54 protein-coding genes (2 of these 54 cut by a window edge) are annotated in these 57,671 nt (G+C 59.0%); 47 read left to right on the forward strand and 7 right to left on the reverse strand.

Annotation, left to right across the window (positions count from 1 at the left end):
* On the forward strand, positions 1 to 1,918 hold the 3' portion of the coding sequence (locus L6R21_20735; GenBank protein ID MCK6561632.1) for a CHAT domain-containing protein. It extends 1,166 nt beyond the left edge of the window; 1,918 of the gene's 3,084 nt are visible here — the last part of the coding sequence; the start codon falls outside the window, past its left edge; it ends in the stop codon at positions 1,916 to 1,918.
* A gap of 186 nt (positions 1,919 to 2,104) precedes the next feature.
* Positions 2,105 to 2,533 carry a hypothetical protein gene (locus tag L6R21_20740; GenBank protein MCK6561633.1) on the forward strand — a complete coding sequence of 143 codons (429 nt, stop codon included), beginning with the start codon at positions 2,105 to 2,107 and terminating at the stop codon, positions 2,531 to 2,533.
* Positions 2,534 to 2,629: 96 nt separating this feature from the next.
* On the opposite strand, the gene L6R21_20745 is transcribed toward L6R21_20740, so the two are convergent.
* The 3 genes from L6R21_20745 to L6R21_20755 form a co-directional block, all read right to left on the reverse strand.
* Positions 2,630 to 3,073 (reverse strand): SRPBCC domain-containing protein, encoded by a 444-nt coding sequence (locus L6R21_20745; GenBank protein ID MCK6561634.1) that lies wholly within the window; start codon positions 3,071 to 3,073, stop codon positions 2,630 to 2,632.
* A 27-nt stretch (positions 3,074 to 3,100) separates the two neighbouring features.
* The gene (gene mnmA, locus L6R21_20750; GenBank protein MCK6561635.1) at positions 3,101 to 4,297 is read right to left on the reverse strand and encodes a tRNA 2-thiouridine(34) synthase MnmA; all 1,197 of its coding nucleotides are present in this window, start codon (positions 4,295 to 4,297) and stop codon (positions 3,101 to 3,103) included.
* A 61-nt stretch (positions 4,298 to 4,358) separates the two neighbouring features.
* On the reverse strand, positions 4,359 to 5,558 hold the full coding sequence (locus L6R21_20755; protein MCK6561636.1) for a cysteine desulfurase: 1,200 nt from the start codon (positions 5,556 to 5,558) through the stop codon (positions 4,359 to 4,361).
* A 624-nt stretch (positions 5,559 to 6,182) separates the two neighbouring features.
* Here L6R21_20755 and L6R21_20760 point away from each other — a divergent pair.
* The 7 genes from L6R21_20760 to L6R21_20790 all read left to right on the forward strand — a co-directional run bounded on the left by L6R21_20760 (position 6,183) and on the right by L6R21_20790 (position 13,862).
* A complete protein-coding gene (locus L6R21_20760; protein ID MCK6561637.1) occupies positions 6,183 to 7,127 on the forward strand; it encodes a phenylacetate-CoA oxygenase subunit PaaI in 945 nt (314 codons plus the stop codon).
* Between the two features lie 25 nt (positions 7,128 to 7,152).
* A complete protein-coding gene (locus L6R21_20765) occupies positions 7,153 to 7,470 on the forward strand; it encodes a metal-sulfur cluster assembly factor (GenBank protein MCK6561638.1) in 318 nt (105 codons plus the stop codon).
* 89 nt (positions 7,471 to 7,559) lie between these two features.
* Positions 7,560 to 7,775 carry a phenylacetic acid degradation b gene (locus L6R21_20770; GenBank protein MCK6561639.1) on the forward strand — a complete coding sequence of 72 codons (216 nt, stop codon included), beginning with the start codon at positions 7,560 to 7,562 and terminating at the stop codon, positions 7,773 to 7,775.
* Positions 7,776 to 7,860: 85 nt separating this feature from the next.
* A complete protein-coding gene (locus tag L6R21_20775) occupies positions 7,861 to 8,697 on the forward strand; it encodes a phenylacetate-CoA oxygenase subunit PaaI (protein ID MCK6561640.1) in 837 nt (278 codons plus the stop codon).
* Between the two features lie 339 nt (positions 8,698 to 9,036).
* On the forward strand, positions 9,037 to 9,828 hold the full coding sequence (locus L6R21_20780; protein ID MCK6561641.1) for an esterase: 792 nt from the start codon (positions 9,037 to 9,039) through the stop codon (positions 9,826 to 9,828).
* Positions 9,829 to 9,902: 74 nt separating this feature from the next.
* Positions 9,903 to 12,965 (forward strand): BamA/TamA family outer membrane protein, encoded by a 3,063-nt coding sequence (locus tag L6R21_20785; protein ID MCK6561642.1) that lies wholly within the window; start codon positions 9,903 to 9,905, stop codon positions 12,963 to 12,965.
* 132 nt (positions 12,966 to 13,097) lie between these two features.
* A complete protein-coding gene (locus tag L6R21_20790) occupies positions 13,098 to 13,862 on the forward strand; it encodes a class I SAM-dependent methyltransferase (GenBank protein ID MCK6561643.1) in 765 nt (254 codons plus the stop codon).
* A 120-nt stretch (positions 13,863 to 13,982) separates the two neighbouring features.
* Here the strand turns inward: L6R21_20790 and L6R21_20795 are convergent, their stop codons facing one another.
* On the reverse strand, positions 13,983 to 14,987 hold the full coding sequence (locus tag L6R21_20795; protein MCK6561644.1) for an NUDIX hydrolase: 1,005 nt from the start codon (positions 14,985 to 14,987) through the stop codon (positions 13,983 to 13,985).
* A gap of 317 nt (positions 14,988 to 15,304) precedes the next feature.
* Here L6R21_20795 and L6R21_20800 point away from each other — a divergent pair, with 317 nt between their 5' ends.
* The 13 genes from L6R21_20800 (at position 15,305) to L6R21_20860 (ending at position 28,851) form a co-directional block, all read left to right on the forward strand.
* On the forward strand, positions 15,305 to 15,898 hold the full coding sequence (locus tag L6R21_20800; protein ID MCK6561645.1) for a hypothetical protein: 594 nt from the start codon (positions 15,305 to 15,307) through the stop codon (positions 15,896 to 15,898).
* 153 nt (positions 15,899 to 16,051) lie between these two features.
* Positions 16,052 to 17,164, forward strand: coding sequence for a divergent polysaccharide deacetylase family protein (locus L6R21_20805; GenBank protein ID MCK6561646.1), 1,113 nt, complete (start codon positions 16,052 to 16,054; stop codon positions 17,162 to 17,164).
* Positions 17,164 to 17,880: a pyridoxine 5'-phosphate synthase gene (locus L6R21_20810; GenBank protein ID MCK6561647.1), complete on the forward strand. Its 717-nt coding sequence runs from the start codon at positions 17,164 to 17,166 to the stop codon at positions 17,878 to 17,880. The genes L6R21_20805 and L6R21_20810 overlap by 1 nt, the downstream gene beginning before the upstream one ends.
* A gap of 239 nt (positions 17,881 to 18,119) precedes the next feature.
* Positions 18,120 to 19,100 (forward strand): asparaginase, encoded by a 981-nt coding sequence (locus L6R21_20815; GenBank protein ID MCK6561648.1) that lies wholly within the window; start codon positions 18,120 to 18,122, stop codon positions 19,098 to 19,100.
* A gap of 514 nt (positions 19,101 to 19,614) precedes the next feature.
* Positions 19,615 to 20,352: an HAD family phosphatase gene (locus tag L6R21_20820; protein MCK6561649.1), complete on the forward strand. Its 738-nt coding sequence runs from the start codon at positions 19,615 to 19,617 to the stop codon at positions 20,350 to 20,352.
* Positions 20,353 to 20,757: 405 nt separating this feature from the next.
* Entirely contained in the window at positions 20,758 to 21,726 is a 969-nt protein-coding gene (locus tag L6R21_20825) for a hypothetical protein (protein ID MCK6561650.1), read from the forward strand.
* Positions 21,727 to 21,796: 70 nt separating this feature from the next.
* The gene (locus L6R21_20830) at positions 21,797 to 22,951 is read left to right on the forward strand and encodes a hypothetical protein (protein MCK6561651.1); all 1,155 of its coding nucleotides are present in this window, start codon (positions 21,797 to 21,799) and stop codon (positions 22,949 to 22,951) included.
* Positions 22,952 to 22,967: 16 nt separating this feature from the next.
* Positions 22,968 to 24,404, forward strand: a complete 1,437-nt coding sequence (locus tag L6R21_20835; GenBank protein ID MCK6561652.1) for a hypothetical protein — start codon at positions 22,968 to 22,970, stop codon at positions 24,402 to 24,404.
* Positions 24,405 to 24,505: 101 nt separating this feature from the next.
* A complete protein-coding gene (locus tag L6R21_20840) occupies positions 24,506 to 25,417 on the forward strand; it encodes a PorV/PorQ family protein (GenBank protein MCK6561653.1) in 912 nt (303 codons plus the stop codon).
* 196 nt (positions 25,418 to 25,613) lie between these two features.
* Positions 25,614 to 27,245, forward strand: a complete 1,632-nt coding sequence (locus L6R21_20845) for a S41 family peptidase (protein ID MCK6561654.1) — start codon at positions 25,614 to 25,616, stop codon at positions 27,243 to 27,245.
* Positions 27,246 to 27,404: 159 nt separating this feature from the next.
* Positions 27,405 to 28,037 (forward strand): MotA/TolQ/ExbB proton channel family protein, encoded by a 633-nt coding sequence (locus L6R21_20850; GenBank protein MCK6561655.1) that lies wholly within the window; start codon positions 27,405 to 27,407, stop codon positions 28,035 to 28,037.
* Positions 28,034 to 28,429, forward strand: a complete 396-nt coding sequence (locus L6R21_20855) for a biopolymer transporter ExbD (GenBank protein MCK6561656.1) — start codon at positions 28,034 to 28,036, stop codon at positions 28,427 to 28,429. The genes L6R21_20850 and L6R21_20855 overlap by 4 nt, the downstream gene beginning before the upstream one ends.
* Positions 28,429 to 28,851: a biopolymer transporter ExbD gene (locus tag L6R21_20860; protein ID MCK6561657.1), complete on the forward strand. Its 423-nt coding sequence runs from the start codon at positions 28,429 to 28,431 to the stop codon at positions 28,849 to 28,851. The genes L6R21_20855 and L6R21_20860 overlap by 1 nt, the downstream gene beginning before the upstream one ends.
* Before the next feature lie 122 nt (positions 28,852 to 28,973).
* Here L6R21_20860 and L6R21_20865 read toward each other — a convergent pair whose 3' ends face one another.
* Positions 28,974 to 30,245 (reverse strand): tetratricopeptide repeat protein, encoded by a 1,272-nt coding sequence (locus tag L6R21_20865; GenBank protein ID MCK6561658.1) that lies wholly within the window; start codon positions 30,243 to 30,245, stop codon positions 28,974 to 28,976.
* Positions 30,246 to 30,435: 190 nt separating this feature from the next.
* Between L6R21_20865 and L6R21_20870 the strand changes: the two genes are divergently transcribed.
* The 7 genes from L6R21_20870 (at position 30,436) to metH (ending at position 38,793) form a co-directional block, all read left to right on the forward strand.
* Positions 30,436 to 30,753 carry a YbjQ family protein gene (locus tag L6R21_20870; protein MCK6561659.1) on the forward strand — a complete coding sequence of 106 codons (318 nt, stop codon included), beginning with the start codon at positions 30,436 to 30,438 and terminating at the stop codon, positions 30,751 to 30,753.
* A gap of 36 nt (positions 30,754 to 30,789) precedes the next feature.
* Positions 30,790 to 32,532, forward strand: a complete 1,743-nt coding sequence (locus L6R21_20875; protein MCK6561660.1) for a hypothetical protein — start codon at positions 30,790 to 30,792, stop codon at positions 32,530 to 32,532.
* A 98-nt stretch (positions 32,533 to 32,630) separates the two neighbouring features.
* Positions 32,631 to 33,788, forward strand: a complete 1,158-nt coding sequence (locus tag L6R21_20880; protein ID MCK6561661.1) for an ArgE/DapE family deacylase — start codon at positions 32,631 to 32,633, stop codon at positions 33,786 to 33,788.
* Between the two features lie 363 nt (positions 33,789 to 34,151).
* On the forward strand, positions 34,152 to 34,631 hold the full coding sequence (locus tag L6R21_20885) for a heme-binding domain-containing protein (GenBank protein MCK6561662.1): 480 nt from the start codon (positions 34,152 to 34,154) through the stop codon (positions 34,629 to 34,631).
* Positions 34,632 to 34,666: 35 nt separating this feature from the next.
* Positions 34,667 to 34,993 (forward strand): hypothetical protein, encoded by a 327-nt coding sequence (locus L6R21_20890; protein MCK6561663.1) that lies wholly within the window; start codon positions 34,667 to 34,669, stop codon positions 34,991 to 34,993.
* A 118-nt stretch (positions 34,994 to 35,111) separates the two neighbouring features.
* The gene (locus tag L6R21_20895; protein MCK6561664.1) at positions 35,112 to 35,291 is read left to right on the forward strand and encodes a hypothetical protein; all 180 of its coding nucleotides are present in this window, start codon (positions 35,112 to 35,114) and stop codon (positions 35,289 to 35,291) included.
* A 31-nt stretch (positions 35,292 to 35,322) separates the two neighbouring features.
* Positions 35,323 to 38,793, forward strand: coding sequence for a methionine synthase (gene metH, locus L6R21_20900; GenBank protein ID MCK6561665.1), 3,471 nt, complete (start codon positions 35,323 to 35,325; stop codon positions 38,791 to 38,793).
* 34 nt (positions 38,794 to 38,827) lie between these two features.
* On the opposite strand, the gene L6R21_20905 is transcribed toward metH, so the two are convergent.
* Positions 38,828 to 39,688 (reverse strand): RNA methyltransferase, encoded by an 861-nt coding sequence (locus tag L6R21_20905; GenBank protein MCK6561666.1) that lies wholly within the window; start codon positions 39,686 to 39,688, stop codon positions 38,828 to 38,830.
* A 329-nt stretch (positions 39,689 to 40,017) separates the two neighbouring features.
* Between L6R21_20905 and L6R21_20910 the strand changes: the two genes are divergently transcribed.
* The 17 genes from L6R21_20910 (at position 40,018) to L6R21_20990 (ending at position 54,870) form a co-directional block, all read left to right on the forward strand.
* Positions 40,018 to 41,382, forward strand: coding sequence for a sigma-54 dependent transcriptional regulator (locus tag L6R21_20910; GenBank protein MCK6561667.1), 1,365 nt, complete (start codon positions 40,018 to 40,020; stop codon positions 41,380 to 41,382).
* 248 nt (positions 41,383 to 41,630) lie between these two features.
* Positions 41,631 to 41,906 (forward strand): hypothetical protein, encoded by a 276-nt coding sequence (locus L6R21_20915; GenBank protein ID MCK6561668.1) that lies wholly within the window; start codon positions 41,631 to 41,633, stop codon positions 41,904 to 41,906.
* A 269-nt stretch (positions 41,907 to 42,175) separates the two neighbouring features.
* Positions 42,176 to 44,437, forward strand: coding sequence for an ATP-binding protein (locus L6R21_20920; GenBank protein ID MCK6561669.1), 2,262 nt, complete (start codon positions 42,176 to 42,178; stop codon positions 44,435 to 44,437).
* A gap of 1 nt (position 44,438) precedes the next feature.
* Positions 44,439 to 45,044, forward strand: coding sequence for a DUF4255 domain-containing protein (locus L6R21_20925; GenBank protein MCK6561670.1), 606 nt, complete (start codon positions 44,439 to 44,441; stop codon positions 45,042 to 45,044).
* Positions 45,045 to 45,710, forward strand: a complete 666-nt coding sequence (locus L6R21_20930) for a hypothetical protein (GenBank protein MCK6561671.1) — start codon at positions 45,045 to 45,047, stop codon at positions 45,708 to 45,710.
* Positions 45,711 to 45,794: 84 nt separating this feature from the next.
* Entirely contained in the window at positions 45,795 to 46,634 is an 840-nt protein-coding gene (locus L6R21_20935; protein MCK6561672.1) for a hypothetical protein, read from the forward strand.
* A gap of 42 nt (positions 46,635 to 46,676) precedes the next feature.
* Positions 46,677 to 48,251 carry a phage tail sheath family protein gene (locus L6R21_20940; GenBank protein MCK6561673.1) on the forward strand — a complete coding sequence of 525 codons (1,575 nt, stop codon included), beginning with the start codon at positions 46,677 to 46,679 and terminating at the stop codon, positions 48,249 to 48,251.
* Positions 48,252 to 48,358: 107 nt separating this feature from the next.
* Positions 48,359 to 48,787: a phage tail protein gene (locus tag L6R21_20945; protein ID MCK6561674.1), complete on the forward strand. Its 429-nt coding sequence runs from the start codon at positions 48,359 to 48,361 to the stop codon at positions 48,785 to 48,787.
* A gap of 246 nt (positions 48,788 to 49,033) precedes the next feature.
* On the forward strand, positions 49,034 to 49,402 hold the full coding sequence (locus L6R21_20950) for a phage tail assembly protein (protein ID MCK6561675.1): 369 nt from the start codon (positions 49,034 to 49,036) through the stop codon (positions 49,400 to 49,402).
* On the forward strand, positions 49,399 to 49,578 hold the full coding sequence (locus L6R21_20955; GenBank protein ID MCK6561676.1) for a hypothetical protein: 180 nt from the start codon (positions 49,399 to 49,401) through the stop codon (positions 49,576 to 49,578). Before L6R21_20950 ends, L6R21_20955 begins: the two co-directional genes overlap by 4 nt.
* A 14-nt stretch (positions 49,579 to 49,592) precedes the next feature.
* On the forward strand, positions 49,593 to 50,021 hold the full coding sequence (locus L6R21_20960; protein MCK6561677.1) for a phage tail protein: 429 nt from the start codon (positions 49,593 to 49,595) through the stop codon (positions 50,019 to 50,021).
* A gap of 12 nt (positions 50,022 to 50,033) precedes the next feature.
* Positions 50,034 to 51,227, forward strand: coding sequence for a hypothetical protein (locus L6R21_20965; protein MCK6561678.1), 1,194 nt, complete (start codon positions 50,034 to 50,036; stop codon positions 51,225 to 51,227).
* Between the two features lie 237 nt (positions 51,228 to 51,464).
* On the forward strand, positions 51,465 to 52,136 hold the full coding sequence (locus tag L6R21_20970) for a LysM peptidoglycan-binding domain-containing protein (protein MCK6561679.1): 672 nt from the start codon (positions 51,465 to 51,467) through the stop codon (positions 52,134 to 52,136).
* Complete coding sequence (locus tag L6R21_20975) at positions 52,123 to 53,202, forward strand: hypothetical protein (protein MCK6561680.1); 1,080 nt, start codon at positions 52,123 to 52,125, stop codon at positions 53,200 to 53,202. Before L6R21_20970 ends, L6R21_20975 begins: the two co-directional genes overlap by 14 nt.
* Positions 53,199 to 53,861, forward strand: a complete 663-nt coding sequence (locus tag L6R21_20980; protein ID MCK6561681.1) for a phage baseplate assembly protein V — start codon at positions 53,199 to 53,201, stop codon at positions 53,859 to 53,861. Before L6R21_20975 ends, L6R21_20980 begins: the two co-directional genes overlap by 4 nt.
* Positions 53,862 to 54,099: 238 nt before the next feature.
* The gene (locus L6R21_20985; protein MCK6561682.1) at positions 54,100 to 54,396 is read left to right on the forward strand and encodes a PAAR domain-containing protein; all 297 of its coding nucleotides are present in this window, start codon (positions 54,100 to 54,102) and stop codon (positions 54,394 to 54,396) included.
* Positions 54,397 to 54,471: 75 nt separating this feature from the next.
* Positions 54,472 to 54,870 carry a GPW/gp25 family protein gene (locus L6R21_20990; protein MCK6561683.1) on the forward strand — a complete coding sequence of 133 codons (399 nt, stop codon included), beginning with the start codon at positions 54,472 to 54,474 and terminating at the stop codon, positions 54,868 to 54,870.
* Here the strand turns inward: L6R21_20990 and L6R21_20995 are convergent.
* The gene (locus L6R21_20995) at positions 54,830 to 55,780 is read right to left on the reverse strand and encodes a hypothetical protein (protein MCK6561684.1); all 951 of its coding nucleotides are present in this window, start codon (positions 55,778 to 55,780) and stop codon (positions 54,830 to 54,832) included. The two genes, L6R21_20990 and L6R21_20995, sit on opposite strands and share 41 nt — an antisense overlap.
* 249 nt (positions 55,781 to 56,029) lie before the next feature.
* On the opposite strand from L6R21_20995, the gene L6R21_21000 reads away from it, so the two are divergent.
* Positions 56,030 to 57,671, forward strand: partial view of a putative baseplate assembly protein gene (locus tag L6R21_21000; protein ID MCK6561685.1) — the beginning only. Its footprint extends 4,964 nt past the window's final position; the window shows 1,642 of its 6,606 coding nt (coding positions 1–1,642); it begins with the start codon at positions 56,030 to 56,032; its stop codon lies off the right edge, out of view.

Here is a 57,671-nt window from a genome sequence, read left to right on the forward strand (position 1 = left end):
GGCGTTGCGCATGTATCAGGCGCAAGACCACGTCTATGAGGTGGCCAGAACCCACGGCTTGATCGGCTTGATTCATCTGGGCCAGCGGGATTTCAAACGCGCCCGCGCCGCGCAAGAGCGCGGACTGAGCCTGCTGGCGGAGAGGAAGGCAGCCGAGGTGAAGATGGAGCTGTGCAACAATCACGGTGAGATTGCCCTGCAGCAAGAGAGAGCCGCGGAGGCCAAGCAAGCGTTTGCCGAGGCGGAAGGACTTTGGGAATCCCCGCGTGGTGATCGCGAATTGTCACGCGCGCGGCTGGGCCTGGGCCAGGCTGCGCTTGCCATGCGTGAATATGGCCAAGCCCGGCAGCTTTTCGAACAAGAACTCGCCCGTAGCGAGGCCGGACAGCAGCGCGATTTGGTGTGGAAATGCCACCTCGGGCTGGCACGGGCATACGAAGGTCTGCAGGAAGTCGAGGCGGCGCAGAATCATTACAGCCAGGCCAGCACGGCGCTCGAAAAGATCCGTGACACTGTCGGCCGCATGGATTTCAACATGAGCTACTTCAGCACGGTTCAGGAGGTTTTCGACTCCGCGATTTTCTTTGCGTTGACGGTGGCGCAAGATCGCGGTATGGCGCTGGCGTTCATGGAAAAAGCGCGTGCTCGCAACATCGTTGATTTGCTGCGCCGGCAGCAGGTGCAGACCAGCATGCCCGCCGGCGTCACCACTGCGCCGCGCGATTCCGCGCTCGTCATTTTGCAACCAAATCCCGCTGCACTGCAGCAGTTGCTCGATGATTCGACGGTGGTGGTGGCTTATCGCGTGATGCGCCGCCACTTGATCATCGCAGCGCTGGACCGGACCAGTTATGACATCGAATATCTGCCGCTGGATCAAACCGCGTTGCGCGAAGCAGTGCAACGATTCCGTTGCATTCTTGGCGTGGAAGATCTGAGGGATTTTCGCCAGCGCAGGCAGCGGGATCCGCACTCTCTCTGGCAGGAGACACGGCGGGCAGGCGAGGCTTTGTACCGCCAGCTTGTTGCACCCGTCGCCGGCCGCCTCACGCAGGCGCGCACGGTTTACTTCATTCCTGATGATGTGCTGTACTATCTGCCCTTTGCCGCGCTGGCGGAAGGGCAGGAGGGCCGTTTCCTGATTGAGAAGCATGCCCTCGCCTATGCGCCGAGTTTCACCGCCCTGCAGCTCATTTTGCAGCGTACTCAGCCGTTTGCCTTGCAGGCGACGGATTCGCTGCTGGCGCTCGCGTTGCGCTCGCGCACCATTCCCTTTGCGGCGCAGGAAGTCGACACGGTTGCGCGCTTCTTCCCAAACGCCCATTCCCAAATCAGCGAACGTTGGACGCGGCCTGCGCTGGCCACGCGCCTCCACGGCTTTCGCGGAATTGCGCATCTTGCGGTGCATGCCGACGTGGATGACAGCCAGCCGCTGCAATCCTATCTGCTGCTGGATGAACGCCACCGCAGCCTCGTCGCCGCGCGCCGCAATGCGGGCGGGGAAATCGCGCGGGCATTCCGCCGCGACCGCCGTCTCCCCATTTCTGATGACGACACGCTCCACGTCCTGCGCGCGGCTGAGGTGCTCAACCTCGACGGTGCTGGCCTCAAGTTGGTGGTGCTTTCCGCCTGCAACACGGCACTGGGGCGGCACCTCAGCGGCGAAGGCATGATGGGATTGACGCAGGCATTTCTGTGCGCTGGCACGCAACGGCTGCTGACCACGCTGTGGCAGGTTGATGATCAAAGCACGTATGAATTGATGCCGCGATTTTACCGCCCGCTGGCGCGAGGCGTGACGCCGGCGCGGGCGCTGCAGGCCGCCCAGATCGAAACCATTCGCAAATTGGAAAAAGAAGCCGGCTATGCTTTGCCGTACTTTTGGGCCGCCTTTGTCTTAACCGGCCGCGCGGATTGAGCTGCGCGGCAGCCGGCATAACTGCAACCTCGCTTTGGCCGGAGGCCTCGGCGCCGGGCGTCACCACTGCGGCAGGTTTGAGCTGAATCTTGCGACGAGGTCTCCCGCCGGGCGAGGAGTAGAGATGGGCAAATAGGTGTTGCTGTCTAAACCTCAATCCCAATAACTCAATTCAGGGGAGCCAGTATGAATCAGGGAAAGAAGGAAGAACACATCGGCTATTGGATTCGCATCCAATCCAAGCCGGCCGGCGCGCAGGCGGAAGAGCAGCGCAAGCTGAACTTCATCAATTATGTCATTCATTTCCTGCAAAATCGTTGGCCGTGCCCGCCCTATTGCCTGGATGCCAGCGGCGTCGGCCAGGCATTCACTTTGAGCACGCCGATGCTCACGTTTTTCTTTGTGCTGGTGGGATGGTTGGTCCTGGCGAATCAAGCCGAGGTGAACTGGCTGAAGCTGATCATTTGGTCGCTGGCGGGCGGCGCGGTTGCGGGCTTTCTCATCGGCTATGTTTTCGCCTGGAAATTCAATCGAACGATTCGCGGTAATCACATCGGTATCGATCGCAATGAACTCAAGGTGCTCATCCGCGAGGTGCAATCTGAATCACGGTGATCAACGAGCCGGCTTGCAATGGAAATGCCCCGGAATTCCGGGGCATTTCTGTTCTGCCAGAGCCGCGTGCACTCAACCCACGCTCACTTGCGAGCTTCAGTTCTCAACATAACCAGTGTCCCAATGCCGGTGGCGATTGTGGGCTCGTAAATCCACCCCAAAATCCACGGCAGCTTTCAAAGCCATCAGGACGGAAACCCAGCCTGCGATTACCTCCACCCGATCCTCAACGCGCACGCCAGTATCGGTCAAAGTCAAATCGGTGCCGCCCTGGCCATCTTCTGCCAAGGTGAAAGTGGCGATTGAACCTCCGTAATAATGCACCGAGTAGCGCGAACAGGGAATGGCTTCCAAAACGCGAGCGTCCCACCGGATGTTGTTGGGGAATACGAAGTGAATGACCCCGGCCTGTTCCACGGCAGACTCCGCCCAAAAAGTCGCCCGCCCAACGTCGGTGGACAACGCTTGATAGACTTTGGCGATCGGCGATCGCAGATGCAGCCGCCAGCAAATAAGAGAGGGATCGTCTTGAAAGCTCATTGGAGGGCAAGTCCGTGCGGTGCAAGTTCAAGGTTCGTTTGCCTGCGCATGGAACGGTGGCGTGGAATGTCCCACACGGGCGACGGTATCGATCACACCGCCGCCGATGACAATATCGCCATCATAGAACACGGCAGACTGTCCGGGCGTGATCGCGCGCTGCGGCGAGACAAACCGGACTCGCACGGCATGCTCGGCCGCATCTGACAGCAGCGCTGCCGCGCCGGGATCGCGGTAGCGGATCTTGCATGCCACCTCGCGACCGTCGGGCGGGCAAAACTCAGCGATCCAGTTCACAGAGGTGACGGTGAATTCATCCTGCAGCAAATCTTCCTCATCACTGATCGTGATTGCGTTGGTTTGTGTATCGATCCGGCTCACGAACACCGGCCGTCCCAATGCCAAACCCAGGCCTTTGCGCTGGCCGATCGTGTAGAACGGCACGCCCTCGTGTGTGCCGAGGGGATTGCCAGCGGCATCGCGGAACATGCCCGTGCTCGCCTGCCTGCCTTCTGCAGGCACACTTTCGCGCAGAAAGCGGCGGTAATCATTGTCAGGAATGAAGCAGATTTCCTGGCTCTCCTTCTTCCGGGCCGTTTTCAAACCCAGGCTGTGCGCGATGCTTCTGACTTCCGGCTTGGCGAGTTCGCCCAGCGGAAAAATGGTCCGGCTGAGCGCGTTTTGGCGCACGCCCCACAGCGCGTAGCTTTGGTCCTTGTTTTGATCCACCGCGCGCCGCAACTCCCATCTGTTGGTGGAGGAGTTGTAGGTGATGCGGGCATAGTGGCCAGTGGCGAGCAGGTCAGCGCCGATGGCTTCAGCCTGCTGCAGCAGCGCGCCCCACTTGACGTAGGTATTGCAGCGCACGCAGGGATTGGGTGTCCGCCCGGAGAAGTATTCGGAGATGAAGTTCTGCTGCACGCTGCGCTGAAACACTTCTTTTAGATCCAGCACGTAATGCGGCACGCCCAGCTTGTGACATACCGCGCGCGCATCAGCCATCGTGTCAATCGAACAGCAACCGCTCTCGAGATTGACGTTGCCGCCGCTGGCGTGATAGTCCCACAGATTCAGGGTAATGCCGATCACGCGATAGCCATGCTCGTGCAAGAGCGCGGCCGCAACCGAGCTATCGACGCCGCCACTCATCGCAACAACGACGGTGGCGCCGTTGCCCGGCGCAATGGCGGCCTTGGCATGAAGATCGATTTGTGTCTTCACCATGTGACTGCGTTTGGTCGTTTTTTGTTGAAGTAAGCGTGAACTGTGATGGGAGACAGTCGCCTCATGATGGCATTGTCGGATCGCTCCCGCTGGGCCGCGCGGCCTCTGGACGATGAAGCGGACGCTCGCGCAGGCGGCGCTGCAGAATTTGCTGCAATGCTTCCAGCGTGCGGTCAAGCTCTGCTTCGGTCGTCATTCGCCCCAGGCTGAATCGAATCGCCGAGTTCACGCGCTCCGGACTCAGCTTCAGCGCGCGCAACACGTGGCTGGGCTCTACGCTGCCGGAGCTGCAGGCGGAGCCGTTGCTCACGGCGATGCCCTGCAGATCCAGGCTCATGACCATCGCCAGGCTGTCCATTCCTGGAAATGATATGTTCAGGATGCCGGGCAGCCGGTCGTGCGCAGGGCTGTTGCGCACGGCCTTGGGATAGATTGTTTGCAGCCTTTGCAAGAAAGTCTCTGCCAGCGCCTGCAACCGTCGCTGCTCTTGTTGGCGCACGGCCAACATCATCTCTGTGGCCTTGCCGAAGCCAACTATGGCGGCGACATTTTCCGTCCCGGCGCGGCGTTCACGCTCCTGCTTGCCGCCGAGGAGCAGCGGCGCCAGCCTCACCCCGCGCCGAAGGTACAGCGCGCCGATGCCTTTCGGGCCATAGATCTTGTGGGCGGAAATGCTCAACAACGTCACCGGCGTGTTGCGAAGATCGATCGGCAGTTTGCCAAAGGTTTGCACGGCATCTGAATGAAATGCCAGCCGTCGTTCTGCCGCCAATTCGGCGATTTCTTGAATCGGGTTGATCGTTCCGATTTCGTTGTTCGCGTGCATGATGGCAAGCAGCACCGTCTCCGGCCGCAGCGCGCGCCGCACCGTGTCCGTGGTAATGCGGCCCTCGGCGTCCGGTTCGAGGTAGGAGATTTTCCAACCTCGCCGCTCCAACTCACGGAACACCATCAACACGCTGGGATGTTCGACGCGGCTGGTCACGATATGTTGTGGGGCCGCGCAGGTTTGCACGATTCCCAGAATGGCCAGATTGTTGGATTCCGTTCCACCACTGGTGAAGACGATTTCCTGGGGCTGGGCGCCCAGGCCCGCTGCAATTCTTTCCCGCGCCTCATCGATCGCCACTTTGGCATCCCGGCCAAAACTGTGAATACTCGAGGGGTTGCCGAAATGGGCGGTAAGATAGGGCTGCATTCCAGCCAGGACCTCTGCGGCCAGGGGCGTGGTTGCGCTATAATCCAAATAGATTCGATTCATGATTCGTTTGGCACTCTTCTTTGCGAAAAAAATATAGGGCGAGCCTTCCTTATTATCAAGCCTTTTCCCGATTCCCATGGACACAAACTTGAGAAATTTTTTTCTGCCCCGGGAACAAAACGGCGGGCTTCTGCGTTAATGCTCATGAAAACTGCTCGGCGCATCCTTTGGGTGTCGCCTTGAGCGGTGCGGCTATCAGCGTAGTACTGGCGGCGCTCGCTGATAGCCTTTTTTATTTTATGGCGCAGCCAAGCCGCATGGCCGCTGTAATCGCGAGAATGGCCGCCACCCCTATGCGACTATTCCGCCGCATCCCTCTGCCACAGAGCTCAAAGTTTGTGCCTGCCCGGGCGTGTGTTCACATACCGGCACATTTGCCTTCCCAAGTGAAGCGGAGCCAGACGAGCCTCGCGTTCCCGCTCCCGCACCCGCCGGATCGCAGGGCGGCCTCCCGAAAATCTTTTCTTCTCACCACTTGACAATGCTCTTCTCTCTTTCTATCTTTCTCGCCCAATTTTGGCAGAAGCGATCGTTTCACCCGGCCGCGACCGTCCAAGTTTCCAAGTGGCTGGTCGAGCGGGTGGACTCCGGTCCCAAGCACGCCACCAAACCAAAGGAAAAGTCATGCTGCCCGCAGAGAAAGACACCGAGCTGCGCCAGAAGATTGCCAATGGCTTCATCGTCGAGACCGAAGATGACATGACGCCCGGTTACAAAGCCGCGCTCGAAGTGATCCTGACCGTGCAGGGTGACACCGAGTTGCTCAGCGCGCCCGCCTACTACTTTGCCTCCAAGGATGCCCCGACCATCAACAGCCGTTTGGCGGTGTATGCGATCATTCAGGATGAGCTGGGGCATGCCAATATCGCCTATCGCCTGCTCGAAGACCTGGGCGTTTCCAAACAATGGTTGATGTATGGCCGCCAGCCACATGAGTTCAAGCATCCTTATGGCTTCGATCAACCCCTGGAAAACTGGGCGGAAATGGTGGTGGCCAACGGCTTCTTCGATCGCGCCGGCATCACCCTGCTCGCCGATGTGCACAAGAACTGCAGCTACGGCCCGTGGCAGCGCGCGCTCACCAAAGTTGACCGCGAAGAGGTGCTGCACTTGCGCCACGGCGAAAGCTGGATGAAGCGCCTGGCGAAGGCCGGCGGTGAAGCCCGCCAGGCTCTGCAGCGCGCCGTGGACTGGATGTTTCCCGTGACGCTGGAGTGGTTCGGTTTGCCGGACCATCTCAAGAAGCACAATGACCAGCTCGATTACCGCTTGAAGGGCCTGACCAACGATCAGCTTCGCCAGGTGTGGATGAGCGCCACGGTGCCGCTGTGCGAGAGCATCGGCATCAAGGTTCCGGCGCATTACGATGAGGCCCGCCAGGAGTACATTATCGATTATGAGTTCCCGGTTGAATATGATCCCGCGGCCAAACGCTGGCTGTTCGACCAACCCATTACCTGGCAACAAGTCTTTCAACGCTGGAAAAAGCGCGGCCCGATGAACCTCACTTACGTCGAGATGATTCAGGGCAACAAGCACGGTACTTTTGGTGGGCTGCAGTGGAATTGAACCCTGGGACAGGCGCGAATTCCGATTGAATTCATTGAACCAACAAACCGTCTGGCGCGCGCTGGCGGAGGTGATGGACCCCGAACTCCCGATCAGCGTCGTGGATATGGGGCTGATTTACGACGTGCGCGTGAACGGCGGCGCGGTCGATATCGACATGACCTTCACGGCCATGGCCTGTCCGGCGATGACAATGATGATCGACGACATTTGCGCCAAAATCAATACGCTGGCGCAATGTTCCGGCACGCGCGTTCATGTCGTCTGGAATCCGCCGTGGACGAAGGCGCGTTTGAGCGAGCGCGGCAGGGCAGTGCTGCAGAGCATGGGCATCGCGGTGTGAGCTGGGTGTCCGCCGATTGCGGCGCGGGGCGAGAATCATACATGGTCTAATCGAACAAGAGGGCAGCGAAGGGAGCAAGGGCTTGACCCATGGCAACTGAACAAATCTACGAAGTTTTTGCGCGCAAGAATCACGAAGAGGCATTGCTGCATGTGGGCAGCGTCAATGCGCCCAACGACGAACTGGCCCGCGTCTATGCCTGGACCACTTATGATGAAGAAAGCTGGGTTGAAATGTGCGTCGTGCGCCGCGCGCAAATCATCCCGGTGTTGAATCCCGAAACCAAGCCGATTTGGGGAAATTGAAAGCCGTCCCCCACCGCCGGTTTGGATTGATCAGGCTTTGCGCCTGGCTCTGCTCATTTCTGCAAGCCATCATTATGAGGATCGCGTGTCAACCTTCAAATCCGCTGCTGAGCTTTCTCCCAAAAGCCGCGACTATTTGCGCGCGCTGATGATCGCGCTGTCGGACACCAAGATGCTGCTGGGTTTTCATTATGGCGAATGGACCTTCGGCACGCCGGCCCTGGAAGCTTGCATCGCCGCCTGCAGCATGTCGCAGGATGAATTCGGCCATCTGCGCCTGTTTCACGCCTGTCTCAACACCCAGTTTCAGGAAGACCCCAAGCAGCTCATCGAACGCCGGCCGCTCGCACAGTTCGCCAACATGCCTTCGCTCGATCATCCTTTGCGGCAGTGGTCGGATTTTGTGGCCGTCAATCTGCTCACGGACGGCGCCCTCACCGTGTTGTTGACCGCGCTGCAACGCTCAGCCTTCGAGCCGGTGGCCAACTTCATCGACAAAATGGTGGAGGAGGAAAGACATCATCTGCGCAATGCCCAGGGCTGGTTTCGCACTTTGGCGACGCGCAACGCCGAAACCAAAGCCGCGCTGGAAGCATCCTGCCGCGGCGTACTGGCGAAAACCCTGGAATGGCTTGGCCCTGCCGATCACGAAATGATGGAGACGCTGGCGCAGGAACGCATCATCAACATGCCCTGGGAAGATCTGCAGCACCAGTTTCTGGATTGGATCGGGCCGCTGGCACAGGAACACAACCTCGCTCTCGGTCTGGTCACGAAAGGCCGGCACTGGCAGCCGGCGGTCGCCCTGGAATACCGCAATTGGAACTATCAGACACGGCGCAGCAGCGCCACCCAGCCGGATGAGAAACTCGTCTATCATCTCAAAGGCAGCAAGAACGATATTTTCAAATTGGGAGAATGATGGCGTCGCCAGCTTCCTCACAGCAACCGGCGCAAGAGTCGGCCGCCGGTTCTCTGGTGCGTTGCCCGTTTTGCGGTTCCCTCCAAACGCAGTTGGAGGCGGCTTTCGGCACGACGCATGCCTACTCGCAGTTTTTCTGCCAGACCTGCCGCACGCCCTTTGAATGGATCAAATGGGAGGAGAAGGCAGCGACTCACGATCTTCCGGCGTTCCTGCAAAAATGAGGCGCTGCCGCGGCCTGCATTTCCGGGCGCGGCGAATGATCTTCGCAGCCATCCCGCCTCCAGGCCATCTGCCCGCCGCAACGCCCTTTGCCTGATCATTCAATTTTGATTTCGCATGAAACTGAGCTTTGCTCCCGCGCGCAAGCAATCCCTTCTCCCAACCAGCCGGCTGGTGCTGCACTCCCAATTTGAATCGAAAATCTTGGGCAACCAGCGCGATTTGATCGTGTGGCTGCCGCCTGGTTACGAACGACAACGCTTCAAACGTTATCCCGTGCTTTATGCGCACGACGGGCAAAATCTGTTCGATCCTGCCACCGCCTACATTGGTGTGGATTGGCAGTTGGGCACAACCGCGGAATCCCTGATCCTGCAGCGGCGGGTGCGCCCCTTTCTCATCGTCGGCATTTACAACACACCGGCGCGGCAGGAGGAATACACGCCGATCCGCGGCCGCGCTTACGCCCAGTTTCTCCTGCGCGAGGTGATACCGTTCATCGACCAACAGTATCGCACCGCCACCGGCCGCCGCACCACCGGTTTGTTGGGTTCCTCGCTCGGCGGGCTGATATCATTCTATCTGGCGTGGTGGCATCCGCAGGTGTTCGGCATGGCGGCCTGTCTTTCAGCCTCCTGGATGTGGCAGGGCGCGCGCGTGTTCAAGGATCTGGCCACGTTGCCCACGCCACGCCCGCGGGTGAAGCTCTATCTCGATCACGGCAGCGAGGGGGTGGAGGGCGACAATGCCGCGGTCTTTCACCAGATGCGCACCACGCTCGCGGCAAAAGGTTTTGCGCTTGGCAAAGATTTGGAGTATTTTTACGGCGTCGGTGATCGCCACGATGAGGCCTCCTGGGCGCGACGCGTGTGGCGGCCACTGGAATTCTTCTTCGGCAGAGCCGGTTGAGGCGCGCGCACGGCTCGCGCGTTGCGTGGCAGAGGAAACGACTGCTGTGCGAAGACAGACGCGAACGCGAGGTCATGATGATCTGGATTCTTCTCCAACTACGCCGCTGGCTGTTGGGCGGGCTGGCACTCTTCTTCCTTTTCACGCCGCCCGCGGGAGCGCAGTATTTTGGCCAGAACAAAGTGCAATACGAGAATTTCGATTTTCAAATTCTCCAAACCGAACACTTCGATGTTTATTTCTATCCGGAAGCACAGGAAGCAGCGGAACAGGCGGCGCGCCTGGCCGAACGCTGGTACGCGCGGCTGGCTTTCATTCTGCAGCATGAGCTTAACGGCCGGCAACCGTTGATCCTTTACGCCAGCCATCCTCACTTTCAACAAACCAACACGATTGGCGGCGGCGTCGGCGAAGGCACCGGCGGCGTGACTGAGGCGCTGCGGCGCCGGATTGTCTTGCCCTTTGCCGGTCCTCTCGCGGAAACCGATCACGTCATCGGCCATGAGCTGGTGCATGCCTTTCAATACGACATCACCGGCGTCAATACCGGCGGTGGCTTTCGCTCACCGGCGGGGCTGCAGTTGCCGCTGTGGTTCATGGAAGGAATGGCGGAACTGCTCTCCATTGGTTCGGTGGATCCGCACACCGCCATGTGGATGCGCGAGGCCGCCAGAAACGGCAAACTGCCCAAAATCTCCCAACTCGAAAACCCGCAGTATTTTCCCTATCGCTACGGCCAGGCGCTGCTGGCGTATGTTGCCGGGCGCTGGGGTGATGGTGTCATCGGCGATCTTCTCAAACAGGCGGGCCGCTCCGGCAACATTCAATTCGCGATTCGCCAGGTGCTGGGCGTGAGTCCGGACACGCTTTCGATGGATTGGCACCAGGCCGTGCGCGAAACCTACGAGCCGCTGCAGAAAACCACCAAGGCGCCGGCGCAGTACGGCAGGCAGACGATCAGCAAAAAACTGAAAGCCGGAGAGCTGAACATCGGCCCGGTGTTGAGCCCGGACGGCAGACACATGCTCTTTTTCTCCGAGAAGAATCTGTTCTCGATCAATCTGTTCCTTGCCGAGGTGGAGAGCGGCAAGATCAGGCGCAATCTCGTCAGCGCGGATCTCGATCCGCATTATGAGAGCATCGGCTTCATCAGTTCCGCCGGCGCGTGGGATTTTGCCAGTGAGAGAATTGCGTTCAGCCAGATCACCCGCGGCCGGCCCGGCTTTACGATTCTGGAGGTGCGCCGCAACAAAGTCGTGCGCGAGTATCGCTTCCCCCAGCTCGGAGAAATCTTCAATCCCACTTGGTCGCCGGACGGCAGTGCGATTGCATTCTCGGCCCTGGTGCACGGCATGACGGATTTGTTCATCTTCAATCTCGAAACCGACAGCCTGCGCCGCGTGACGCGCGACTTCTATTCTGATTTGCATCCGGCATGGTCGCCGGACGGCTCGCGCATCGTCTTTGCCAGTGACCGCTTCACGACGGATCTCGGCACTTTGAAGATCGGGCCGTATCGCCTGGTGCAATACGAGGTCGCCTCCGGCCGCCTTTCGTCGCTGCCGGGTTTCACGCAGGGCAAACATCTCAACCCGCAATGGTCGGCCGACGGCCAAAATCTCTACTTCCTCTCGGATCGTACCGGGATCACCAACCTTTATCGGCTGGAATTGGCGACCGGCGAATTCTATCAAATCACCGATTTGTACACCGGCATCAGCGGCATCACGGCCACAAGCCCGGCGCTCTCGGTGGCAGCCAAGACGAATCGCGTGGCCTTCAGCGCGTATGAAAATGGCGCCTACAACATTTACACCATTGATTCGGCGGAAGTGCTTGCCGGCACCCGCGTGGCTGCCGAGCCGGTTGCTGCGGTCGCTGCCGCGCTGCCGCCGTTGCAGCGCGTCTCCACGGCGCTCGATTCCACTTTGAGAAATTTCAGCATGGGTTTGCCGAAGAGCACGCCGGACAGTCTGGTGGACTATCGCTCGAGCTTGTCGCTGGCTTATGTCAGCCAGCCGTATCTGGCCGCGGGCTATGATCGCTACGGGGCGCAGCTCGGCGGCGGCATTTCATTCTTCTGGACCGACATGCTCGGCAATCACAATTTGTTTCTGGTCACGCAGGCGCAGATTGACGGCTCCTTCAAAGACCTGGCCGCGCAGTTGGGTTACTTCAATGCCACGCGGCGCTGGAATTGGGGCGCGAGCATTCAGCAGATGCCTTACATTTCGAGCCAATATGCCGCCGGTTCCGGCACGTTGAACGGCACGCCGGTTTACCTTGAACAGGAATTGCGCTACCGGCAATTGAACCGTGAAATCGCGGGGATCGTGGCTTATCCCTTCAATCGCGCGCAGCGCCTGGAGTTTTCGCTGGGCCTGCAAAACATTTCGTTTGATCTGCAGCAGCGCACGCGCGCATATTCCCTTGCCACCGGTCAGACGCTGATCGACCGCACGGATGATTTGCCGGCGCCCGGCGGGTTGAATCTCGCCAGCAGCAGCCTGGCGTTGGTGTATGACACCTCGGTCTTTGGCGCCACCAGCCCGATCATCGGGCAGAGCTACCGGCTGGAAACCTCGCCGATCCTGGGCACCATCAGTTTGAACAACGTGTTGATTGATTACCGCCGCTATCTCATGCCGCTGCGGCCGTTCACGCTGGCAGCGCGGGTGTTTCACTATGGCCGCTATGGCCGCGACAGCGAGACCGAACGCCTGGCGCCGCTGTTTCTCGGCTATCCCGGATTGATCCGCGGTTACGACAGCAATTCTTTCAGCCAGGAAGAATGCGAGGGCAATGATTGCCCGGTGTTCGATCAACTCGTGGGATCGAAAATCGCGCTGGCCAATCTGGAATTGCGCTTTCCACTGTTGGGCGTGCTGGGGCTGGGAGAGGGCTACTATGGTTTCCTGCCGCTGGAAACCGCAGCGTTCTACGATCTCGGCGTGGCCTGGACCAAAGCCGACAAGGCGGAGTTTCTGGGAGGCGATCGCAACTTTGTGAGAAGCTACGGCACCACCATGCGGCTGAATCTGCTCGGTTATCTCGTGCTGCAGCTTGACTACGTCAAGCCCGTTGACCGGCCGCGCAAAGACTGGTTCTGGCAGTTCAATTTCACTACGGGATTTTGAGGGCAGGAGGGAGGCGTTGGTGAAAGTGCGGCCGGAGCGGTGCCTGGTACAAGCAATCAATCTCTTGGGCTCGGAATTGCCGTAAAGCGCGCGACACCGCATTAGGCGACGGGACAACGGGAGCATGCCTTGATGAACACTCGAGTGGAAACACGGCTGGCCGATACCGGTGAGCGAATGATTCCGACGGCGGAAGGTGAAGTCAGCCTCGTCTTCTCCCGCCATCAATTTGCCTACCGCTTTGCTCGACAATTTGTTGACGGTAGAAACGTGCTGGACATCGGATGCGGATCCGGATACGGGTGCAAGATTCTAGCTGAACGGGCCAAGCACGTGCTGGGGATAGACCACGATGGTGATGCCATTGCCTATTGCCGCAATCACTTCGGTGGCGCAAACCTCGAATTTCGCCAGGCCGAAGTCGCGAATCTTGACAGCGACGACGAGTTTGACGTGGCCGTGTCCTTTCAGGTCATCGAACATGTGCGCGACACCGATGCCTTCGTGCGACGTATGAAACGGGCGGTGACGCATGGCGGCATAATTCTTATCACGACACCGAACGTCAAGACTTTTCCCCGGCCAGGCGAGGGCAATCCCTTTCACTTTAGCGAGATGAATTACGAGCAATTCACCTCGTTGCTGGCCCGCCATTTTGGCGATTATGAGGTTCTGGGTATCGGCTATTTGACGCGCAACTGGCTGCGGAGCCTTGTTCAGCGTTTGCCCCTTTATCGCAAGATCGGTCTTCTTCTCAAGCGCAGCAGCAGAATCAAGAGAGTGGCTGCCAGAGCCATGGAGGCGACTAGATTTACCGTACTGGAAGAAAAAATCGCCGAGAACGCGATCGACCTGCTTGCGGTCTGCAGGAATGAGAAGATGAACAGGAGGGGTTAGCCGAAGTCGTTGCGGCGGCCCACCAGGGTCTGGGTCAGAACTCGGAGACGACTGGTGAATTGCCGGCGTGCCAGGAGCCGCAGGGACCGCACGATGGCTGAAAGGGTGACGGCGAAGTCTTCAACTGCTCAGCCCGAGTTGCCACTTCTGCAGCGCGATTCCCACACTCTCGGTCGCCAGGTTTTCCGGCAGCTCATGCCGATGAAAGAATCTCGCATCTTCTGCGTCATCGCCGGCCGCGAGATCGCCTCCGACAATTTCCCCAATGAAAACGGCCTTCAGCACCGATTGCTCGGGATTGAGCAGGCTGGGAAAGCCCATGGTGCAGAGCAAACCCGCCAATCTGATATCCAATCCGGTTTCTTCTTTGACTTCGCGAATGGCGGCGGCTTCCGCGCTTTCATTGAAATCGATGTGACCGCCCGGCAAAGCCCAAGCGCCGATACCCGGCGGCAGCCTGCGTTTGATCAACAGCACTCGGCCGCCGCTGTCGGTCACCACGGTCTCGGCCACGGGAATGGGGCTGTGAAAATGCACGTAATGGCAGGTGGGACAGGCGGGGTATTCGCGATTGCCGATCAGTCTGCGTTCCAGCGCGCCGCGGCAGCGTGGGCAATAATGCACCGCGTTGGCCGGGCCGCTGCGAATGTATAGCCATTGTTCCACCGCGCTGCGGCCGGAGGGGAAGGCCAATTCGGGCAGCCGGTTGACGGAAAACCACTGCACTTCAGCCGCGTCATCGCCGGGCCGCAGCTCGCCGCCAAGCAAGCGGCCGCGGTAGATCAACACCAAATGGCTGCGCCACTCGTGGATGACGTCGCTGTAAGTGCCGAGCAACGCCACCGGCCTCACTTTCAGTCCGGTTTCTTCCTCCACTTCGCGCGCCGCGGCTTGTTCGGCGGACTCGCCGTAATGCAGAAAGCCGACCGGCAGGCTCCACTTGCCGGCCTCCGGCGGATTCTTGCGGAGAATCAGCAGAATTTTTCCGCTTTCCTCGATCAAGCAACCGGCAGCGGGAACGGGATTGTTCCAATAGATCCAATTGCACTGGGCGCAGGCAAGGCATTCGCGGGCTTCGAGGAGTTTGGGGTGCAGTGGCGCAGCGCACTGCGGGCAGTATTTCATAACCCACCAGTGATTCAACAGCCTCATGGTTGTGAAAGCCAACCTCAGCGGGGCGAAAGGTAGCAAATCTCACGTGCACAAACAAGAGGCAGTTGGATTGATTTCGAGAACGGGCAAGGCCGGCGATTGCTGCAACTGCGGCCTCGGCAAACACCCCCGCCGAATTAAAGCCTTGATCTGAAGATCGAGTTATTCTATATTGCCGCGTGCTTGCGATCGCAAATTCTCCGCGGCGCGCCGCATTTGCAGGCGAATGGTGCAGGTGCAAGCGCTGCGCACGGCGCGAATCACCGCAGCCGGAATCGAACAGGCGCGGTGTGCCGCACTTGCTGCTCGCCATTGCCCTGACGGCGAGTGTGTCAGGCTGCGAGAATCCCTTTGCGACGCGGACACCGGAATCTCCCGACAATGCCGGCGGGAACCGCTGGATTCCACCGTTTGCCTCGGAACTGGTGCTGGAAAATTTGCGCAATGCCATCGCCGATCAGAACGTGGAAAACTACCTGCGCTGCTTCAGTGATTCCACCCGCACCGGCCAGCGCTTTCGTTTTGACCCCGAGACCGCCGTCGCCAACCAAAACCCCGGTCTGTTTTCCGGCTGGAGTTTGACCGCGGAGCGCGACTATTTCATCCAATTGCGCGCCGCGCTGCCGGCTGATTCCGCGCGCAGCCTGCGGCTGGATTCTCTACAAACCATCAGCTACGGTGATTCCGCGATCTTCTTGCGTTCTTATGTTTTGGTGGTGCGGCACAAGCGCCAGAGCATTGGCGTGCCCGGGCGAATGGCCGGTGAGCTGCGCTTCTGGCTGATCAAGGATCAATTCGGAGAATGGTCAATCTATCGTTGGGCCGATTTCAGCACCGGCCAGGCGCCGACCTGGAGCAGCCTCAAGGCCGCGTTTGTGCGTTGATCTTTTTTGCTCAAACCGTGATGCCGTAACTCACCAACGTCAAGCAAGTTCGTGGCGAAACGCCTCAAAAGAACGGCCCGCAAGCAAGCGAAGAACATGTCTCTGCCCGCGCCCCGTTGGCAGAGAATTGCGATAGCGGCCTTCCTTCTTCTGATGGCAACCCTGGTTGCGTTGGACGATTACTTGCGCCACGACCGCCCGGCCGCGCCGGCGGCCACCATTCCCGTTCGCCCCACGTTTCGTGAATTGACCGCGACGGAGCGTTTGCGCCTCGCCATTGATCGCGTGCTGGCCGAGTCCGGCGTGCAGTTGCAGTGGCTGAGCGAACGCGACAATCTCCTGCGCGTGAGTCTGCCGGCAACGATGTCGCCGGCGGCGCTTGCCCGAGCTATTGCGCAGCGCGCGCAGAAACTCGGGGCAACAGTCACCAGTTTGCAGGAGAGCTTGCCGGCCGGCGGCGCGGAGGTGATCTACACCGCGCCGAATGTTCCACTGCAGAGAATTTTGCTGTTGCCGCAGGCCGCCGCCGGCCCGCCAATCGCGCGGCGCTCCGGCAAGATCGCACTGATCATCGACGATTTTGGTTATCAAGATCAGCAGGCGGTGGCGGGTTTCATCAACCTGCCGTTTCCGATCACCTATGCGGTCATTCCCGGGTTGCCGCATTCGGAGGCGATCGCCAGGCATCTGCATCGCCTCGGCAAAGCGGTGATCATTCACATGCCGATGGAAGCGCTGGAGCGCCAGGTCGAGCGCAATGGTTATGAGTTGCTGGTCGACATGCCGGAAAAGGAAATTCGCCGGCGCGTGCGCCAAGCCTTGCAGGCCGTGCCCCATGCTGAAGGCATGAACAACCACATGGGCTCGCGCGCGACGACGAACAAGAAGCTGCTGACGGCTTTGTTCGCGGAATTGAAGTCCGCCAAACTCTTCTTCATCGACAGCCAGACCAACAACGACACCCAGGCCTTTGCGCTGGCAGGCCAGGCCGGAATCGCCACCGCGCTGAATGATACGTTTTTGGATAATGTCGAGAATGTGACGCACATCGAGCAAAAGCTCGCGCTGCTCGCCGACTTGGCGGCGCAGCACGGCTATGCCATCGGCATCGGCCATCCCTATCCCGCCACGCTGCAGGTGTTGCGCGAGAAGGGGCCGCAATTGCAGAAGGAGGGGTTGGAATTTGTGCCGGTCCGGACGCTCGTGCAGCGGGAAGCGAAACCCTCTTCGAATCTGACGGTGCAACAAACTTTGCGGAGGAAGTGATGGTACGTTTGGGAGTCAACATTGATCATGTGGCAACGGTACGGGAAGCCCGCAAAGATCGCCAGCCCGATCCGGTGGCGGCGGCGATCGTGGCCGAGATGGCGGGCGCTGATGGCATCGTCTGTCATCTGCGCGAAGATCGCCGGCACATCAAGGACAAAGACCTCTACCTTTTGAAGGAGTTGGTGAAGACCCATTTGAATCTGGAAATGGCGGCCACCGATCAAATGGTGAAAATCGCGCTGGAAGTCGTGCCCGACATGGTCACGCTGGTTCCCGAGCGCCGCGAAGAAATCACCACCGAAGGCGGCCTGGATGTGGTCAAGAATCAGGAATACCTCGAAGAGACGATTGCCACGCTGCAGAATCACAACATCATCGTCAGCGTGTTTATCGATCCCGATATTCAGCAGATCAAAGCAGCGGCTCGCGTGCGCGCGGATTATGTCGAGCTGCACACCGGCGCCTACGCGCATGCCGAAAGCCTGAACGTCATCAATGACGAGCTGGAAAAATTGCGGGCATTGGCGGCGGCCGCCGCCAAGTTGCGGCTGGGCGTGAGCGCGGGGCACGGTCTCAATTACCAAAATGTGAGGGAGGTGGCGGCGATTCCCGAGATCGAGGAGCTGAACATCGGGCACGCCATTGTCGGCCGCGCGATCATGGTGGGCATGGAGCGCGCCGTGCGCGACATGCTGGCCTTGATGAAGCGCTAGCTAGCGGTCATTCGAAATCGTGAGCTTTTCGAGAATGCTTCTGCAAGGGCTTGGCCGTTGCATCGAAATCCTCAGCGGTGACACGACACTCAAGATTTTGAAAACCTCGGCTCAGCCGAGGTTGGAACATCTTCGGACTGGCACCAATTGCACCTCATCGGTAATCTGAAGAAACCCGGCCGGCACACCAGAACCCAGAAAACGAGACTCATTTACTCAACCCCATTCTCCAACCATTCATGCCTGCCGACCTGCTTGCGACCGTTAAGCGTGGCGACGTCGTGGAAAGCCAACACTTCGGACATTTTGCTGTGGTCGATGGCGAGGGCAACCTCGTGCTCTCCGCCGGTGACCCGCATTTCGTCACGTACATTCGCTCCGCCGCCAAGCCGTTTCAAGCGATTCCGCTGTTTGAAGATGCCGTGCCGGAGATTTTCGGCTTGACGGAGGCCGAGCTGGCGGTGATCATGGCCAGCCACAACGGCGAGCAGAAGCACGTACAGGCTGTGCAGGCCATCCTCGAGAAGGCCGGACGCACGCCCGCGGATCTGCAATGCGGTGTGCATGTGCCGCTGGGCAGCGCGGTGGCGGAGGAATTGGCCGCGGCCGGTGAAAAGCCCACGGTGTTGCACAACAATTGCTCGGGCAAGCATGCCGGCATGATTGCCGCCTGTGTCAATCGCGGCCTGCCGGTGAGCAACTATCTTGATTTCAACCATCCCTATCAAAAGCGGCTGTGGCGCACCGTGGCCCGCTATGCCGGATTGTTGGAAGATGCCGTGCCGGTGGGCATCGACGGTTGTAGTGCACCCAACTTCGCCCTGCCGATGATCAGCATGGCGCATATGTATGCCGGCCTCGTCACCATGGCGGATGAGATGGCCCGGCGCATTTACTCGATCTTCGTCAAGAATCCGGATTACATCGCAGGGGAAGGACGATTTGATACGATCTTGATGCGCGCCACTCGCGGCAAGGTGCTGGCCAAAACCGGCGCTGAAGGCATCGAGTGCCTGGCGGTGAATGCGCCGCAACCGCTCGGGATCGCGATCAAGATTGCCGATGGCTCCGGCCGCGCCATACCGGCAGTGGTGGTAGCATTGTTGAAGAAACTGGAGATTCTCTCGGAAGATGAGCTGAAGCGCCTGGCGCACTTTGATGCCGAAACGTTGCGCAATCACCGCGGCTTGGCAGTGGGTGTGCTGGCGGCCGCGATTTAGGCGCTTCAAAGTGAAATCGTTGTTCTCCTAGCCGTCAGTCCCTTCAGCGAATGGTAACGCACCAACGGACAAACGGCTTGTTCATCTGCCGGGTTGTTTCTATCAGTTGGCGAGTTCCGCGCTGGCGCCCGTCCGAAAATCTGCGAACCTCGGCTTTGCCCAGTTTCCAAGATGTCGCGAATCGTTGTGACTCCGATAATTTCGGTGCCTCGGCCAAACCGTTGCCGGATCATGTTCTCAAAGATTCGTGATTCCGGACCCTATCGAGTTCCCTGCCGGGCAGAGGAACGCAATTGTCCTCGACGGCACGAAATCTGAAATTGACTTTTAATGGAATTTTTCTATTTTGCGCAGGAACGTAAACGGGATACGACAGTAAGAGAATTGCACCGGAGGCGAGACTCGTCAGAGGTAAGAGATCGCCCGATTGCCAGCGAGTCAATGGTGAGCCGCCGCATGTCACGGCAGTGCGACGGTGGCTCTGGTGAATTCCCCGACACAGGAAGGAGACCCCGTGATACACGCCGTCTTGTTCGATCATGATGGTGTGCTGATGAACAGCATGCCCTATCACGTGGAGGCTTGGCAGCAGGTGATGGCGCGCCATGGCGTTGCGATCGAGGCCATGGAGATTTATTTGAAAGAGGGGGCGACCACAATGGAAGTGGCGGCCGAGCTGTTTCATCGCCATCGCAAGCCGGCCACGCCGGAATTAGTGCAGCAAATCGTCGAAGAAAAGCGGGACGCCTTTTTCGCCCTGGACAATTCCACCCTCAACGAGGGCGTGACGGAGGTGCTCGATTATCTGCAGCAAAACCGCTATCGCATCGGTATCGTAACCGGATCATTGCGCGCGCATGTGGAGGAGCTGCTGGGGCCGGAAGTGATGCGCTATTTCGATTGCGTGGTGGGCGCGGAGGATATTGAAAACGGCAAGCCGGATCCCGAACCGTTCATTCGCGCCGCTCAGAAGCTCAATCTCGCGCCCAGCGAATGCCTGGTGATCGAAAATGCGCCGTTGGGCATCACCGCCGCGCGCGCCGCGGGCATGAGCGTGGTTGCCATCACCAGCACGCTGGCGCCCTACTTTCTGCGCAACGCCGATGCCATCGTGTCGGATTTTACGGAATTGCGGCGCCGGCTGCCGGCGCTCATCAGCCATTTGGAAGGCCCGGCATTGCAGCCCAAGCCACAGGCGGCACAGCCGGAACAACGTTACTATCCGTTGACCGATTTGGATGTGGAAGATTGACGCCAGCGGGCGTCAGCGACCATCGCTCATAGCGAACGAATACTCATCTTCTCCCACCCTCAAGGAGCCAGACCGCGAGAGACTGTTACAGCATTGAAGTTGGGCCGCGCCAAGACGTGAATCGCGGCAGGCGGAGAGCACATGTTTCGGGTTGTCTGCGCAGCCGGGGTCGCTGAGACCAGTGCCTCTGCGGCAGAGCTTGATTCCCGCCGGCCTGAACACGCGCAGCGACGCGGTGACGCTGGCTGCGGCAGCGCAGTTGGCAAATGCGGGCATGGCTTTCATTCCACACGAAGCTCCTCTTCTCCGATCGAGGCAGTTGTCGGCGCCGGCAGATGCGCACGTTTTCTACGGCAGCGCGCCGGTGAGTTTTCTGTAACGCCGTTTCATTCACCTGAGAGCCTTATGATCAAACGAATCTCTCTGTTGTTGTTTTTGAGTGTTGCGTCACTGCCGGTGAGTGGCTTTGGCCAGGGTGGTTACGCCGGCGCTTTTCTGCGCGCGGGAGTGGCCGCGCGTTCCGAGGCGATGGGGCGGGCCTATGTGGCCATGGTTGAAGGTAATGAGTCCGCCTACTACAATCCCGGCAGCGTCGCCTGGTTCGATCATCGTGAGTTGACCGTTTCGTATCGTGCGCTGGCCCTGGATCGCACGTTTGCCTATCTTGGCTTCGGCGTGCCGATCCGGCCGGGAATGAATGCCAGGGGTCAACAGGCCATGAATGGCGGCATTAGCCTGGCGTGGATTCATGCCGGCGTGGATGAGATTGATGCCCGCGACTTTGACGGCCAGAAACTCGAGCCGCTCTCGGCTGCCGAAGACGCCTTGAGCCTTTCCTTCGCGCTGCAGCCTCACCCAAAGCTCGGCATCGGTTTGACCAGCCGGGTAATCTTCAATCGTTTGCCGGGCGTCAAGCAGGACGGCGGCGGAATCTCCGCTTCCTCTTTCGGTTTTGATTTTGGCGCACTGCTGCGGCCCGTTGCCGGCATTCAACTCGGCGCGGCCGTGAGCAACGTGAATCTCAAATATACCTGGAAGACCGAAGGCGTGTACGATCGCGGCACCAGCATTGTGCAGAAGTTCCCGCGCGGCGTGCGCGCCGGCATTGCCGTATCGCGCCTCGTGCCGTGGCTGACGCTGGCGGCCGACGTCGGGAAGCGGCAGTTCCGCGACGGCACTCTGCACCTCGGGGCGGTGGCGAGTCTGCGCGAAATCGGCAATTTGCGCGCCGGCCTCAATGACGGCCAGCCCACTTTCGGCGCCGGCTATCGCTTCGGGATCCTCGGCCGCAAATCCGAGTTGCACTATGCCTTTGCCACCCACGCCGACAATCTCGACAGCGACCATGTCTTTGGCTGGGCTTTCATCTTCTGAAATTTCTCTGAGATTCATCACGCGTCGTGATGAATTGTTCCGCATCGCTTGTCATAGGGAAATCGCCACTGTGAAATCGACCTCCGTAATCATCGCATTGATCAGCGTGGGGCTGTGGGCCTGCAAGGACAATCCCACGCAGCCGCCGGCGCCGGAAGCGCCGGTAATTGTTTCCGTGCAAATGCCGGCGGCCGTCTATCAAATTCCCATACAACCGGCCGGCATTCACGTTCACGTCGAAGACCCGCAGGGCGTGGCTGATCTCGCCGGCGTGACCCTGACGGTGCGCGCCGGCAATGCCGTTGTCGCAACCTTGGCCATGGCCGATGACGGCCAAGGCGGTGACCTGCTCAAGGGCGATGGGCAATTCTACCATCCCCTGGACTCGACGGTGATCAAGAATCGCACCGGCCAGCTATTGCTGGAGGCAGTCGCGACCGATCGCGGCAATCACGCAAGTGAAACGCGGCGTGACACCCTCACCGTGTTGACAGGCAAAGAGAATGCGCTGCCCGTGATTACCGCAGTCACGATTCCGGAGATCATCTGGTCGGATTCGAGTTACTCGCCGGTGCTGCTGGCAACGGTGAGTGACGGTGACGGCCTGGCAACGCTTGACTCGGTGCGATTGGAAATTTATCGTCCGGCCGCGCCTACGCCCACCTGGGTGTTGGCGCTGCGCGATGACGGTCAAAGCGGCGATGGCGCCAGCCAGGACGGTGTCTTCGGGCTGCGCTTTGATCCCGCCTTGTTGAAAAATTCACGCAATCTTTACACGATGATCCTGCGCGCCGTTGATCAAGCGGGCGGCATCAGCCTGGCGGAGGTGCGCACGGTGCGCGCCGAACTGGCAGCTTGCCGGACCAATCACCCGCCGCTGGTATCCGATCTTTCCGCACCCACGACCATCAGCCGGAGTGCCACTCCCAACATTTACCTGCTGGCTGTGCGCGCGGTCGATCCCGACTCGAGTTGTGATGACGGCATTGCCCGCGTGTTCTTCAATTCCTTCCGGCCGGATGGAACGCCGGCTTCCGGCAACCCCTTTGCCATGCGCGATGACGGCCAGGAGGGCGACCTGGGCGCCAATGACCACCGCTATTCTCTGCGCATTCAAATTACACCACAAAACCAAACCGGCACCTACCGTTTTGAGTTTCGGGCGCAGGACCGCAACGGCGCCCTGAGCAATACGCTCACGCACATCATCAACGTTTTACCTTGAGGTGGAAATAACGATCATGTTCCGCATACTCTTTCTCGCGCTGCTCGGCGTCGCGACCGTGCTCCCGGCGCAAACCCCGGCCAAAGGAGGATGGCAGCTCGGCCGCGCAGCCGCACCCCTGCCCGGCTTGCGTTCCAATTCCATCAGTGATCTGGTGGTTCATCAGGGTGAGATTTGGCTGGGGACCAGCCGCGGCGTGGCGCGCTCTGCTGATGGCGGCCAGACCTGGGTGACCCATACTCATGATAATGGATTGCCGCGCGGCGGAGTCTCCGGCTTGGCAGTCACCGACAGCATTGTCTGGGTCGCCACGGCGTTTGATTCTCTCGTTCCCGAAGGCCTGCTGCCGGCCGGCGGCGGTCTGAGCTATTCCACCGATCACGGCGCCACCTGGACGCGCGTGCCGCAACCGACGCCTTTCAACACCGTGATCCAAAACATCACCTACGACATTGCGCTGCATCCCACCGGTGTTTGGATCGCGAGCTTCGGCGGCAGCGTCTCCACCTCGAGTGATCGCGGCAAAGCCTGGCGCTCGGTGCCGCCGGATTCGTTCTTTCTCGATGTTGCCAACAACCTCAATCATCGCGCCTTCTCCGTGCTCAATGCCGACGGCGTGCTGTATGTCGGCACCGCCGGCGGAATCAACCGCTCGATCGATGGCGGCCTCACCTGGACGAACTTCTCACATCAAAACCAGGCGCAACCGATCTCCGGAAATTTTGTCGTCGCGCTTGGCCAACAGAAATGGCAGGGCCGTGAGTACCTCTGGGCTGCGACCGTCAATGCTGAAGACCCCGACGAGCGGCGCGCGGTTTCCATCAGTCAGGACGGCGGCTATTCCTGGAGGGTTACCTTGCTGGATGAGTTTGCCCACAACTTCGCGTTCAATGGTGTCACGGCCTACGTGGCCACCGACAAAGGCCTGTATCGCTCCGATGATTTCGGCTACACCTGGGCCAAGTTTCCCGATCTCTATGATGCCACCGAGCAGCAGCCCTATCTCAGTGATGAATTCTTTTGCGCGGGACAGCTCGGCAATCAACTCTTCGTTGGCGGGCCGGACGGCTTGGCAGTCACCGCCAATGAGGGCAACACCTGGACGGTGCTGCGTGGCTCCGTGCCGGCGGGGGAGGCCGGCGAGCCGCGAACCTATGCCTATCCCAATCCGTTTTCGCCGGCGCGGCACAATCGACTGAACGAGACCGGCTACGTTCGCCTGCAGTACAATACCACCAAGGCCACCACGGTGACCATCAAGGTGTTTGATTTTGCCATGGAACTGGTCGCCGAGATCGTCTCCGGCAAGCCGCGCAACAGCAGCGGCAACTACTTTGAAATTTGGGACGGGAAGAACAGCCGCGGCGAGGTGGTGCACAACGGCGTTTACTTCTATCGTGTGGAATTGGCGGGCGAGGGCGTGCACTGGGGCAAAGTCATGGTGTTGGATTAGAGTGCATGGTTTTGGTGGGTTGATGCAGCAATCTTTTGCCCTGCCCACGGCTTTCGCGGCGGGGTGACCGAGAACACCGTTTTGAAAGAGAATCCGATCATATGTCAGGCAAAAATCTTCTCCGCGGCCTCCTGCTGCTCGTCTGCCTGCCGGTTTTCGCGCCGGCACAAGAGGCGGGCAAGTCCGGGCTGGCTTTTTTGAAAATCGGCGTGGGCGGCAGAGCCGCAGCGTTGGGCGAGGCTTACGTGGCGTTGGCGCAGGATGCAACTGCGATCTATTGGAATCCCGCCGGCTTGGCGCAAGCGCAGGGCACGCAGCTTGCCTTCAGCCACCTGGAGTGGTTGGAGAGCGTCAATCATGATTTCTATGCCGTCAGCTTTGCGGGATTCGGCGGTGTGCTCGGCCTGGGCTTGACGACGCAAAGCATTCCCGATATCGAAGTCCGCGACCGGCCGACCGCGGAGCCGATCGGCACTTTTGATGGCCGTGATTTGGCACTGGCACTGGCGTATGGCAGGAAGCATGGCGCTTCGCTGGCGTGGGGTCTCGCCGCCAAGTACCTCTACGAAAAAATCTACCTCAACTCTGCCAACGGCTTTGCCCTTGACCTCGGCGCGGGATGGCAGGCCCCGGGCTCGCCGGTGCGCCTCGCGGCCAGCGTGCAAAACCTGGGCAAGATGGGCGCGCACGCGCGCGAAGATATTGCGCTGCCGGCTTTGCTGCGTGCCGGTGCTGCCTATCAACTTGCTTCTACCGGCGGCGATCCGGCGTTTGCGCTCACCCTGGAAAACGCGCTGCTGTTCAAAGGCGGCAATGCGGTGAGTGCGGGCCTGGAATATTGGCCGAGGCACGGCATTGCCGGCCGTGCCGGCTATCAATTGGGCCGCGAGAACCGCGGGTTGACCGCCGGTTTTGGCGCGAACCGCGGCAGCTTCACGTTGGATTACGGCTACCTGCCTTTCCGTAACGACTTGGGTGCCACGCATCGCTTTGCCCTGCTGGTCAAGCTCTGAGCCGGCGCAACCTTTTTCCGGCAATCAGCGTCTTAAGAAACGCTTTCAATTTCGTTATGCCGTCTGCGGCGGGGTGCGGCGCCGCTATAGTTTATGGCATCGAGCAGACACCAATCGGGGCTGCTCGCCCGTGTTCAACGTTTCGGAGTTTCGTTCCAACTCTCCGGTCTCACCCCGCCACAATTCGAGGTGCGCGATGAAGCCTTTCGGAAGTCACAAAGTTTGGATGGCAACCTTTGCCGTGGTGACCGTTTCCTCCCTCGCACTGTTCGAGCCTGCCAGCCTGGTGCCGTGGGAGCGGCTGCAGCGCAACAACAACCTCTATCAGGAGATGATGCGGTTCAGTGAAGCGCTCAACGCGGTGAACAGGTATTATGTCGAGGAAGTCAAAACCCAAACTTTGGTGGACGGCGCCATTTCCGGTATGCTCGGCAAACTCGACCCGCATTCGGTCTTCATTCCGAAAGACCAGCTCGAGGAAGTGACCGAGAAGTTCGAAGGCCATTTTTTTGGCATCGGCATCGAGTTTCTCATTGTCAAGAAGTGGCCGACCGTGATTGCCCCGATTGGCGGCTCGCCCTCCGAGCGCCTGGGGCTGCGCGCCGGTGACCAGATCGTGCAAATCGAAGGCAAATCGACCTACAACCTCGATCAGGAGGAAATCATCCGGCAGCTCCGCGGCCCGCGCGGCTCGCAAGTCCGCATCACTATTCAGCGCCCCGGTTTTGATTCGACCTTCGAGGTGACCATCACGCGTGACCGGATTTCCATCTACAGCGTCGAGCCGGTTTTCATGGTCGACGATCGCACCGGCTACATCGGCATGAAGCGCTTTTCCAAAACCACCGCGGAGGAACTGGAAAACGCGCTCACCAAGCTGGAAGCACAGGGCATGCGCCAGGTCATTCTTGATTTGCGCAGCAATGCCGGCGGCTACCTCGATCAAGCCGTGGAAGTGGCCGACAAATTCATCGAGCGCGGTCGCAAAATCGTCTACACCCGCGGCCGCATCCCCCAAGCCGACGATGATTACTTCGCCACCGACGACGATCACCATGCGCAAGTTCCCATGATCATCCTGATCGACCACGGCTCGGCCAGCGCTTCCGAGATTGTCGCGGGCGCGGCGCAGGATTGGGATCGCGCGCTGATCGTGGGCGAAACCAGCTTCGGCAAAGGTTTGGTGCAGACGCAAATCGGCTTGAAGGACGGCTCGGCGATTCGCGTCACCACCGCCAAGTACTACACCCCCAGTGGCCGGTTGATTCAGCGGCCTTACGAGAATGGCAACTTCAGTGAGTACGTCAACGAGGCCTACGATGATGTCGACCCCAATGCCACCCCGGATTCCACCCAAAACCGGCCGGTTTACAAGACCAGCGCCGGCCGCGGCGTCTTCGGCGGCGGCGGTATTACGCCCGACGTGCGCATCAAGTGGCTGTTGCCCTCGCGCTTCACTTATGATTTGATCATCTCCAACGTGTTTCTGGAATTCGCCAGCGACTACGCCAGCAAGAACCGCCAACTCGCGAATGATTTCGAGAGTTTCAAAGAGACGTGGACACCGAGCGAGCGCGTGCTCGCGGATTTGCGCCGGTTGAGCGACGCGAAAGGCATCAAATTCGATCAGGCAAGCTGGACTGCCGACCAGGGCATGATCAAGCTGATGTTGAAGAAGGAAATCGCCCTGCACTTGTGGGATCGCGAGCATGCCGCGCAGGTGGAGATTCGCGAAGACCCGCAGTTTCAGCAGGTGCTGCGCCTTTTCCCACAGGCAGAGAAACTCGCGGCCATGGGAGAAGGCGGTCAGCGCGTGCGCAAGAATTGACCGGACTTGTTTGTTTTCCGAAAAAAGGGCGCTCTCACCGGCGCCCTTTTTTATTGGCCCAGAATTGCCTTGACATTCAAAGCAAACTTCTCTAAGCTTTTCGCCACTCATTGCTCCGCAACGAATTCCCTCTCAACTTGGCTCGCAGGAGATGCCGGCGTGGAAGGTTACTCGGTCTTGCAGTTGTATCAGGACGGCGGTGGTTTCATGCATCCGATCTTGATTCTGTTTGTTATTGGATTGGCGATCAGCTTGGAGCGCTTTTGGACCTTGTCACGCTCGAACGTAGATCCCCGAAAATTCCTGCCGCGGATCCGGGCGGCAATGCAATCCGGCGGCATTGCGGAGGCGCTGGCCGTGTGCAATCAGACGCGCGGACCGGTGGCCGCCATCTTCAATGCCGGCCTGCAACGGGCCGATCGCGGGCTGGATCAGGTGGAAAAGGCAATCATCAACACCGGCGCGGTCGAAATGGCTTTTCTGGAAAAAAACCTGGTCTGGCTCGCCACCGTGATCTCCCTCGCGCCGCTGCTGGGCTTTCTCGGCACGGTGTGGGGTATGATTCTCGCCTTCAAAGCCATCGAAATGGCGAATGACATCAGCCCCTCGATCGTGGCCGGCGGCATTGCCGTGGCCCTGATCACCACACTCTTCGGCTTGATCGTCGCGATCATCATCCAAACCTGCCACAACTATTTCGTCAGCCGCATCGACAAACTCGTCATCGACATGGAAAAGAGTGCGTTTGAGCTGGTCGAAGCGCTGGTCGAGCAGCAGGGCAGCCGGCGATGATTCGCAGGCCCGAACGCCGGATGCCCGAGATTCCCACGGCCTCGCTGGCAGACGTGGCTTTTCTTATCCTCATCTTCTTTCTCGCCACCACCAACATCGACGTTGAAAAGGGTATTCGACTGACGCTGCCAGCCAAGGGCGCGGCCACCGTCGTGGCGCGCACGGATCTCGTCACGCTTTTGATCAATCCCCAGGGTGAAATTCTGCTGGACGAGCAGGAGGTGGCGCCCGCGGCGATCAAAGATCTACTGCAGCCGCGGCTGGCGGCCAATCCCAAGTTGATTGTCTCAGTGAAAGCGCATCCGCAGGCGGAATATCGCATCTATCTCACGGTGATCGATCAAATCAAGCAAGCAGGGGGGAGGCGTATTTCAATTGCGGAGCCGGACTGATGCCGCTGCGATTCCAGCGCAAAGCGCGCATTGCCGCGGGCATTCCCACGGCCTCGTTGCCGGATATCGTGTTTCTGCTGCTGATCTTCTTCATGGTCTCGACGGTGTTCAAGCAGTATGCGGGATTACCGGTGACCCTGCCGCAAGCGCGCATGATCGAGAAACTGCCGGGCAAGCGCGATGTGGCCTATATCTGGATCGACCGGAGCGGCCGCCTCCTCATCGACGACAAGATCGTGGGTTTGGAGGAAATCAAAACAATTCTGGCCGACCGGCGCAGCGATCCGTTGCATCCGCTCAAGGCGGTGGCGCTGCGCATTGACGAAACCGTGAAGATGGAGCACGTTTACGCGGTGCAGGAGCAATTGCGCGCGGCCGAGGCTTTGAATGTGCTGTACGCCGCGCGACCCTCCGGCCAATGAGGTGGCAGGCCTTTTCTGCCGGCGACGGCGTCAACAAAAACGCCCCCAAGTACACACATTGGGGGCGTGGAGGGTGTGGAAGGTAGCCAGTTCCAACGCAGCCGGGTGGGAGCAGGCACGTACTAATATGTCCCAGCCGCAGCGAGAATTTTCTTGGCCTCGGGATAGGAGAGCGCGCGATCGAGGTTGTTGTTGGTGCTCTTCACGATTTCCCGGCAAATGTCGAGCGCCTGGCTCTTGTTGCCCAGTTTGAGATTGGCCTTGGCCAGCAGCAGCTTCTGAAAGGGATCGTCTTGATCCGACTTCTCCAAGTGTTCGGCTGCGGCTTCGCTGTCACCGCTCTCCAGCTTGAGATAACCCGCCAGGTAGTGATAGGCCTTCCAAAACTCTTCTCCCCGTTCGCCGCCGGTCTCAATCATCATTTTGATTTGATCGGCGTATTGCTGGGCTTCGCCGTGGCGGCCCATCTTTGCCAACGTTCTCGCTTTGCCGTGAAACACGCGGCCAAACCAAATCTTCTTCTCGATGCTGTCGAGCGCGCTGCCGGGCACGGAACGATAGCCGGTCTCATAGCATTTCAGGGCTTCTTCCAGCCGGCCGAACTCCAGATTGACACGGCCCATGTAGTTCCAAATCCAAACATCGGGGAAATTCTCCGCCGAGCCGTTGCGGCGGTAGCGGCTGTGGAACTCCTGCATCATTTCCAATGCCTGATCCGGCTTGTTTTCGTAGATGCTGGTCAACGCCAGGCCGGAAAAAGGCGCAAACGGCGAGGCCTCGGCTGATACTTTGCTGAGCGCGAGCTGATAGTACTCCCGCGCCTTGGCATATTGCTCCTGCAGCAGATGGCTATCGCCGAGTTGGGAATAAACCCGCGCACTGTTGCCATCGATTTTGATGGCCGCTTCATAGAATCTGATGGCCTCGGCATACTGCCCCAGTTGCTGATGCAATTGCCCGAGCACCATGCAGATGCGGCGTTCGCCCGGGTAATCCTTGCGCAGTTTGGTGAGAATGGCGATGGCCTTTTCGTTGTTGTTGTTGAGCGCCTGCGTCGTGGCTTCGACAAAGAGCTGCTCGCCTGGCGAGGCCTTCGCCGCCAGCTTGAGCGCCTTGTCCAGCGCGGGCTGGCGGTCTTTCGCGGGAGTAAACACCGCAACCAGGAGTTGCCCCATGGCAAAGTTGGAATCCGCTTGCACACTCTTCTGTGCAAGCGCTTGCACTTTGCGGAACGGCTCAAAAGACTCAATGCCTTTCACCGTCTCCCGATAGTAGTTTTTGGCCTCCTCCGATTTGGAGGTGAGCGGAAGTTGCTTTTGGCTGTGACCGGCAGTCGCCAGAACACCGGCCAGCAGAAAGGAAATGACAATTGGTTGACGCGGATGAATCTTCATGGCAAATGCTCCAGGAGAAATTGTTGCGGATTTGGTGGGAGAGACAGCGGCTGCCGGAATTCGTTCAACTTCAACCGGCCAAGTTCCGGCAAATTCTGCAACCTTTCGGCTAGGCTGCCGTACCAGGGGCACCCAAACTGCCGATGTGTCAATTAGAGAAGAAAGTGATAGAGGCATGATTCCATCTGCGATGACAACCACTGCCTTCAACCTGGACGGCTATCGGGTGGCCAGGAATCTGGGCGTCGTGCGAGGCATCACGGTGCGCTCGCGTTCCATTTTCGGCACCATCGGCGCTTCGCTGCAAACCCTGGTGGGCGGCAACATTTCCCTGTTCACCGAGCTTTGCGAAAAAACGCGCGCCGAGGCCTTCGAGATGATGCTCCGCCACGCCGCGGAGATCGGCGCCAACGCCGTCGTTGGGATTCGCTATGACGCCAATGAAATCATGCAGGGCGTCACCGAAGTTCTCTGCTATGGAACCGCGGTTGTCGTTCGCCCGGAATAGTGTTGCCGGCGAGCCGCCGCCCTCATGGAGGCCACGATGAGAAGAATGCTGCTGGTTTTTGTATGCGCCGTCCTGACCAGTGCCGCCGGCCAGGCGCAGGAAGTGACGCTGGCTGAAATCCGCAAGGTGCGGCTCCACGAAATCAAGTCCGCCGGCTTTGTGCTCAACCAGAATCAGACGGTGCGCATCGAAGCCGTCGGCGCGCTCGACAGTGGCCGCGGCCGGCATTTGCTCGCCACCACGGCCTGGATTTTGGACGCGCAGACCCGCAAGGTCGTCTGGCAGGTACGCCAAGCCGAAGAAAAGCGCCGCAATCGCCGGCTGGTCGAGCTGCAAGACAGCGTCAACCTGCCGGCCGGGGAGTATGAAGTCTACTTCTCCTCCTTCTACGTCACCGCTTTCAGTTCCGATGAAGTGCAGGATTTGGGTGATGCCATCAGTCATGTGTTCGATAAGATCTTCGAATGGGACCGCCGCAATGACGAATACAACGAGGAAGTGTACGAGCAGGCCATGGTGGTCATCAAGGGCAACGGCCAGACGGCCACGGAAGAAACCATCGCAGCATGGCGCCGCCGGCTTCAGTCCGAGGCCATTATCGCCATGAGCGGCCTGTCTGATGGTGTCTATGAGCGTCGCGGCTTCACTCTGGAACGGCCGATGGCGCTTCAGATCTACGCCCTGGGAGAACTGCGCTACGAAGACAGCTTTGATTACGGCTGGATCATCGACCAGAAAAGCCATCAGAAAGTCTGGCAATTCACCTATCGTGATTCCGAGCATGGCGGCGGCGACAAGAAAAACCGCATGGTCAACACCACGCTCTCACTGCCGGCCGGATCCTATCTCGTCTACTTCGTCACGGATGACTCCCACTCCAGCCGCTGTTGGAACGCGGCCCCGCCTTATGACCCCAGCTCTTGGGGAATCATGATTCGACCGGTTGATCCGCAAATGAAAGCCTATGCCCGGGCTTTTGAATACAAAGAACCGGAGGACGCCAACGTGGTGGTCAGGCTCACGCGCGCCGGCGATGACGATTATCTCTCCAAAGGCTTCACGTTGAAGAAACCGCTTTCGCTGCGCATCTATGCCCTGGGCGAAGGCCGCGACGGCGAGATGTTTGACTACGGCTGGATCACCGAGGCCAAGACCGGCCGCAAAGTCTGGCAGATGGATTTTCGCGAAACAGATCACGCCGGCGGCGGCAGCAAGAACCGCATGTTTGACAAGATCGTGCGCTTCGAACCGGGCAGCTATGTCGCCTACTTCGTGACTGACGGCACGCACTCCTATCGCGATTGGAACACTTCCCCGCCGTTTGACCCCGAGCATTGGGGCCTTACTTTGAGCGCCGTCGATGAAGATTTCAATCCCAAAATGGTGGCGGAATATGTCGAAGATAAGGAAGCCGGCGTATTGGCCCAGCTCGTACGCGTGCGCCAGGGTGAAAAGCGGTGTACCCGCTTCAATTTGACCAAAGCGACTACGGTGCGCGTTTATGCCGTGGGCGAGGGCCGCGACGGTGAGATGTTCGACTACGGCTGGATCGAGGACGCCGCCAGCCGCCGCACGATTTGGGAGATGACCTACCGCATGACCGCCCACGCCGGCGGTGACGAGAAGAACCGGCTTTTCAATGATACCATCCTCTTAAAAGCCGGCGAATATGATCTGTGCTTCGCCACCGATGATTCCCACTCCTTTGGCGCTTGGAATGCTGCACCCCCACATGATCCGGCGCATTACGGCATTACCGTGTACCGCGTCTCGGATTGATCCATTCGAAAATTTCCAACGCGCAGGCGCCTTCTCGCCGCCAACTCGGCAGGTGAGAGGCGCCTTTGATTTTGAACCTGCCACGGTGGGACTGCAAAATGATTCCCTCCATTGACCGCAACTATCTGCTCCGGACTTTGCAGGATCTCATCCGCATCGACTCGATCAATCCGGCATTGGTGCCGGGCGGCGCCGGCGAAGCGGAGAGCGCGCAGTATGTCGGGCAGGCGTGCCGCGCTCTGGGTCTGCAGACTGAAATCTTGGCGGCACAGCCGCTCCGCCCGAGTGTGGTGGCCCGCCTCGCCGGCACCGGCGCCGGAAAAGCGCTGATGCTGAATGCCCATCTCGACACCGTCGGTGTGGCGGGCATGGCTGCGCCCTTCTCCGCGGAGCTTCGCGATGGTCGCGTGTATGGTCGCGGTGCCTATGACATGAAAGGCAGTGTGGCCGCATGCCTGGCTGCCATGCAAGCGCTGGTGGAGGCCGGCGCCAAGCTTGCCGGCGATTTGATTCTCACGGCTGTCGCCGACGAAGAGTATGCCAGCCAGGGCACCGCCGAAGTATTGCAGCATTGCCGTGCCGACGGCGCCATCGTGACCGAACCGACGGAGCTGCAGCTTTGCCTTGCCCACAAGGGTTTCGTTTGGCTGGAGGTGGAAACATTCGGACGCGCCGCGCACGGCAGCCGCTTTCAAGAGGGCATTGACGCGAACATGCACATGGGAAGATTTCTCGCCGAACTGGAAAAACTTGAGGCCGAGTTGCGCCGTCGGCCGGGTCATCCGCTCACGGGGCCGCCTTCGTTGCACGCCGCGCAGCTTCAAGGGGGCACCGGCTGGAGTACCTATGCCGCCAACTGCCGGCTGCAGATCGAGCGCCGCACCACACCGGGCGAATCCACGGCGCAAGTCATCGCGGAAATCGCGGCGGTCAGCGCTCGCGTATCGCAGCAGCATGACGAGTTTCGCGCGCGTCTGGGGACTGTTCTCTCCCGCGATCCTTTTGAAGTGTCGCCGCAGGCGGAACTGGCGGTGATTCTCGCGGAGGTTGCCACACGCGCGTTGGGCCAGCCGCCCGAAAAGATCGGCGTGCCCTTTTGGATGGACTCGGCGCTGCTGGCAGCCGCCGGCATTGAGACGGTGGTGATCGGCCCGATGGGCGCGGGTGCCCATGCCGAAGTGGAATGGGTGGACCTGCAGTCGCTGATTGACCTGGCGCAAATCCTGGCGCACGCCGCGCTCGCCTATTGCCGTTGAATGCCGCTGCCTTCAACTCGACCTGCCGTCGCCTGCTCTGCGCTGCCAGACCAGCGCGGCGCCTGCTGGTGCGCACCGCGCTCTTGATTGCCGGGGCTGAGAGAATCTCCTTGCTTTTACAGCGCAAATGCTTTATGCTGTGCACCAGTTTGAAATGAAACCGCGGAGTTCCCCTGGTTGTTGTTGCACGCTGGATCAATCTTCAAGCACAAGCTCAGCTTCATCAACTTCCCGAGCCGGCGGCGCCGAAAGCACAATTGCGGATTGCCGGCCTGCTTGCTGCGTCGTGACGCTCATCCTCTCTCCGAGTCGGACAGACGCCGGCTGCTTCGTTCGTCACTGTGGGCAAATTGAGGGCAAGCCATGTCAAAGACTCTCAGAATCATCGGGCTGCTGCTGCTGGCGTTTCTTCTGGGAGCGCAATTCGTGCGGCCGGCCAAAACCTCTCCGGCAGTGGAAGAGCATCGCACGCTGGCGGCGATGATGGCAGTGCCGGCCGAAGTGCACAACCTCCTCGAGCGCGCCTGCGGTGATTGCCATTCTCACCAAACCACCTGGCCGTGGTACAGCAATGTTGCGCCGGTTTCCTGGTTGGTGGTGGATCATGTCAATGAAGGCCGGCGCAAACTGAATCTCTCGGATTGGGCGAAATACTCGCCGCAGCAGGCGCGTCACAAACTCGAAGAAATCTGCGACGTCGTTACCAGCGGAGAAATGCCGCTGCAATCCTATCTGCTGCTGCATCCTGATGCGAAGCTGACTCCGGATGAAGTTACAGCGCTGTGCGCCTGGACCAAAAGTGCACATCAAAGTCTGGTGGAAGAATCATCTGCCGAGCCGTAAGGCGGTGATTGTCTTTGCCAGTTGTGAGGCAAGAAATGAACGTCTTTCGAGCGGCGCTGCGCCATCACGCCAAAGGCTCCAATGCGCGCCTGGCCGGCATCTTTTCCGCCGTGGCTGCCGCTGCCGTCCTCCTCACGCTGCTGTATGTCATTTTCATTGGCCGGCATTTTCATGGCCGTTGGCTGCTCAACTATCTCGTGCCCGTGGTGCTGCTGGCGGCCGGTCTGGTGTTCGTCCAGCTCGCGCGCACGGCCAAAGATGGTTATGCCGGATTGGCAAATGCCTTGATGGCGATCTTTCTCTTGTTCGGCGCCATTGTCAGCTTGGTGACCACGCTGCTGCTGCTGGCCTGGGTCCAGTGAGGCACTGTGGCACGAAGAAGATATCCACCCCGGAAGGTTTTGTTTTTGGTTGTGAAACCTCCGCGTCATGGTGAATCAAAAATGCTAACACACCATCGTATGCCCATCAAACAATGCCGTGAAGACTGAATGGGAGCCGGGCATGGACAGCACCGCCACCGTTTTCTATGACAACCTGGCGCTCGAAATCGTCAAACACCTGCCCTCGATTCTCTGGTTCTTGTTCGCTTGCGCGCTGGCGATTCTCTTCTACAAACCCCTTTCATTTCCCACCGGCCTTTTCTATATTCGCCGATAATTTTTTTCCAGGAACCAACCAGGGCGGCGACATGACCAGGACTCTCTTTGAACAGCGACTGCGGGAAAAGATCATTGTCTTCGATGGGGCAACCGGCTCGAATTTGCAGTTGATGAATCTGACGCCGGAGGACTTCGGCGGTGAGGTTTACAACGGCTGCAACGAACATCTGGTGTTTACCCGGCCGGAAGCCGTGGAGAAACTGCATACCAGCTTTCTCGCAGCCGGCTGTGATGTCATTGAAACCAACACCTTCGGCGCAACGGCGATCGTGCTGGCAGAGTATGACCTCGGCCGGCAAGCGCATGCCCACAACCGCCGCGCGGCTGAAATTGCCCGCTCCGTGGCCCGCGAATTCTCCACGCCTGAGCATCCGCGCTTCGTGGCCGGCTCGATCGGCCCAACCACCAAGCTCCCCAGCCTCGGTCACATCTCCTACAACGAAATGTACGACGCCTACTTCGAGCAAACCGCCGGTTTGGTGGCAGGCGGCGTCGATGTGCTGTGCGTTGAGACCTGCCAGGACTTGCTGCAAACCAAGGCCGCGCTCGCTGCCATCTTCGCTTACCTTGCCGAAAAGAGAGTGCGCCTGCCGGTCATCGCCAGCGTCACCGTCGAAACCATGGGCACGATGCTGCTGGGCAGCGACATTTCCGCGGCGCTGGCGGCACTGGAGCCGTTTCCGTTGACTGCCATCGGCATGAACTGCGCCACCGGTCCGCAGGAAATGTCGGAGAACATTCGCTATCTCACCGGCAACAGCCCTGTTCCGGTTTTTTGCATGCCCAATGCCGGTCTGCCGGAAAACGTCGGTGGCCAGGCGCATTACAAACTCTCTCCCGAAGAACTCGAACATTATCTCACCCACTTTGTGAAAGATTTGGGGGTGCAGATCGTGGGCGGCTGTTGCGGCACCGAGCCGGCGCACATCCGCCGCCTCGCCGCAGGCGTTGGCGGGTTTGCCCCCAAAGCGCGCGTGATTGATTTCATTCCCTCGGCCGCCAGTCTGTACAGCAGCACGCCGCTGCATCTCGATCCCCCGCCGATTTTAATCGGCGAGCGTCTCAATGCCAACGGCTCGAAGAAATTCCGCGAGCTGTTGCAGCAGGAAGACTGGGAGGCGATGGTGGCGATGGCGAAAGAGCAGGTGCGCGAAGGCTCACACATGCTCGACGTGTGCGTGGCCTACGTCGGCCGCGACGAGGTGCGGGACATGATTCCGCTCATCGAACGGCTGAACACGCAGGTTTCCGCGCCCTTGGTGATCGATTCCACCGAATGGCAGGTGATCGACGCCGCGCTGCAGCGCGTGGCCGGCCGCGCGATCGTGAACTCCATCAACCTGGAAGACGGGGAGGCGCGCCTGGAGCATGTCTTGCCCTTGTGCCGGCGCTACGGCGCGGCGGTCATCGCGCTGACCATCGATGAACAGGGCATGGCGAAGACGGTGGAGCAAAAAGTCGCCATTGCCCGCCGCATTCATGATCTCGCCTGCGCAAAATACGGCATGCGGCCGCAGGATTTGATTTTCGATTGCTTGACGTTCACCCTCGGCAGCGGCGACCAAGAGTTTCGCAAGAGCGGTATCGCCACCCTCGAAGCGATTCGCCGTATCAAAGCGGAGATGCCCGGCGTGCGCACGATTTTGGGCGTGAGCAATGTTTCCTTCGGCTTGTCCGCTCATGCACGTCACGTGCTGAATTCCGTGTTTCTCTACTATGCCGTGCAGGCCGGCCTCGACATGGCGATCGTGCATTCCTCCAAAATTCTGCCGCTGCACAAAATCGGCGAAGCAGAACGCGAATTGCACCGCCGCTTGATCTTTGACGACCGCCGCTTCGACGGAGCCGGTGCCTGCCTCTCCGATCCGTTGCAGGAGATCATCGCCTACTATGCCGAGCGCAGCGCGCACAAGCAGGAAGCGGCGCCGCTGCCGGCGGAGGTGGAAGAACGCCTGCAACGCCGGATCATCGACGGCGACAAGCTCGGCCTGGACGCCGATCTCGCCGAGGCGCTGCAAAAACATACGCCGCTCGACATTATCAACAATATTCTATTGGAAGGTATGCGCGTGGTCGGCGAGCTGTTCGGCTCCGGCCAAATGCAACTGCCCTTTGTGTTGCAATCCGCCGAAACCATGAAAGCCGCGGTGAAATACCTCGAGCCCCACATGGAACGCCTCGAAGGAATGGCCAAGGGCACGATGGTACTGGCCACGGTCAAGGGCGACGTGCATGACATCGGTAAGAATCTCGTCGACATCATTCTCACCAACAACGGTTATCAGGTGATCAACCTCGGCATCAAAGTGCCGGTGGAAAAGATGATTCATGCCGCTGAGCAGCACGGCGCGGACGTCATCGGCATGAGCGGCTTGCTGGTGAAGTCAACGCTGATCATGAAGGAAAATCTCGAAGTGTTGAACGAGCGCGGGATCACCGTTCCGGTGATTCTGGGCGGTGCGGCGCTGACGCGCGCCTACGTGGAAGAGGATTTGGCAGCAATCTATCGCGGGGCGCTGGCATACGGCAAGGATGCCTTCGCCGGCTTGCACTTCATGCGTGAGATCTGCGAGGGCGAGGCGCCGGCATCTTCATCGTCGCCGGCGCGCCGCAAGCGCGGGCCGGGGCGCCGCAACGGGGAAGAAAATCCGCAAGCCCATGCCGTACCGGAGGCGGAGGTCGTCACGCCGGGCTGGCAGCCGGTGGCCATTCCAGCCGCGCCCTTTTTGGGAACCAGAGTCGTGCGCGACATCCCACTCACCACCGTGTTTCAATATCTCAACAAGATTGCGCTCTTTCGCGGTCAATGGCAGGTGCGCCGCGGCAAAATGGCGGTGCCGGAATACGAACGGCTGGTGCAGGAGAAATTCGAGCCGCTGCTCGCAGACTTGCAGCAGCGCTGCCTCGCCGGGCGCATGCTGGTGCCCGAGGTGATCTACGGCTATTTTCTCTGCAACAGTCGGGGAAATGACGTCATCATCTACGATGACAAGGGTGAGCGGGAAATCGAGCGCTTCACTTTTCCGCGCCAGACGCAGGGCAATCGCCACTGCCTGGCGGATTTTTTCGCGCCAGCGGACAGCGGCAAGCGCGATGTGATCGGCATGATGATCGTCACGGTTGGCCAGGCTGCGTCGGAAATCTCACGCCGGCTGTTTGAAGGCGACAAGTATTCCGACTATCTCTATTTCCACGGCCTGAGCGTGGAAAGCGCCGAGGCGCTGGCAGAATATTGGCACAAGCAGATGCGCGCGGAGTTGGGCCTGGCAGCGGAAGATGCCGGCGAAATCCGCGATCTCTTCCGGCAATCCTATCGCGGCGCACGCTTCTCTTTCGGCTATCCCGCCTGTCCCAATCTTGAAGATCAAGCCCGGCTGTTCCGTCTGCTGGATCCGGGCCGCATCGGCATTTCATTGACCGAGGAGTTTCAGCTCGTGCCGGAACAATCGACTTCGGCGATCATCGTGCATCATCCGGCAGCGAGGTATTTCAACGTTTGACGCGGCTGTGCCGTCTCTTCAGCAGCACGTGTATCTATGCTGCAGGAGCAGTTTCCTGCGGGGAGGGAGTTGCCGCTGGCGCAAGATGTCGCTGCCTTCGCACTTCTGCCATCACGATACTCGCGGCATGGCTGAGTGCGAGGGAGGTGGCGCCTCCCACGGTGGGGATGCGGACAAAGCCATCGCAGAAATCGCGCAGCCCGCGCGACAATCCGCGCCGCTCGCCGCCAATCGCCAGCATGATTGGGCCGGTCAGGTCCACCTCATACATCGCCCGTTTGGCGGTGGCAAGACTTCCCCAGAACTTCACTCCCAGCCGCCGCAAGGGCGTCAACTCTTTCTCGATATTTTCGATCTGAACGAGGGGTAGGCGTTCGAAAGCACCGGAGCTGGCGCGCGCGACCGCCACACCGTCGAAATTCCACACGTGCTTTTTGAGAAATACTGCGTGCGCTCCCAGGGCTTCCGCTGTGCGCAGCGTGTACCCCAGATTCTGGGCATCCTCGGTTCCTTCAATCAAAACCAAAAAAGCCGGCTCAGTGAAGTGCCGGCTGCGCTCGAGCAGCTCGGACACCGGCATCACTGGTTTCGGTGTACAAAGGACTGCCAGTCCGCCGTGGGACCTGCCTTTGGTAAACGATTCCAGCTCGGCGGCCGCCACATACTTGATCGGAACAGATTGCGATTCGGCCGCTGCAATTACTTCCCGAATGCGGGGCAGCGGTGTTCCCTGTTTCACCAACAGCAGTTGGAACCGGCGTTGCCGCGCCAAAAGAGCTGGCAAAACACACTGTTTGCCTTCAAGAATTTCCATGTGCGGTTGGGTCGCTCTCGGTAAGAATTCGGCGTTTGTACGTCCACCTGTCGTCTGATGCCTCGCTGTCCTGACCGGCAATTTGCGGGAACTTGCCCTGAAAAGCAACAACGGATTATTGGGGCGCCACTTCTAGCGTAGAAAGGTGCTGGCTTCCGCAGGCGAACAAAAAGTTGCTATACTTTTGCAAATTATTTCACTATTCTGAGAAAAATTTTCACGTGCTGACGTCCTTGTACTTGTGGTCTTGAGCCATATTCGAGTACGAGCACAAAAGTTCAGTACTGCTGGCGCGTTCCTCCGCTCTCTGATTGTCTTCCCCACACCGCTCCGACGAGCCGACATACCGACTTTTGCGTTCTTTGTGCCGTTGTCCCACCGAACATATCTCAACCAGGGGAGAAAGAGAGATGTGCCAAATCGGTATGATTGCACAGGATAGCCAGCTCAACCGATCATTGCGCCGCGCGCTGCAGGCGAGCACCGGCTGTCAGGTTTCCAGTTTCGACAACGTTGTAGACTGCCCACCCGTTCAACTCCACCATTTTAACCTACTCATCGCCGAATGGCAGGCCGTCGCCCCTCACCAACGGTTCCTCCAGGAATTCAACCGCGACAATCCCGAAGCCACCGTGATTTTGCTTGCTCCGCGCGAAACAGCGGTGATTCTGGCCGGCCGGGGTGAACTCGGCATCGATGAAATCATCCCTCTTGCACGAGATGAACACCAGATGTCCGCCATCCACGACTGGCTCGTGCAGCGGGTCGCCGCGCTCGATCATCTGCAAGGGCTCCAGGAGAGATTGTACCGGGAAATGCGCCACAGCCAGATCGTCGCCAAGAGCGGGGCCATGCGGGAGATTCTTTGCCGGCTGCCGCAGTTGGGCGATTCCGAGGCCACGATTTTGATCACCGGTGAAACCGGCACCGGCAAGGAGCTGATCGCCCGCGCGATTCACTATCTCGGCCGTCGCGCCAGCCAGCCGTTCGTGACGGTTGATTGCGGCGCGTTGCAGGAGCATCTCATCGAGAACGAATTGTTCGGCCACGGCCGCGGCGCTTACACCAGCGCCAATGCGCCGGCCATTGGCTTGATTCAGGAGGCCGCCGGCGGCACGCTCTTTCTGGATGAAATCGAAGCGCTGCCGCTGAGTGTGCAAGTCAAATTTCTCCGGTTCTTGCAGGAGCATCAGTACCGGCCATTGGGCCAGTCGAAATACGTCGCGGTGGATGTGCACGTCGTCGCCGCCACCAATCGTGACCTGGCAGAGGCGGTCCGGCTGCGGGAATTCCGGCAGGATTTGTATTATCGCCTGGAAGGAGTGAAGATTCTCGTGCCGCCGCTGCGTGAACGCAGGGCCGATATTGCCGCGCTGGCATTTCATTTTCTCAAAAAGCATCTGCCGCCCGCGGCAGAGCGTGCTCCGAACCTCCCCGCAGAATTGCTGCAGCAATGGGCGAAACATGATTGGCCGGGCAACGTGCGGGAGTTGGAGAACAGGATCATGTCCCTGCTCGTCGAACAACCGCCCGGCAAGGAAATCACGGAAACCTCTGTCGTTGCAGACGCCGCAGCCGTGCGACCGCTCATGGAGGTCAGGAATGAAGCGATGACGCAATGTGATTCCACCTATCTGCAAAACCTGCTGAAGCTGACCAAGGGCAATCTCAGCGCCGCTGCCCGCCTCGCCGGCATTCACCGCAAGAGTCTGGCGCAGTTGCTCAAGAAATATGGTATTACCATTCCGCGCAGCCAGGATTCGGATTCCGACTGAGGCTTTCACGCCTCAGTCTTCAGGTTGGTTAGGTTGCTGTTTTGCCTTAGTATTGTTTCTACGCTGAGGCGATTGCACCTCACTCCCGCTCTCTCGCCGGCCATTTCATTTCCACTTTGTCGTCAAGAATCCCGCCAAAACCGCTGTTTTCCCGCTGGCCGGCTGCTTGGCCTGGATGTTGCCGGCCGGCCACGCAGCATGCTGACAGTGCTCGATCAGCAAGTTCCAGTGGTCAACCCTTACGCAACTTGAAGAAACCCTCCAAAAACGATACGCGCCGAATCGCCATTGCCATTCTGCACTATCTCCGTGACCATCCTCAGGCAAAGGACAGTGTCACCGGCATTGCCCAGTGGTGGGTGGGAGCGGAAAGGAATGCGGTGGAAGAGGCGCTGAAGGTCCTGCTGCGCGAGGGCGTTATGGTGAAGCGCCGCCATCTCTACCAGTTGGCTGCGGATCGCAGCGTGCCGCACGATCTCGATTTGCTCGAACAAGCCTTGCAGCAGCACGACAAAACGCGATAGCCCTGACTTGGGCGACGCCGAAGCGCCGGCCCTGATCTCCAACTGCATTCAGTGTCTGGGAAACTGAGGCGTGCGCACCTCAAGCTGGCGCCATCGCCGCGCAGCGGCGCAGAACGCGGGTTGCAAATTAAAGCAGTTACCGCGTTGCCGCAGCGTTGTTCCCGTTGGCGCAAATGTTGCGAGTGGTGAGGCTGCGTCTACGTCGTGCAAGTGGGAATCAAATCCAACTCCGAGACAAGAGCTGTTGGGCGCATGCCTGAACCAGCATCATGAATCCCTTTCATAAAAATTCCAGTACTGAGCAGCCGGCACCGCCATCATCTTTGAAACCGCCGGGGGCAGAGCCATACGAGAATGCCCATGCGCACTTGCTCGACGAGCTGCGCTGGCTCAACCGGCTGCTGCTGGCGCATTTGCTGCGTCTGCGCGCGGCGAATTTCTACGACCATGTGAAGGATTTCCGCGGCTGGTTCACCGCGGATGAAGAGATTGACGCCCTGTTTGCCGACGGTGTCTTCGAAAAGGAGGGCAACCGCGGCACCGCAAATCAGCAGAGCATAGCGGAGCTGGGCCGTCAGGCGCAACGCCTGCGCACGACAATCGCTGCTCGCGTTCGCGCCGGCGCCGCGCAACAGAATTTCCTGCCGCTGGTTCATCTCGCCAACTGCTTTCGTCTCGACGCGTTTGAGCAGCACAGCCTGCTGATTTGCCTGGCCCCGCAGCTTGATGCACGCTACGAAAAAATCTACGCCTACCTGCAAAACGATCTCACCAAAAAATCCGCCAGCATTGATTTGATTCTCGGCCTGCTCTGCACGGAAATGGCCGAGCGGTTGGCGTGTTTGAGATACTTCCATCCCAGCGCGCCATTGCGGCATTTTGGTTTGGTGGAGAATGGCGACGCCGACCACGGCGGCTCGGCGGCGCAGCACTCGCTGCGGGCTTCGTTGCGTATCGTGCAGCATGCGCTCGGCAATGCCGTCCTCGACGAGCGCTTGGCCGGCGAGGCCCGGTTTCTGGCGCCATTGAGTTGGGAGAAAGTCGTCATCAACAGCGCGTTGCGACGGCAACTGCAGCGTCTGTTCAGCGCCACCGGCCAGGATTCTGCCACGAGGCGGATTCTCTATCTGCACGGCCGCCGCGGCCTCGGCAAGCAGACAATCGCGCGCGCGCTGTGCGGCGAAAATCACCTGCCACTACTGGCGGCGGATGTCAGGCCCTGGCTTGCCCACCCGGATACGTTTCAAGAAAAACTCCGCCTATTTCTGCGCGAAGGCCTGCTGCAGCCGTGTGCCGTTTTCATCGCGCATCTTGAAAGGCTCGAGCTGGCCGCGGAGGAGATGCCCTGGTTGCGCGAGAAATTCTTTCAGGAGATTGCCGAGTTGGGATGGACGCTGTTACTGTCCAGCGAAAATCCGCTGCCGGCCTCGTGGCCCAGTTTGCCCGAGGTTGTGCCGGTTGCAATCCCGGCGCCGGATTCCGCGGAGCAACAGGCGCTCTGGCGCTTGCATCTCAATGGCTTTGTCGAAGCCGGTGATTTGCAACCGCTGGAGGAATTGACCACGCGCTTCGATCTGAACGGCGGTCAGATTGCCGGCGCGGTGCAGCTCGCCACGCAGGCCGGCCGGTTGGCGAATCCCGCAGGCACGCCCATCACGTTGCGTGATTTGTTCCGCAGCAGCCGGATACAATCGCAGCCCAAACTCTCGGCATTGGCGCGCAAGATCGAACCGAAATATGCCTGGCAGGATCTCGTGCTGCCGGAAGATCAAATGCAGCAACTGCGCGAGATTGCCGATCAAGTGAAGTTCCGGCATGTGGTTTTGCACGATTGGGGCTTTGCCGGCAAACTGTCGCTGGGACGCGGCATCAATGCGTTGTTCGCCGGCCCCAGCGGCACCGGCAAGACCATGGCCGCCGAGGTGATCGCCAACGAACTCGGACTCGACTTGTACAAGATCGACCTCTCCGCCGTCGTGAGCAAGTACATCGGCGAAACCGAGAAGAATCTCAACCGCGTCTTCACCGAAGCCGAACACAGCAATGCGATTCTGTTTTTCGATGAAGCGGATGCTCTGCTGGGCAAGCGTTCGGAGGTGAAGGATGCCCACGACCGCTACGCCAACATCGAGATCGCGTATTTGTTGCAGAAGATGGAAGAGTATGAAGGCCTCGTCATCCTGGCCACCAATTTGAAGAAGAATATGGACGATGCCTTTGTGCGGCGGCTGCAGTTCGTGGTGGACTTGCCGTTCCCAGACGAGAAGTATCGCCACCGAATTTGGTCGGCCATCTTTCCGTCCAGCACGCCGCTGAGTGAAGAGATTGATTTCAAGCTGCTCGCTAAAAAACTGAAGATTACCGGCGGCAACATCAAAAACATCGGCCTGAAAGCCGCTTACTTGGCGGCCGCCGAGGGCGGAGCGGTGCGCATGCAGCACGTGGTGCGCGCCACCAAGCGGGAGTTCCAGAAGATGGGCAAGCTGTACGTGGAATCCGATTTCTATCGCGAAGGAAAGGTACTGGATTGAGATGAGCGATTCCGCCATTGCCGCCGTGGGCTCGACTCTGATTGCCCTGCTGCGGCAGAACATGCTCGATTACGTGGCCGCGCCCGAACAAATCGCGCTGGTGTCGCCCGCGGAGGCGGCCGGCCAGGACATTCGCTTGTCCCTGTTCCTCTATTCCGTGGTCGAGAATCCTTATTTGAAGAACGACAACCCCCGGCAGGTGAATGCAACCAGGTTGGTTTATCCGCCGCTGTCGCTGGATCTGTATTATCTGCTCACCACCTATCCGGCGGAGGGCATTCCAGACCTGACCGAGCGCATGCTGCAGGCCCATCGCATTTTGGGCCGCGCCATGCGGGTCTTCTATGATCACGGCAATCTCGCGGGTACCATTTTGCAGGGCGATTTGGCCGGCAGCGGCCTGGAGCTGCGCCTCACGCTCAACCCGATCACGGTTGAAGATCTCACCCGCATTTGGAGTGTCTTTCCGAACCGGGATTATCGCACCTCGGTGAGTTATCTCGTCACCCCCGCGCCGCTCGATTCGGAAAGAAGCGACAGCGCACAACGTGTGGTAGCGAAACAAGCGGACCATGATCACATGGTTCCGGCACAGGAGAATCGCTGAATGGCGCTCCAACGGCCGTATGTCACCAACCGCTTCATCGCCTATGCCGGCGATCGTCTCACCACCACGCTTTCGCTTGCCGTGGCGGTGTTCGATGAATTCACGCTGGAAATGCCGGCCACCGGGATCGAAGTGGTGATCGAAGAGGGCAGAAACAGACGCGTGGCGGTGCGCAATCGCAGCGGCTATTTCTGCTTCAACAATCTGCTGCCGCAAACCTATACTGTGGCGGTGCGGCCGGATCCTGCGGCGGGCAACTGGTTTGTTGCGCAGACCCGGCAGATCATCGTGCCGCGGCCGAATCACCTGCATCCGGTTGAAGAATTCATTCTCAAAACCACGCCCGCGTATCCCTTTCCGGCGCATGCCAATTTGATCAGAGGCATGGTTGTCGTTAACCCGCAGGCCGTGCCGCTGGTTCCGATTATCGGCGCAATGGTGACGGCGGCGGCGGAGTTTCTCGATCCCAATCAGCCTCCGGCCACGGTTACTGATCAAAACGGCGAATTTGCCCTGTTTCTGAGAGAAGTGGAACTGGAAGACGATGAGCCTTTTGTCAAAGAGATTACGCTCACCATTGCCAAAGGCGGCCAGCAAAAACCGATTCCGATCACCGACATGAAGGAAGGCACGACGGTCAATTTGCAGCGAATCAAATTTCCATGATCATACTGACAAGTCAAAATCCCGGGGCGGCGCAAACGCTCACGGAAACAGTCAACCCGTATTGAGGCAATCAAGGAGGTAAAGATGTCAACCCTGAGCGGGGCACCAGTGCAAGGGCAAACCGTGCCGGAGAACGGCGGCAGCGCTGCCGCACAAGCACAAACGCCCGAGGAAAAACGCAGTGAGTTGGAGCGCAATCTGACCAAGCTCGACAAAGATTTGCAGCGGCTGAATCAGCTCAACAAAACCTGGAAGGATGACTTCACCACGATCGACAAGCTCATCAAAGACCTGGAGAAGATTCTCGACGCCTACGAGAAGGCACAGCCGAAGCTGTCCGATGATTGGAGTGCGCGCGACAGCTACGCGCGCATCCAGGAGCCGATGCTGAAAGAGGCGGTGAAAGGGAAAGAGGGCGAGATTGACGGCATCGTCACGAAATGGAATAACGCCGAAGTAGAATGCCAAAAGGAGCTCGAAACAGCCAAGAAAGCCAGGGATGAAGCCGACCAAGCGCTGGCAGAGGCACAAGAGAATCTCGCGGCCGCCACCCAGGCCTTCGAGAACACCAAGCTGCATCAGAAGCGCATTGAAGATGATCTGAAAAAACTGGCGGATCTGCAAAAGCAAATTGAAAAAGAGGAGGAAGGGGGGAAATACGCGGTGATGTATTACTTGCTGCAGGAGTACATCGCCATCAAGAACAACAGCAAGGTGCCGGTCGAAACGAGCCGGGAAAAGCTCGAGCAGGAGTTGGTCGCCAAGTGGCAGGCGATGGACACGGCGCTGCGGGTGATGCGCTTCAAAGAGAAACAGCAGAAGGAAGCCGCGGAAAAATACGACAACAAGAAAAAGGAATGCGAGCAGCTTTCCGCCGGCAAGCGCGCCAACATTCTCGCGGATCTTGCGAAGATTGCATTCTAAACAGCCTTTCCAACGAAAAGATGAACGAGAGGAGAATTCATCATGCCAGAATACTTATCCCCAGGTGTATACGTCGAAGAGTTCGAGATCGGCGCCAAGCCGATCGAAGGCGTCAGCACCAGTACTGCGGGCCTTCTGGGCAAAACGCTGCGCGGACCTTTGATGCCGCGGTTCATCAACGGCTTCGAGCAATTCAAGCGTATCTATGGGAGCTACCTTTCCGACTCCTATCTGGCCTATGGCGTCGACGGCTTCTTCACCAACGGCGGCCAGCGCTGTTTTGTCGGCCGCATTGCCGCTGATGACGCTGTGGCCGCCAATGCCGTACATGACACGATCCTGATCGAGGCGATTGGTCCCGGGGATTGGGGCAATCGCATTGCCATCAAAGTCGGACCCGGCAGCCTGCAGGACGAAACCCAGCCCGAACCTTGGGGCAAAATCAAATTGACCGTGATGTATTGGGATCAACCTCCACCGACACCATTGGTGGACCCCACCGATCCTTTGAACGCCATCAACCCCAATCGCCGGGAGCCGACCCTGCTGGAGGTGTATGATAATCTCTCCGCTGACCGGACCTCTCCGGATTACTATGAGACCCGAGTGAATCCGCAATCCAATCTGATTCGCTTGACGCGTCAGGCGGACAACAACCCGTCGCAATTGACTCTCTCTCTGTTTCCCGATCTGGGCGGCGTAGCCGGCGCGGAAGGGTCGGCACTCGATTTGGCTGACTACCAGGGTCGAACCCTGCCAGCGCTGCCGGATGGCACTATCAATCGAACCGGCCTGTTGGGATTCCGGGAAATCGACGAGATCTCAATCGTCGTCATCCCGGATCATCATCGCGTGCCCGCCTTGACCGGCGCCATTGTCACACATTGCACGCAAATGGCTGACCGTTTTGCCGTGCTGCATTCCAACGATGCAACCGACACTTTGAACAACATCAACAATCTGCGGCCGCCGCAGGATACCACCTATGCGGCATTTTATTTCCCCTGGATCAAAATCTTCGATCCCAGAACGAATCAGGACTATCTCATCCCGCCTTCCGGGCATGTGGCCGGTATCTACGCCAAAACCGATGTCGAACGCGGCGTGCACAAGGCGCCGGCCAACTACGTCGTGCAAGGCGCGACGGCCCTGCAATTCCAGATCACCAAAGGCGAGCAGGATCTGCTGAACCCGCGCGGCGTGAATTGCCTGCGCGTGTTTCCGGGGAGAGGGCTGCGCGTCTGGGGTGCCCGCACGTGTTCGACCAACACGCTGTGGAAGTACATCAACGTGCGCCGTCTGTTCCTGTTTTTGGAGGAATCCATCGACGAAGGCACGCAGTGGGTCGTGTTCGAGCCCAACAACGAGCGGCTGTGGGCGCGCGTGCGGCAGACCATCACCCAGTTCCTCACCACGGTGTGGCGGGACGGCGCGCTAATGGGACTGACCCCCGAAGAAGCCTTTTTCGTGAAATGTGACCGCACCACCATGACCCAGGACGACATCGACAATGGCCGGTTGATTTGCATCATCGGCGTGGCACCGGTGAAGCCCGCGGAATTCGTCATCTTCCGCATCACGCAATTCGCCGGCGGCTCCGAAGTCGCCGAGGTCTGAGAGACAATGCGAGCCTGGCCTCCACCGCAACCCCTGCGCTGGAGCACGGTGCTCCCGCAACTGTGCTGGTTCTCAACTGCTGTACATGATTCAGGAGATTCGATCCCATGGCAAGAAATGATCCCTATCGCAATTTTCGTTTTCGCCTCGAGATTGACGGCATCGATCAAGCCGGTTTCAGCGAGGCCAGCGGCTTCGACATCACCGTCGATCCCATCGACTATCGCGAAGGCGCCGATCCGACCCACGTGCGCAAGCTCCCCGGCCTCACCAAGTTCGGCAACGTGACGTTGAAGTGGGGCGTGACCGATTCCATGGCCTTGCATGACTGGCACCGCCAGATCGTGAACGGCGACATTCAGAGAAAGAATCTCGCCATCGTGGTGCAGGGCGAAGACGGGAGCGACAAGGCCCGCTGGAACATCGTGGAGGGCTGGCCGACCAAGTACACGCCCACCACGTTGAATGCCAAAGGCAACGAGGTGGCGATCGAGACGCTGGAAATCTGCAATGAAGGCGTCATTCGCGTGAGTTGATGCGCCGGCAATGACACCGGGCTGCTTTGTCAAGGGCAGGCTAGTACACGGTTACCTTGAAAAATGTATCCACCATCATTGTCATCCTGCAAGGATCTTGTGCAGATTTGAGCGCGGCGCCAAGTACTCCACAAGACTCCTTCTGAATGACGTTCGGTTTCACTCTTACAAATCAAGGTAACAAAGCACCAGGCGCCGCACTGCTGCCGGCGCGGGCGCCAACTCTTGTTGGAGGATGATGACATCATGGCTTTTCAAACCGAGATCAAATTCACGCTGCCCAAGGGCTATCTCGATGAGCATGGCACACTGCACAAAGAGGGCGTGATGCGGCTGGCCACCGCCGGTGACGAGATTCTGCCGATGCGCGATCCGCGCGTGCAGTCCAATCCCGCCTATTTGACGGTGATTGTGCTCGCGCGTGTGATCACCAAACTCGGCAGCATTACCGATCTCAATCCCGGCCTGATCGAGAAGCTCTATGCTGCCGATCTCTCTTACCTGCAGGCACTTTATGAGAAGGTGAATGGCGACGGCAAAACCGGCATCACCGCCTGCTGCCCGAAATGCGAGCACAGGTTCGAGGTGGAGATGACCGGCCTGGGGGAAGCATAACCGGCTATCCCCTCGACCGCCTCTACGAGGAGATGGCCTTTGTCGCCTACCACTTTCATTGGTCTCATGAGGAAATCATGAGCCTCGAGCACCACGAGAGGCGGCGCTGGTGCGAGCGGATCTCGAAGATCAACCGCGAGCTGAACAATGAACCGCAGAATGTGTTCGAAACGTAGTTGGGAGCCGGCTCATGGCGCGCCCGTCTGACCCTTATGCCGTTTTCCGGTTCGTGGTGCTGATCGAAGGCATCGAAGCCGGCGGCTTCTCCGAGGCCACCGGGCTGCAGGCGGAAACCGAAGTTGAAGACTATCGCGAAGGCGGAGTCAATCTCTTCCTGCACAAATTCGTCAAGACCACGAAATACGGCAACCTCACGCTGAAGCGGGGCATTACCGACGCCGAGCAACTCTGGCGCTGGCACCAGGAGGTGGTGCGCGGCAAGATCGACCGCCGGGACATCACCGTGGTGTTACGCGATCAGCAGGGCAATGACAAATGGCGCTGGGTGTTCAGCGAGGCTTTTCCGGTGAAGTGGTCGAACGCCGACCTCAATGCCGCCGGCAACAACATCGCGGTCGAAAGTGTGGAATTCGTTCATCGCGGCATTCGCAAGGGATAGGATTCTGCAACGATGACACCCGGAACAACGGCACAACTCCATCTCGCCAGCAAGCCGAGGCCGACGCGCCGGGAGATCGGCGCGGGGCAGCGTGGCTTTGTGCAGCGCTTATTGCGGCGTCATGGCTGTAAAACGCGGTGGGGCGCCGGACCCGGGCTGGTCTTGCGCAAGCAACGGCGCCTGCCTTTGCAAGTGAATCTTTCTTTTGAGATGCGCTGCGCACGCCTTTTGCTGGCGCAATTGGCGGCAGAATTACGCTGGTCGCCCCAGTTTGTTGAGCGGCGGCAACAACACACCCATTTCAGCCAATTCGCGGCAACCCTACTAGTATCGAGGCCGGGTGAAAGGTCTTTGTCCAACTGGCATAAAACCTCGAAAGAGCTTCGGCAGAAGCTGATCCGGGAGCCGCTAGTTTCACTTCATCTCAGAAGCGAGCTGCGGCTTGCCACGGAGCGGATTGGTGAATTCAGAAGTGAGCTGCGGCTTGCCACGGAACGGATTCGAGAACCTGTGCCCTCGCCGAGGCCCGTAAGCAGATTCGAGGCAAGTGTGCGAACCCACCACGTGAGAGAAGCCGAGCGCGTGTTGGATATGCCAGGAATCACGGCAGGGCGAACTTCACGTGTGCGGGAAATCACGGCGTCAATCGGGCAGAATTCGAGATTGGAGGCGAAGCATGCCTCGGTGCGCAGCCTGCGGGAAGGGCGAATGCCGCAGGTTCACTCGATGAGATCATCTCTCACGGCGGGACTGAGGAGGATTGAATTTCACGCTGCTCATTCCCACAGAAGTATTGTTCTGACGGCGCAACGCCGTGACCACGGCCAATCACGACTCGAGCGCATGCTTTCGCATTACCTTACGGAGTCGACCGTAATGGCAGCGCCGACCAAGGCCGCCGCTTCTACTGGTCGGACAGGATCCGAAATGCGGCTGCGCCGTCCGGAACGCACTTGGGAGCAAAGCCACCCGCACGCCTTTGCGCCTGACATGACGCTGTATCGGCCGCAGCGCAATGGAGACGGTCAACGCCAGATTAGCGCCGCTCTGCCTGAGGTGATCACCGCGGTGAAAGCCGCCGGCAGTGCCGCGACTCCAGCCCAGCCGGTTGGCCTCGCAGAGCCTGATCTCAGTCAACTTACTGACCGGGTCTATGCGGAATTGGAGCGCAAGATGCGCAATGAACGCATTCGCCGAGGCCTGTGAGGGACGACTGTGTTCAGTTGGTACCATCGCTGTCATCCTGTAAGGATCCTGTGAAGATTCGGGCACATGCCAAGTATTTCACAAGATTCGTCTGAATCGCATCGCGAGAGACTATTTCCACGAATCAAGGTAACAGACCAGTCGTGCTGCGGATGGGATGAAATGATGATTACCATAATGACGCGTTCCAGCATGCGGTGAACCCGTTCGCTATTCGCAAAGGAGATTGCGGCAGTGTTGCCCAAAAATCTCAAAAAAGCCTTCATCAAGCCGCTGCAAGGCGCGCTCAAAGGGCGTGAAATCGCGGTGTTGTACAACCCGACGGAATATTCGGTCGAGAAGAGCAATCAATATCAAATGAACGCGCTGCCCGGCTTGTCGAATCCCGTGGCGCAATTCGTCAGCGGCAATGCCGATACCCTGACCATGGAACTGCTCTTCGACACTTATACCGATCACAAGAGCGAGGATGTCCGTAACTACACCGGCCTCATCGCCAGATTGTTGGAAATCGATTCCGACACCCATGCCCCGCCGGTGTGCCTGTTTGCCTGGGGTGACGGCGGCGGCCATTTTTCCTTCAATGCCATCATCGAACGGATGACGCAAAAGTTCACCATGTTTTTGGATGATGGCACGCCGGTGCGCGCCACGCTGAATCTCACGCTCAAGGAATACCGCACCGTCACCGAGCAATTGCAGGACATCAAGCCGCAATCCGCTGACCGCACCAAACGGGTGGTGTTCAAAGAGAGTGACAGTTTGTGGCTGTTGGCGGCGCGGGAATACAACGATCCCGGCCGGTGGCGCTTCATCGCCGAGAAAAACAATCTCGACAATCCGCGCACCGTGACCATAGGGCGGGAGCTGATCATCCCACCATTGGATGGCGAAAATGTACTTCGGTGAGCTCGAGAAAAAATATCACGCTTTCTACGCGCCAATTGCGAAGGTCTATGTCGCCGGCAAGGAACTGTTGCCGCTGGGCATCGAAATCACCAGCGTCACCGTGGATCACAGCCTGGCAGGCTCCGATCAATTCTCGTTTGTGGTCAACAATGCCTTTGACATTCGCGCGCGTGAATTCCGCTGGCTGGGCGATCTCTTTGCGTTTGGCAAGCGCGTGAAGATCGAAATGGGTTACCGCGATGAGCTCAAGTTGAAGATGCACGGCCTGGTCACCGAAGTGCGCACCAGCTTTCCCGCCGGCGGCCTGCCGCAAATCACGGTGAGCGGCTTCGATCTCTCCTACTGCATGGGCCGCGGCAAAAAATCCGAGCGCTGGGACGACAAGACCGACAGCTTTGTCATCTCCCAAATTGCGCGTAAGCACAGCCTCACGCCCCAGGTCGATGACACGCGCGTCAGCCATCCCCGCATCGAGCAAAGCCAGGAAAGCGATTTGGAGTTCATCAAGAAGCTGGCCGAGCGCAACGGCTTCGAGCTGTACGTGTTCGATGAGACGTTGCACTGCCGGCCGGCTTTCGACGAGAAGGATCCAACCTTCGAGTTCGAATGGGGCAGAGGATTGGCCAGCTTCACCCCGGAGATCAACATCTCCGAACAAATCACCGAAGTGGAGGTGAGAGGCTGGAACGTCAAAACCAAGCAAGAGATCGTCGGCAAAGCCAAAGCCGGAGAGGAGCCGGGCCGCAGCGGCGACCGGCAAAGCGGCGGGGAAGTGATCAAGCAGATCTGCCGGGACGAGCCGCCGGTGCATCGCGTGCGCCAGCCGGTGTACAGCCAGGAGGAGGCCAATCGCCGGGCACAGGCGATTCTCAAAAAGCGCGGTGAAGGTTTTGTCAAAGGCAGCGGCGAAGTGATCGGCATTCCCCTGCTGTTCATTGACCAAATCATCGGCTTCAAGGGGCTGGGCCAAAAGTTCAGCAAGAACTACTACCTCGAAAAAAGCACGCACACGGTGAGCGCCTCCGGCTACAAAACCACCTTCAATGTGAAGGACACGACCATATGAACATGTTCGACATGTCGCAGGAGAGCGAAGATCAGGAAACCGGCGGCAAAATCAAGGGAGTTGCCGTCGGCGTGGTCACCAACAACAAAGACCCGCAAGGCATGGGACGGGTGAAGATCCGCTTTCCGTGGCGGGAGCACCAGGACGAGAGCTACTGGGCGCGCATTGCAACTCTGATGGCGGGTAAGGATCGCGGCAGCTTCTTTCTGCCCGAAGTCGGCGATGAAGTGCTGGTGGCGTTTGAACGCGAAGACATTCGCCACCCCTACGTCGTCGGCGGCCTGTGGAATGGCCAGGACAAACCGCCGGAAACCAACAGCGACGGCAAGAACAACATTCGCAAAATCAAATCGCGCAGCGGCCATGAGATAATTTTCAACGACGATCATGAGGCCAAGAAGGAGAAGGTCGAAATCCACACCAAAGCTGGCCACAAAGTGGTGCTGGATGATGCTGCGGGCAGCGAGAAGATCGAAGTCCGCGACAAGTCCGGTTCGAATTTCATCGTGATCGACTCGGTGCAAAACAGCATCACCATCGAAAGCACGGCGCAATTGAAAATCAAATCACAAAAAATCGACATCGAAGCCGGCGCCACCATGACGCTCAAGGCCAGCGGCGCGTTGACGATTCAAGGCGCGATCGTGAAGATCAATTAATCCGCCGGCAGTTTGGCAATGACCGCCACACAACTGTCATCCTGCAAGGACCTTGTGAAGATTCAAGCACAACGCCGCTGTCATCCTGCAAGGACCTTGTGAAGATTCAAGCACAACGCCACCGTCATCCTGTAAGGACCTTGTGAAGAATTAAGCACACCGCCAAGTCCTTCACAAGCTTCTCAAATGTGATGCAAACGCATCCGTGCAATAATCGCTTTGCTCTCGAGGAACACCCATGGGAATGCCCGCAGCACGCGTTGGCGATCCAACCAATCACGGCACGCCGTTGAGCCCCGGCCCCGGCAGTGTGAACGTGCTCATCGGCGGCAAGCCGGCCTGGCGCGCCGGCAGTGATTTTCACACCTGCCCGTTGTTTACCGGCGTTGTGCCCCATGTGGGCGGCATGGTGGCGGTGGGCAGCGTCACGGTCTTGATCAACAACTTGCCGGCAGTGCGCCAGGGCGATATGATTGTCGAGAACGGGCCGCCCAATTCCATAGCAGTCGGCGAACCAACGGTGCTGATCGGCTAGACGGTCTCCGTTCGAAAACACCACCGCCCGGGCGGTCTTTGCCCTTCCGGACGGACACCAAATAGAGAAGCAGTCATGCCCAAATCATTTCTTGGCCGCGGCTGGAAGTTTCCGGTGATGGTGAATCTCAGCAGCGGCAAAATCGCCATGTCCGAGTTCGAGCAGGATATTCGCGAGGCGATCTGGATCATCCTTTCCACCGCGCCGGGCGAGCGCGTGATGCGGCCGGAATTCGGCTGCGGCATTCATGATCTCGTCTTCGCCTCCATGAACAAAGCCACCCTGGGCGCGATCGAAGCCAGCGTGCGTGACGCGCTGACGCGCTGGGAGGCGCGCGTTGATTTGATCAAGATCGAAATCTCCACCGCGGAAGCCGGCAACGGCAAACTGCTGATCAGCATCGACTATCGCGTGCGCGAAACCAACAACGAATTCAATCTGGTTTATCCCTTCTACTTGTCCGAAGGAACTTGAGGCCATGGCCCGCGAAAAGCCCAAAATTGATCAGAGAAAATTCAGCGACCTGCTGGCGCTGCTCAAGCAACGGCTGCCGCACTACACGCCGGAATGGCCGGGGACGGACGATCAGGATAGTGGCGTGGCCCTGCTCAAGCTCTTCTCGCATTTGACCGAGAGCGTGATCAAACGCCTCAACCAAACGCCGCACCAGAATCTCGTCGCCTTTCTCAGCATGCTGGGCATCAAGCTGTTGCCCGCGGAACCCAGCCGTGTGCCGGTGCGCTTCAAACTCGTGTCCGGCACCAGCAATGAAGTTCTCGTTCCGCAACGCACGCAAACCACCTCGGCGGCGACCGATACGCGCCCCGAATTGCCGTTCGAAACTGAGGAAGATCTGCTCACCACGCCCAGCCCGTTGGCGAGTGTGGTCAGTATTGATCCGGAGAAAGACGCCATTTACCAGCCGCCGCTCGGCTTCCTCGAGCGGGAAATGCCGGATACCAGCGCGGTGGCCTACGCGCTCATTTCTTTTTCGCGCGCCGGCTCCAGCACGCTGCAGCTCGATCACACCGACAACTTGGAAGAAGGAGATCTGCTCAAACTGGTGAGTACGACTGCGATGAGCAGCGCCGCCGCCGAAACCTGCGTCTGTCCGGCACTCAGCGAAGAGAGCGAAACGACTGCAGCGGCTGTTGCTGAATACGTCCCCATCGCCGAAATCAAAGGCACGATCGTTGTGCTCACGACAAAACTCATGCGCGATTACGCGCCCGGCACGCCGGTGGAGAAGATCACCAAGTTCCATGTGTTCGAGAGCAGAAATCTGCAGGAGCATATTCTCTATCTGGGCCACAAGGATTTGTTCAATGTCAAAAGCCCAGTGCTGTTCACGCTGAACATTACGCTCATGGCCGGCACCGAGCAAGGTCTTGAGTCATTGCAGGTGGCTTGGGAGTACTGGGGTGACATCAAAGGACAAGAGGGTGCGGATTGGCAGGCTTTCGCAGTGCGATTGGACGGCAGCGATGGCCTCAGTCAAAACGGAAGTATTGAGCTCATCAAAACCACCGAGGGTGAGATCAAGGAACTGGAGGTCAACGGCATCAAGAATCGCTGGATACGCGCCAAGCTGCAAGAGCCATTGCCGGCCAATGCCACGCGCCGGCTGCCGGTGTTGGACAACATTTCGTTTCTGGTGAAATCCGAGGGCGCAGCTTTGCCGCCGGATCAAGCCTTTCACAACGACACGCCGCTGGACGTGAATTTGCCGTTCTACCCCTTCGGACTGGAGCCTAGGCTGTTTGACAGGTTTCAGTTGGCGAGCAAGGAGGTGTTCTCGAAGAAGGGCGCAAAGGTCGAGATTGATATCCGCGCCGACTCACTTGCCATCCTCGCGGCGCCGGCAGCGGTGCTGGCGGGAGACACCCGCCGCATCTTTGCCCGCGGCACCGGCGGCCGGCTGCTGGAATTCAGAATCCAGGGCGATCAACGGACCGCAACGTTGCATGATCATGGCGTGCCCTCTGATGGTGCGATTGCTCTGCCAGATCCTGCACTCGGAACTGAGGCCAGGCCGAGTATTGTGCACGTCACCGTGCCCGTTGGTGACACTGAGATCAGTCTCGCCTTCTTGTATGTGAGAACCGAGAATGGCAATCTAGCAGAACGATTCTTTCAAGATGGCCAGGAGAGATGGGTTGCATTCAACACCCCGGCAAACGGTTTCAAGATCAAATTCGATCCCGCGGCAGTACAAACTGCCGACAAAACCATTTCAGTGTTTGTGGTGGCGGATGACGGCAATCTCTATGAGCTAAAGCGGGACTTCACAGATCTTCGGATTGACCCGCCGCCTGTCTGGGAAAACCGGGCAAGGCCGGCGGGGCAGGAATTGAATTCCTCGCCCCACGCACTCGTCTGTGCGTTGGACGATCAGTCGCGATTCACCAAAGTTTATGTGGCAGGGAGAAACGGCCAGCTTTATGAATGGGATGGTGTTGTGTGGAAATCCTATGCGGCGCTGCCTGCACCATTGCGCAGCACCGGTAGGCCGTTCGCCCAACTGCACTGTGAGCGAATCCCCGCGGATAGCAAGGTTCAATCGATTCAGCTTGATGCCGGTGCTTCAAGCCAGTCTGATGCCTATGCAGGGGTGGAAATTGAAATTCAAGCGACCGACGGGTCGCCTGTTATTCAAAGCACGAGGATTACGCAATACGACGGCAGGACCAAGACTGCCACGGTCGAAGCAAGGTATTGGATCGCGCGGCCTGGTCCAGGCACAAAGTACGAGGTGAAAACCGCGCACACTGGAACTGCGCGCCTGAGCGGCGCCGCCCTCAAGCTTCCGCCGTGGGCTTCGGATGATGATGACGCTTATGTCGGGCTGACGATCAAGGTGACATTTCCAGCCGGAGTTGCCGGTCAGGACGATGTGATCGTATCAGCGCGCATCACAAATTATGAGAGCGATACAAAGCTCGCCACGCTTGACACAGGGTGGGAACAACTGCCCGATGCAAGCACGAGATTCGAAATCGACCTGCCAGCCAGAACAGGAACCGTCAGTAGAGCCAGCCGAAAAACAGTTGTCCTGTCCCGTGAAGCCTTCAATCGGGATGGAGCGTATGTCGGTTTGTCCATCACTCTCGTCGCTTCCAACAATGCAGAATTCGGGCCTTTCACTATTGAACAGTATGATGGCAATTCTCGCGAGGTATATTTGGAAGAGGAGTGGAATCCGGAACTGAATCTGCAATACACCTATCGGATCGAAGCCTTGTCGGGTAACGCGCAGGCGTGGCGGTACCCTGCAC

This window comes from bacterium, assembly GCA_023150945.1.
GTDB lineage: Bacteria > Zhuqueibacterota > Zhuqueibacteria > Zhuqueibacterales > Zhuqueibacteraceae > Coneutiohabitans.

Excerpts from the sequence above, each read along its gene's own strand:
- L6R21_20860 (MCK6561657.1), top strand. The coding sequence starts at position 28,429 with ATGCCGCTGCGATTCCAGCGCAAAGCGCGCATTGCCGCGGGCATTCCC.
- L6R21_20770 (MCK6561639.1), top strand. The coding sequence starts at position 7,560 with ATGGCAACTGAACAAATCTACGAAGTTTTTGCGCGCAAGAATCACGAA.
- L6R21_20855 (MCK6561656.1), top strand. The coding sequence starts at position 28,034 with ATGATTCGCAGGCCCGAACGCCGGATGCCCGAGATTCCCACGGCCTCG.
- L6R21_20935 (MCK6561672.1), top strand. The coding sequence starts at position 45,795 with ATGTCAACCCTGAGCGGGGCACCAGTGCAAGGGCAAACCGTGCCGGAG.
- L6R21_20890 (MCK6561663.1), top strand. The coding sequence starts at position 34,667 with ATGAACGTCTTTCGAGCGGCGCTGCGCCATCACGCCAAAGGCTCCAAT.
- L6R21_20745 (MCK6561634.1), bottom strand. The coding sequence starts at position 3,073 with ATGAGCTTTCAAGACGATCCCTCTCTTATTTGCTGGCGGCTGCATCTG.
- L6R21_20960 (MCK6561677.1), top strand. The coding sequence starts at position 49,593 with ATGGCGCGCCCGTCTGACCCTTATGCCGTTTTCCGGTTCGTGGTGCTG.
- L6R21_20780 (MCK6561641.1), top strand. The coding sequence starts at position 9,037 with ATGAAACTGAGCTTTGCTCCCGCGCGCAAGCAATCCCTTCTCCCAACC.
- L6R21_20865 (MCK6561658.1), bottom strand. The coding sequence starts at position 30,245 with ATGAAGATTCATCCGCGTCAACCAATTGTCATTTCCTTTCTGCTGGCC.
- L6R21_20795 (MCK6561644.1), bottom strand. The coding sequence starts at position 14,987 with ATGAAATACTGCCCGCAGTGCGCTGCGCCACTGCACCCCAAACTCCTC.
- L6R21_20785 (MCK6561642.1), top strand. The coding sequence starts at position 9,903 with ATGATGATCTGGATTCTTCTCCAACTACGCCGCTGGCTGTTGGGCGGG.
- L6R21_20940 (MCK6561673.1), top strand. The coding sequence starts at position 46,677 with ATGCCAGAATACTTATCCCCAGGTGTATACGTCGAAGAGTTCGAGATC.
- L6R21_20840 (MCK6561653.1), top strand. The coding sequence starts at position 24,506 with ATGTCAGGCAAAAATCTTCTCCGCGGCCTCCTGCTGCTCGTCTGCCTG.
- L6R21_20965 (MCK6561678.1), top strand. The coding sequence starts at position 50,034 with ATGACACCCGGAACAACGGCACAACTCCATCTCGCCAGCAAGCCGAGG.
- L6R21_20880 (MCK6561661.1), top strand. The coding sequence starts at position 32,631 with ATGATTCCCTCCATTGACCGCAACTATCTGCTCCGGACTTTGCAGGAT.
- L6R21_20990 (MCK6561683.1), top strand. The coding sequence starts at position 54,472 with ATGCCCAAATCATTTCTTGGCCGCGGCTGGAAGTTTCCGGTGATGGTG.
- L6R21_20810 (MCK6561647.1), top strand. The coding sequence starts at position 17,164 with ATGGTACGTTTGGGAGTCAACATTGATCATGTGGCAACGGTACGGGAA.
- L6R21_20980 (MCK6561681.1), top strand. The coding sequence starts at position 53,199 with ATGAACATGTTCGACATGTCGCAGGAGAGCGAAGATCAGGAAACCGGC.
- L6R21_20875 (MCK6561660.1), top strand. The coding sequence starts at position 30,790 with ATGAGAAGAATGCTGCTGGTTTTTGTATGCGCCGTCCTGACCAGTGCC.
- L6R21_20885 (MCK6561662.1), top strand. The coding sequence starts at position 34,152 with ATGTCAAAGACTCTCAGAATCATCGGGCTGCTGCTGCTGGCGTTTCTT.
- L6R21_20950 (MCK6561675.1), top strand. The coding sequence starts at position 49,034 with ATGGCTTTTCAAACCGAGATCAAATTCACGCTGCCCAAGGGCTATCTC.
- L6R21_20790 (MCK6561643.1), top strand. The coding sequence starts at position 13,098 with ATGAACACTCGAGTGGAAACACGGCTGGCCGATACCGGTGAGCGAATG.
- metH (MCK6561665.1), top strand. The coding sequence starts at position 35,323 with ATGACCAGGACTCTCTTTGAACAGCGACTGCGGGAAAAGATCATTGTC.
- L6R21_20920 (MCK6561669.1), top strand. The coding sequence starts at position 42,176 with ATGAATCCCTTTCATAAAAATTCCAGTACTGAGCAGCCGGCACCGCCA.
- L6R21_20805 (MCK6561646.1), top strand. The coding sequence starts at position 16,052 with ATGGCAACCCTGGTTGCGTTGGACGATTACTTGCGCCACGACCGCCCG.
- L6R21_20835 (MCK6561652.1), top strand. The coding sequence starts at position 22,968 with ATGTTCCGCATACTCTTTCTCGCGCTGCTCGGCGTCGCGACCGTGCTC.
- L6R21_20870 (MCK6561659.1), top strand. The coding sequence starts at position 30,436 with ATGACAACCACTGCCTTCAACCTGGACGGCTATCGGGTGGCCAGGAAT.
- L6R21_20925 (MCK6561670.1), top strand. The coding sequence starts at position 44,439 with ATGAGCGATTCCGCCATTGCCGCCGTGGGCTCGACTCTGATTGCCCTG.
- L6R21_20760 (MCK6561637.1), top strand. The coding sequence starts at position 6,183 with ATGCTGCCCGCAGAGAAAGACACCGAGCTGCGCCAGAAGATTGCCAAT.
- L6R21_20930 (MCK6561671.1), top strand. The coding sequence starts at position 45,045 with ATGGCGCTCCAACGGCCGTATGTCACCAACCGCTTCATCGCCTATGCC.
- L6R21_20845 (MCK6561654.1), top strand. The coding sequence starts at position 25,614 with ATGAAGCCTTTCGGAAGTCACAAAGTTTGGATGGCAACCTTTGCCGTG.
- L6R21_20945 (MCK6561674.1), top strand. The coding sequence starts at position 48,359 with ATGGCAAGAAATGATCCCTATCGCAATTTTCGTTTTCGCCTCGAGATT.
- L6R21_20755 (MCK6561636.1), bottom strand. The coding sequence starts at position 5,558 with ATGAATCGAATCTATTTGGATTATAGCGCAACCACGCCCCTGGCCGCA.
- L6R21_20985 (MCK6561682.1), top strand. The coding sequence starts at position 54,100 with ATGGGAATGCCCGCAGCACGCGTTGGCGATCCAACCAATCACGGCACG.
- mnmA (MCK6561635.1), bottom strand. The coding sequence starts at position 4,297 with ATGGTGAAGACACAAATCGATCTTCATGCCAAGGCCGCCATTGCGCCG.
- L6R21_20975 (MCK6561680.1), top strand. The coding sequence starts at position 52,123 with ATGTACTTCGGTGAGCTCGAGAAAAAATATCACGCTTTCTACGCGCCA.
- L6R21_20825 (MCK6561650.1), top strand. The coding sequence starts at position 20,758 with ATGATCAAACGAATCTCTCTGTTGTTGTTTTTGAGTGTTGCGTCACTG.
- L6R21_20910 (MCK6561667.1), top strand. The coding sequence starts at position 40,018 with ATGTGCCAAATCGGTATGATTGCACAGGATAGCCAGCTCAACCGATCA.
- L6R21_20740 (MCK6561633.1), top strand. The coding sequence starts at position 2,105 with ATGAATCAGGGAAAGAAGGAAGAACACATCGGCTATTGGATTCGCATC.
- L6R21_20815 (MCK6561648.1), top strand. The coding sequence starts at position 18,120 with ATGCCTGCCGACCTGCTTGCGACCGTTAAGCGTGGCGACGTCGTGGAA.